This is a genomic window from Vibrio sp. 10N.286.45.E10, from assembly GCF_002874195.2.
Taxonomy (GTDB): Bacteria; Pseudomonadota; Gammaproteobacteria; order Enterobacterales; family Vibrionaceae; genus Vibrio; species Vibrio crassostreae.
Genome location: NZ_MCWD02000002.1, coordinates 346029 through 403699 on the forward strand (window position 1 = coordinate 346029; position 57671 = coordinate 403699).

Here is a 57671-nt window from a genome sequence, read left to right on the forward strand (position 1 = left end):
GATTTACGACAACATACTTGAGGTCTCTGAATTGCTTCAATCTCATGTTTCGTTTGATAGTCGCCCTATGTATCGCATCTATCACCTTAAGCTCATTGCCATGCACAGCGACTGGCAAAACCGCAGCTTGGTGCGTAACCAATCGATTCATGGCAAAACAATTCGCCACAGCATGTTCTTGATGGATGAAGTGATGATCATCTGGCTGATCCAGTCTGAGCGAGAAGACATGAGTAGTGAATACCACATGAATTGGCAACAGATCTTAGACTGCATGGAGATCTTGACCAAGCTGAGAATGTGCATACCTGATATGGAGAAGCCTGAGGAGTATGCGAGATTCAAATTCTACGCATCTCAGACACACCGTAAACTCAACCAATTATCGATTATCTGCCCTATCAGCAGTGGGTCACCCATTTGTACACGTGCGATGCATGCACTTACCGAGATCGCATCAAGCACTGAAGCGATCCAACCAGTAGATAGCATGTACGAATTAACCAGTGATATCTCTAGCGTCGTGTCCCAAGTATACGACCAAGTATTATCCGACATTACGAGAAGCTTGTATCAGCCTTTACCAGACATCAACGAAAAGGTGATAAATACTCGATTATCCGTACATCATTACATGTAAAGACTTCGTGAGAGGAGAGCGTGCTGGAACTCTTAATTATTGAGTTCAAATCCGATATCACCATTGATATCGGATTTTTGTATTTATGGGCTTTTAAATTTCTATCGCTATGTATCATTGCCTATGAAGTTTCAAACATCACCAGACTTGATATCGCTAGCCCAAGCTTCTGCCGCAAAATCAATGAACTGACGAACAATCGGAAGCTGGTAACTGCGAGATAGATACACCGCCCAAAGAACGCTGCTTGGCGAAACAAAATCATCCAATATGCGTATCAATTTGCCATTAGCGATCAGTGGATTGGCTAAGTCACAAGGTAAACGAACCACCCCTTTTCCGTGCTGTGCGGCGCGAGTTAGCACCCCAACATCGTTAGCCTTAATGGTGCCAGACACCTCAACCGAATAGTGCTGGTTATCCTTAACAAAATCCCACTTAGAAACATTCAAGTGACGAAAACAATTGTGTTGTCGAAGCGCCTCGACCGTTTCAGGTTCACCATGTTTGTCTAAGTAGGCTTGCGAGGCACACACTACTGAATCAATTACCATTAGCTTTCGTGCAATCAAACTATCGTCAGGTTGATCCGTATAGCGAAGTGCAATATCGATCCTTTCATCCACTAGCTGGGTAAAACGGTCTGAGGCAAACAGTTCGACCGTGATATTAGGGTGGCGGTCGGTGAACTGTTCGACCACATCCAACAACATGTGCTGAGTTAAACCAATGGGGGCAGCAATTCGAATGGTTCCGGAAAGATCATCGGTTTGATTGAGTGAAGTAACTTCTAGCTCAGCGGTCTCATGGAGGATTTTCTCACAGCGCTGCAGAGCGATTTCCCCTGCCGCCGTCAAGCTCACCTTTCGAGTCGTCCTATGTAATAGCCTCTGCTTCAACCACCCTTCTATCTCTTGAACATGACGTGAAACCTGCAACCGACTCATGTCCAAATGCTCAGCCGCTTGGGTGAAGCTGGCACAATTCGCAACTTCGACAAAGCTACGCATTGCCGTCAACCTATCCATCACACTCTCCTTGAGCTGTTTAGCAGCTAATCGAATCTTATTAGATCAATATATAGATACAATCTACATCATTTTTCGATATTTATCGCAACCTAGTGAGCTATTAGACTGCAATGGCTGTCGAGAAAACGACTCAATAAATTAGATAATTGGAGAGACATTATGAAAATTGCAGTATTAGGCGCATCAGGCTGGATTGGTAGTCACATCGCTCAAGAAGCTCAATCTCGTGGTCACGACGTAGTTGCTGTTGTAAGAGATGCAGACCGCGTGGAAACCAAGGGCATTGAAGTTCGTTCATTTGATTTACAAGATGAAGCCGCTAGTCTAGCAAACGCACTATCCGGCGTTGATGCAGTAATTACTTCGATTGGCGGACGTGCTCTGGGTAATCACGAAATCGTAAAAAATACTGCGGCTAAATTGCTGGCAACATTACCGAGCATTGGTATCGAGCGCCTACTTTGGGTTGGTGGTGCAGGCTCACTAGAAGTGGCGCCAAACGTACCGCTAGTGACCGTTCCGGACTTCCCTGCGGATTATAAAAATGAAGCGCTAGCACAGGGTGAAGCTCTTGAAGTGTTCAAGCAATCGAACAGCGAAGTGAACTGGACGTTTGTTAGCCCTGCAGCAGAAATATTCCCGGGTGAGAAACTATCGACCTACCGTACTGGTGGCGACCAGCTGCTCACCGACGAAGATGGCAACAGCAAAATTTCAGTCAGCGATTACGCTATCGCGATGATTGATGAGCTCGAAGCTGGCAAGTTCCCGCGCCAACGTATTGGTGTCGCTTACTAGTCAATTCATATAAAAACTAAAAAAGCCGCTTGTTCAAAACAATGCGGCTTTCTCATATTATATTGAGCATTCCTTTAATCCAATGGCAAGTGACCCGTTTTCACTAGGATAACCGTCTCTTCTTCCACATAAGGGAAATGCTCGCTCATGTGAGGGCTACGCATCCAAGTATGTTTCGGGTACACGCCGTGTTCATCTTTGAAAGTGCCCGACAACACAAAGATCTCTTCTCCACCAAAGTGACGGTGCGGCTGAAAACGTTCGCCAACAGGCCACTTCACTAAAGCGACATGTTCGTGCTCGAACTCATGCAGTGGCATGACTTGTAAGCCACCAATGCCCGGAAGCCACTCCGTTTCTAGCGTATTGATTCGAACTTGAGTTAAGTCTCTCGCGTCAAACTGGTTGAGCTTAACCAAGATCGTGCAGCGATCTTTACTCGATGGAGAATGCGCACTGCCCGGGGGATTACGGATATAAGTGCCCGCAGGGAAATCTCCAGTTTCATCAGAAAATACACCCTCTAATACGAAGATCTCTTCTCCTTGCGGATGTGGGTGTTCGGAGAATGAAGATTGAGGGTCGTATTTCACCACGCTAGTCGTGTGACCTGATTCTTTCTCTTCTCTTTCTAGGGGCTTACGCCACACTCCTTTGGCAGGGCTTGCAACCCAATCTAGTTTATCGGTTTCGATAACCAATCTCTTTGAAAAGTCCATGTTAAGCATAATGACGACCTTACTCTAAATATTGTTTTAATTATGATTGTCTTTCTAGCTTCTATTCTACGCGAATACTCATCAAGGAGGCCATCTCGCTACTATTTTGCCTGCGCGACAGCCACCTAAAAAGAATCCTGATTAATTGCGGCCAGCGATCACGCCACCATCAACATCCCAGATTGCGCCCGTTACCCAATCTGCACTGTCTGACAGTAAGAAAGAGATGCTGTTTGCGATGTCTTTCGGTTGACCCACTCGACCAATAGGATGGAATGCGTTGAAGCCTTCTAGCGCTTGATCTACTTCTTCCGGCTTAATGAATGATTCGTAGATCGGCGTTTTAACTACTGCTGGAGACACTGCATTCACACGAATATTGTGGTCCGCAAGTTCCATTGCCATGTGTTGCGTTAAAGCGTGTAGTCCTGCCTTTGCCATTGAATACGCAGAAGATGGGGTTGCTTTGATCGCTTGCTTCGCCCACATAGAACCGACATTTACCACGTTTCCGCCACCGTTTTTGATCATCAACTTGCTGACAGCTTGAGTGATAAAGAAGGTTGCTTTGTTAAGTTGCATGTATTGCTCGTAATCTGACTCTTGGTGCTCAATAAACGCTTTTGGGTTGAAGTAGCCAGCGGCATTAACAAGGTAACCAATACCCTCTTCAAGTGACTCTAGATGCGCAATAAGATTCGACACACTTGCATCATCATAAAGATTAGCTTGCCAGCCAGTAGCGTGGCCTAGTGATTGAAGTTCTGATACTGCTTTATCTAACTTAGTTGGGTTATTGCCGACAACTAGCACATGGATATTTTGAGCGACTAACTGCTTCGCTGTTTCAAAGCCCATACCACTTGTGCCACCGATTACTACTGCAATACCATTTTTAGTGAAGTTCATTTTGTTATCTCCTAAGTCATGTGAACGTGGTAATCTTAGGCTTTGAACTAACACTATGAATAGTAAGTACAAATCGGTTAGGTAGGTACTTATTGGTACATCTTTATGAAAAATCAGGAAAACTTTTTTTCAAGAAAATCAGCGCCAGAGCGTTCCGCTCGCATGGTAGAGACCATCTACGGTTGTAAATGGTCGCTCACGGTTTACCAATTATTGGCAAATGGCATCAATCGTCCCGGTGAAATGGTACGCTCGGTCGAAGGGTTATCGACCAAGGTCTTGAATGAATGTTTAAAGCGAAATGTAGAGTTTGGGATTTTAGATAAGCAAATGTTCAACGAACTGCCACCAAGAGTGGAATACCAAGTGACACCCTTTGGTGAGAAGTTCTTACTGATTCTGGATCAACTAGAAAGCCTACAAAACGAAATCGACGAGATGTAAGCTCAAGCCGGTCACACTATTAGCAAAATACAGAAAGCACGATTAGCTCACTGGCATTTGTTCAAAGCGACTTTTCACAAAATCAATGAAGGTTCGAATTCGACTTGGTTGATAGCGGTCTCGATGGTAGATCGCTGAAAAGTCCACTTTAGGCACCACCCACTCATCAAACACCTGCTCTAGTTGTCCGTCATTGAGTTCTTGTAAACAATAGATGGTTGGCACACGAATAATCCCGTTGCCCGACTTCGCGCCCTGCACCAACACTCGCCCATTTTTACATTGCAGTCTGCCCGTCACATGCACATCGACCGTTTTCTTAGTATCGTCTGGCGCTTGAAAACTCCACTTACGCACCGATCCCGTTAAGCAGTCATGGTGGATCAGATCTTTAGGGTGATTTGGCTTCCCTTTGCGAGCGAAATACTCAGGACTCGCGAGTGTTCCCATCTCGATGTCTAAAAGCTTTCTTGCGATAAAGCCCGCGTCTTCTAAGCTTCCCATGCGAAAAGCGATATCAAACGCGTCTTCAATCAAGTCGACTCGGTTGCTACTGAAATCAAGACTAATACTGATATCTGGGTAGAGCTGCATAAACTCATTGACCAGATCCGCGATGATCACCTCACCCAAATAACCGCCGACACAGTTTACTTTTATGTCGCCACGTACTTCTTCGACATCGTCCACAGCAGCAATCAGAGCTTGGTCTATATTATCTAAGGCTTGTTCACATCTCGCGTACAGATCTTGCCCTGCGTGCGTCAATCTCAAGGTTCGAGTAGTGCGGATAAACAACGTCACGCCCATCTGCTTTTCTAGACTACTCACTTGGCGTGATACGTGGGAGCGCGACACATCAAGCTCCTCCGCTGCTTTAGTGAAGTTACCTAAACGAGCGATAAGCACGAAAGAACGAATATCAGACAGGTTAATTTGATTGAGCATGGTCGCAAGCTTAGTTGTGAGATTTTAAGATGATGAAGTAATAGAGAGCACATGCTCATTATTGCACCACAGCAACAGTGTTTCAAGTAAAGCGCTATATATCAACAATGCTATTTTCCTTAATATACCTCCATCGCAACGAAGCAAGACAACAAGCACTTGATTCGAATGCACTTAAACAACACGTCGTAGCCAACCGACGCAATAAAAGTACAGAGGAAATAAAATGAAAAAACTAATCGTAATTACAGGTGCAAGCTCTGGTATTGGTGAAGCAATCGCTCGTCGTCTAAGCGATGAAGGTCACCCTCTGCTACTTTTAGCTCGTCGTGTTGACCGCCTTGAAGCACTGAACCTACCAAACTCTCTATCAGTAAAAGTAGACGTGACAGACAAAGCGTCTTTTGATGCAGCAATCGCACAAGGTGAAGCGAAATTTGGCCCTGTAGACGCGCTTATCAACAACGCTGGTGCAATGCTTCTTGGTCAAATCGATACTCAAGATGCTCAAGAGTGGAAGACAATGTTCGACGTGAACGTCATTGGTCTTCTAAACGGCATGCAGTCTGTACTTGCTCCGATGATGGAACGCAACACAGGTACTATCATCAACATCAGCTCAATTGCGGGTAAGAAAACTTTCCCAAGCCACGCAGCTTACTGTGGTACTAAGTTCGCGGTACACGCTATTTCTGAAAACGTTCGTGAAGAAGTTGCTGCTTCAAATGTTCGTGTTACGACTATCGCACCGGGTGCTGTAGAAACAGAACTTCTGTCTCACACAACATCTCAAGAAATCAAAGATGGTTACGACTCTTGGAAAGAAGACATGGGCGGCGTATTGGCAGCTGACGATATCGCTCGCGCGGTATCATTCGCTTACCAACAACCACAGAACGTATGTATCCGTGAAATTGCTCTGGCACCAACTAAGCAGCAGCCATAGGCCTTTGCTATCGCTACTAAATCGGCGATGAAATAAGCAATGTACTAAAAAAGCGCCACTACTTAACAAGTCGTAGCGCTTTTGTTTTAGTGGTAACTATAATTGCAATCGCCACATCAATTTTTACTCATACGTGATTTACTTACGTTCATCGTGAGGTTGTCGATGAAAAGAAAAAAGCGCCCAAGCTGGCTGGTGCTTGAGCGCCTTTTGTAAACTGAATATGTGGATTAGAAGTTGTAACCACCACCAACCATGAATACCCATGGGTCGATATCAACGTCTGTTTTGAACTGTTGACCATTAAACTTATATTTTGCTGTAGTACCAATATCTGCATACCAAACTGATGCGTTCAGGAACCAGTCTTCATTAATCATGTAGTCCATACCAATGTTTGCCGCTAAGCCCCAAGAATCATCAAGAGATAAGTCACTTAAGCCTAGATCTTTCGCTCCTTGGTTTAGTGACTCATCGAAAAATACAGTGTAGTTGATACCCGCACCTACGTAAGGACGGAAATCACTGTTCGCTTGACCAAAGTAGTACTGAACCATAAACGTTGGTGGTAGGTGTTTAGTCTCTGCTATGTCTCCGAGGCCAGTAGCTGAAATGTTATGAGAGAAAGGGCTAGCTGCCAATACTTCAAAACTGATGTTGTCGGTAAACATGTAACCGAAGGTCAAACCAAGTTGAGTATTAGAATCGACACCGAATTTAACTCCAGCTGTATCAAGAACGTCACCGCTGCTGTCGTTTGGAGATACTGTTGCTGCACCTGCACGGATGATGAAATCACCTTCTTTATGAGCAAGAACATTGGTTGACATAAGAGCCGCAATAACCGCAATACCACATACTGTTTTTTTCATTATAATTTCCTTTTGAGGGCTTCATATTATTGGTGAATGAGTAATCATTTCTTATTTTGCGTGCAAGGTAACACACAATAACCCTACTTTATTGATGGAAATTAATTTGTGAAAAGTTATGATTATTTATGTAAATTTATATCGACCTGATCACTTTATTCCTTCATTTTATTGACAGTTTTATAATGCGACTTTTCCGTGCATCATTTTGTTAATCCAACCCAGTCACTTTGCTCAGATATCTTTGGATCAAAATAGAGCAAGCCAACATCCCGTACGCATCAATTTAGTGCAATCCAACAAGAAATATCCCCTCCTTGTTTAATATTCAATGAGTTACATTTGGCTTAGTGCTTGCAAGTCTATGTTCATAATCATAAATACATTGAGGTTCTGACCATGCAAGACACTCTAACAATCGTTCTGGCCGGCGGTGTTGGCTCTCGGCTTTCTCCCCTCACCGATAACCGCGCAAAACCTGCGGTCCCCTTTGGTGGCAAATATCGAATCATCGATTTCACTCTCGCGAACTGCTTACACTCTGGGCTACGCCAAATTTTGGTGCTGACTCAGTACAAATCACACTCATTGCAAAAACATTTGAGAGATGGTTGGTCGGTGCTTAACCCCGAGCTCGGCGAATACATCACCAATGTTCCCCCACAAATGCGAACCGGTGATAGCTGGTACAGCGGCACTGCCGATGCCATCTATCAAAACTTGTATCTGCTTTCTCGTAGTGAAGCCAAACATGTGGTGGTGTTATCCGGCGACCATATCTATCGCATGGATTACGCGCCAATGCTCAAGCAGCACAAAAAGAACGAGGCTGACCTGACCGTGGCGTGCATGGAGGTTTCGATTGACGAAGCCAAAGAGTTTGGTGTGATGGAAATAGACGAGTCTCTACAAATCAATAACTTTACCGAGAAACCACGTTACCCCGCGTGCGTACCCGGTAGACCAACTCGAAGCATGGCTTCAATGGGGATTTACATCTTTGATAAAGAAGTACTAACACAGGCATTATTGGCAGACGCAGAAGATCCAGACTCAAACCACGATTTTGGCAAAGACATCATTCCTAAGTTAGTCGGCAATAACAGCGTTTACGCGTATAAGTTTGGTGATGAGGAAGGACGTGTGACGCAAGATGCTTACTGGAGAGATGTTGGTACTATCGACTCTTATTACCAATCGAATATGGATCTGTTGAAACCGGCCTCGCCTATCGATTTATACCAACCGGATTGGGCTATTCGCACTTATGAGCCACAACTGCCGCCCGCACGAACCATTGCTTCGGTCGAAGGTAACCAAGGGATATTCATCAACTCGATGATCGCCAATGGTGTTGTGATTGAAGGTGGTTCGGCGCAAAACTCTATCTTCTTCCCAAAAGTGAAAGTCAGCAATGCCGCGATTGTGATTGATAGTATTCTGTTTGAAGATGTTGAGATTGGAAAAAACTGCCACATACAAAACTGCATCATCGATAAGAACGTCAAAGTGCCTGACGGAACCCAGATCGGTGTTGATAGCCTTGCCGACGCCAAACGCTTCCATATATCAAAACAAGGCGTGATTGTGGTGCCCTCTTCTTATCAATTTGAAGAGTAATCTTTGACGTTGGAATAGCTTTTATTTAAACGAGAAAAGGCAGCGAGTTCGCTGTCTTATTATCATTCGAAATAACCTTAACCAAAACCTAAATTCATCCCGCGTTGAAAGAGATTTATAAAACCAGGCTAGAATAAGAATTCGTAAGAATGTTTGATTGAGGCGATAAAGCCTAAGTCCTATAGAAGGCTTAGAGCAATACTTCAAAGATGAGGGATTTTTAAACACGTTTGAAATTCACGAAACATAATATGCGATCAGTTAATCGGACTTTCAAGGGAGTAAGGGGAGATTATTTGATAACACTGAAGTTAATCACACATGTGTACTTTCTCTATTGGTGAATCTATCCGATGTTTGCTACGTTTAAATGACACAGTCATTGGAAAGGTATGATTTATGAAAATAAACGTTCAAACACATCACGTATCAATTAACGACGACTCACGTAAAGACATCGAAGGTAAGTTCGAAAAGATATCAAACCATTTTCCATCACTGATTAGCTGCGACATCATCATTACAAAAGAACACAGCCAACATCAGGTTGAAGTGTTCACCAACTACGAAGGTGTACGTGTAAACGCAAAAGCTACAGATGACGTTATGTATCCAGCTATCGCTTCAGCACTCAAGAAACTTGAAGCAGGCCTAAGTAACCGTAAGGGACAATTGAAAGCCGACCTACACGAGAAGCCAACAAGTACGAAGCCAGAGATTGCTTCAGACATCATCCAAGAGATGAAGTTGGTATAACTCCACAGTAGAAGCTCGCTAATCAATAATAGCAGCGCAAAAGAATTTCAAAGCCAGCACATGTTGCTGGCTTTTTCGATCTATACATCAATTTCCTTGATTTTTCCGACCACCGACCTTCGCTTCCTATATTAGAAATAAGCCCAACTCTATATCGTTTTAACAAACTTATGTCGCTGGCTGCTATAACAATCGCTAGCGGTATTTGATACAGTGATAAGTAGAAATTTAGACAATAAAGGAATGTTTATTATGAAAAAAATCGCGCTAATTCTATTTCTAGCGACTCAACTGATGGCTTGTACAGAAGTGGGCAGTGAAGCTTGGTGTACAGATATGAAAGAAAAGCCGAAAGGCGACTGGACTGCCAATGAAGCCGGTGATTTTGCTAAGCACTGTGTTTTCTAAACACTGTTAAGCGTTAATTAACAACACTTAGTAGCACTGAGTGGAAGACATTTAACGACGAACTGAACACTCCACGCAATACAATAGATCCGAATAAGTGAGTTTGAGGATGGAACACCAACTAGGCAATAACTGGAAGCACATCGAATGGGTATTAACCGATGTTGATGATACGCTCACTTGGCAGGGTTCACTCCCTCCAGAAACATTGATTGCGTTACAAAAGCTAAGAGATAACGGAATTAAAGTGGTCGCAGTAACGGGAGCCTGTGCTGGTTGGTGTGATCATATTGCACAACTATGGCCTGTAGACGCCGTGCTTGGAGAGAACGGCGCCTTCTTATTAGAGAAACAAGATGGTGCATTACAACTCTCATGTGAAACGCCGCTAGAACAAGTGCGCCAGAATCAAGCCAAGCTCAAACAAGAAGTTGAATCGATCTTGCAGAGTTACCCAGACCTATCCCTAACTTTGGATCAATCTTACCGCTTGTGTGAGGTCGCGATTGATATCGGCCAAAACCGTCAGCCTGTTGACCCTGAAATAGTGCAAGCGGTACTCGAAAGAATACATGCTTTAGGCGCACACGCGACAGCAAGTTCGATTCATATCAATGCTTGGTATGGCGAGCACTCAAAGAAAAACGCCGTGTACCGTTTCCTTTCGAGTAAAGGCCTATCGCTTGAACAAACCCACAAGCAAGCGTGTTATGTCGGCGATTCAATGAATGATCAAAAAATGTTCGAATCACTACCGCTCACCGTTGGCGTGGCTAACATTGAGCATTATTGGGATAAGCTAGATCATCATCCAAGCAAGGTGATGTCACAACCGGGTGGTTATGGGTTTGCAGAATTTGTGGATTTACTGCTGACGCTTAAAAGTGAGACAGCGAAAAGCTAACCATCCCCTTCTAAACAAGCTTTCTGTCCATTCAAACAACATAAAAAAACGACCGCTAGGTAGACCGAAGTACCTAGGGTCGTTTGAGCTTCAAAATGCTAGATAAGCTCTTAACTTTCACACAACATATTGTCTATATGAGTTTGTTGCGGATGTGGATCACTACAGCTTCTGCAATGATAACCACAGCAAAAATACTCACCAATACCATCGACACTTTTTGCCACTCGAAAAGGTTCTGCGCATCGTTGAGCACTACGCCAATACCACCAGCGCCCACTAAACCCAATACCGCAGATTCACGCACATTAATGTCCCAACGGAACAGTACAATTGAGTAGAATGCGGGCATCACTTGTGGCCAATAACCTTTAAGTAGGATGCTCATCCACGAAGCACCTGTGGCGCGCAGTGCTTCAATAGGCCCCATGTTCACTTCAGCAATGGCTTCCGCTAACAGCTTCCCTACAAAGCCGATACTGCGAATTGCAATTGCCATGATACCTGCGAGAACACCGGGGCCAAACAGTGCGATAAACAGTAATGCCCAAACTAGCGAGTTCACTGAACGTGAAGACACGAGGAAGAATTGAGCGATCCAGTTCAGCGCTTTATTAGGTGTAATGTTTGGTGCGTTCAACAATGCCAAAGGAATCGCAAACACCAAAGTAAACAGTGTGCCCAATGTCGCGATGTGTAAGGTTTCAATCATCGCCGCGTGAATCGATTCTGGATAAAAACCATAGTCCATTGGCACCATTCGTTCGAACATATCCGCAAATTGAGCGGGCGCGTCATAAAGGAACTCAGGAATCACTTCTACCGTCTGCCAAGACCAAACGATGGCACACACAAGGCTAAGGTAAACGGCGAATCGAGCCACACGTTCGTTGGGTGTAAAACGCTGCCACTCTCTATCGATAGATGCAGTTGTCATTAGAAGATTCTCCTAACAATGTTGGAAAGAAATTCACCGACAAGAATCAGTGCGATGATCGTTATCAAAATAGCAGCGACAAAGTCGTAGTCGAAACGTTGGAATGCCGAGAATAACGTCCCACCAAGGCCGCCCGCGCCAACGATGCCCACCATAGTTGAGTTACGTAAATTCGAGTCCAACTGGTAGCTAGCGAAGCCAATAAAACGAGTAAACACCTGCGGCATTACCGCATACAGAATCACACTGATGAAGCTAGCGCCGGTCGCTTTAATCGCTTCAACAGGCTTGAAAGAGATCTCTTCAATCGCTTCTGCGAACAGCTTGGCAATAAAACCAATCGATGCGAACACCAAGGTCAGAATCCCAGCCAGGGCACCAAAACCCACCGCTTTCACAAACAAGATTGCGATGATCACTGGATGAAAAGAGCGACACAGTGCGATAAAGCCCCGAATAGGTGTCGATACAATCGAAGGCATCATGTTTCTTGCAGCAAGTAAGCCAAGAAACAGCGAAATGATGATGCCGAAGAAACTCGAAATGATCGCTATCTGTAAGCTCTCTGCTAAGCCGCTTAGCAGTAGATTAGTACGCGAGAAATCTGGCGGAAACATTCTTGATAGTAACCGCTCACTCTCACCAAAACCGATGACCAAACGATCAAAAGTCAGCCCTAACGTCGAGAAACTGTAAAACAGATACGCAACTATCGCAGCGATGATTGCTCGGTTAGTCCATGAGGTTTTGAACGGGTTTTCATGCTTCGCTGGCGACTGGTTTGACGATGCACTTGGCGATGAGCTTGGGGTTAATCCAGCCATGATTCACCCCCATAGATGATTTTTAGATCTTCCTCTGAAATGCCTTCAGGGCTGCCGTCGTAATGTACTTTGCCATTACACATGCCGATGATGCGTTTGGCGTAACGCTTGGCTAAGTTGACATCGTGGATGTTAACCAACACAGGGATGTTCTTCTGCTCGGCGAAAGTTTCCATCAGCTCCATGATCTCAACCGCGGTTTTCGGGTCGAGTGATGACGTTGGTTCATCCGCTAATAAGATATATGGGTCTTGCATGACTGCGCGAGCGATACCGACACGCTGTCTTTGGCCGCCTGACAAACTGTCGGCACGTTGGTTTGCAAAGTCTTGTAGGCCTACAAATTCAAGTAACTCGAACGCTTTTGCTAAGTCTTGTGGAGAATAGTTACGACGCCACGCATTCCAAGCCGTCATGTAACCCAAACGGCCGCTTAACACGTTCTCGATAACCGTTAAACGTTCCACGAGGTTATATTCTTGGAACACCATGCCGATGTGTCGACGTTGTTTACGTAGCGCTTGGCCTTTTAATTGAGTCAGGTCTGCGCCATCAAAAATGATTTCGCCTTGGCTTGGATCATTGAGGCGGTTGATACAGCGCAGAAGCGTACTTTTACCGGTACCAGATGGACCAATGATCGCGATGATGCCTGGCTCATCGATATCAATATTAATGCCTTTAAGGATTGGCTTGCCTGCCACATATTCGTGGAAAAGGTTGTTTATCTTTATTCCTTCATAGCTTGCTACGGCCATACTGCATTTCCTTGTGCGAATTTTAGAATGATCTATGCCCTACCCGCGAGGGCATAGATATTTAGTTGAAGTAGGTGTTTTAAAAGAACTAAGTCTTTCGAGAACTTAGTCTTCTAATAGAAAAAGAATTAGCCGTTGTTTGCTTGTTTCGCTAACTCAGCTGCTTTTTTCTTCGCGCGTTTAGCCGCATCTTTTTCCGCGAGTTTCTTAAGGCCAGCTTTAGTGTAAGCCGTACCTGTCGCGTGGGCGATATCACGAATCACGTCCCACTCTTCTTTGTAGCTGATTGGTGAGAAGCGGTCTGCACCTTTGAATGATGCGCTCATCTCTGGTGTGAAGCGGTAGCTAAAGAAAGCTTCGTTGATCTTCTCAACCAGCTCCGGTTTTAGGTTGTACGCGTAACCAAACGCAGACGTTGGGAAGCGCGGGCTACGGTAGATGATCTTAAGCTCAGAATCATCAACACGACCTGCTGCCACCATACGATCGTACACGTCAGATGCCACAGGTGCTGCATCATAGTCTCCGTTGAATACACCTAGAATCGATTGGTCATGCTTACCTGAGTAAAGCACTTTGTAGTCTTCATCTGGCACTAACCCTTTAGCTGGGAATAACGCACGAGGAGCTAGGTTGCCAGAGTTTGATGATGCAGAAGTGTGTGCAACCTTTTTGCCTTTTAGATCAGCCATGGTGTTGATACCACTGTCTTTGCGTACAATGGTAATCAGGTTGTAGCCTTGGAAACCAGACTCATCGCCTTTCACTGCAATTGGAACGTAGCCCGCTAGGTTAACCGCGTAGCCAGTTGGGCCCGTAGAGAAACCAGCTACGTGCAAACGGCCAGAACGCATCGCTTCTACTTGTGCAGAGTTCGAGTGCACCGTGTAGTAAATCACTCGCTTACCCGTGATTTTGCTTAAGTGAGCTTGGAAGTCGGCAAACGCATCTTTGTACAAAGCAGGGTCTTCTACTGGCGTGTAAGTAAACACAAGCGTGCTTGGGTCATTCCACTCATCTGGGTTCTTCGGTGAATCGGCGACCAAATCTTGGTTTTCATCACAGTATCGATCGTCTAACACACCACGACTAGAGCAGTCGCTTGCCATAGCCATTGAAGGAAGTAGTAATGAGCTAGCGATTAACAGTCCTTTAACACTGATTTTCATATTCAAACCTTACTTTTACTTATTGTTGAAAGTCACCTTCGCTATTGCAGCCTTCGTGCCATATTTTTATTTGCTAAATTTCAATAACTTACAACAAAAATCAAACTAACCAAGATCTTTTGAGTCATTGATGTCCAACTCAAAACCAATCATTTGGGTCATTTCTGTCCCATCAACCTTGATGGTAAAAAAAGAGCCCGAAGGCTCTTTGGTTCACTGCTTTTTCTCTTATTATTCTTCAATAATCCAGATAACTTAGGCGTCGCTGTCCATGCAGTTTGCGTAGTAAGTGACCGTTGCAGGCCAGTCACTGAATACGCCCATCACACCCACATCTTGTGCTAACACATCGAGCATTTTCATCATGTCGCCATCATTGTTGATACCATCTTTCACGCTCTTGTAGTACCAACCGCCGCCTTGCGCGAGTGGGCCTGAACGTTCCAGAGTCCATGCGATGATGTCGAGGTCTGCATCTTTAGCGAGCTTGGCGTAGTTAGACGCAACCAGTTCATTGTTCTCATCTAGATCAACCAGAGCAAACAGGGGCGGTGCAATGATGTTTACACCCGCATCGTGCAGCTCTTTCATGTTTTCAACAGAAGCAACAAAGTCCGCTTGCTCGTAAACACGGTCATCAAGATAAACGGCTTGTTTACCGAATTTTGGCGCAGCTTTGATCCAGTACTTCACGTCATCCAGGTTGAACGATTGCAAGTAAGTCTCTGAAGGTGCAAAGCCCGCTTCTTTTAGCTCATCCACCAGCTTTTGCGCGTACATCTCTTGGCTGAAGCCATTGAAAGGCATCTCAACCGCTGCCGATTTCAATTCAGGTGTCACCTTTACACCGTGTTCTTTAAACAGTGCCGCACTTTCTGCGTGTGTCATCAGCGTCCCACTCTGGCTGTATAGATCCGTTCTCCAACCCGGAGTACCATTCATGTACTCTTCAACTGTGGTTGCTTTCGGGTTCGCTCCATCCATTTTGCCTTTTAACGTCTTAAACTCCGCTAGCGTGAAATCAGAAGTACGACACTCAACCTGAGCATCTTCGCCTGTCGCTGGGTTCGCTGGTTTAAATGGAACCGAACACTTCTTAGCAAGTTCAGGATGCGCCAACACATCAGTTGTGGTGTGCAGATCACTTTGCGAGTGTCGACATACCAACGCCTTATCTTTAGTGAAAGTAACATCACACTCTACGACACCGGCTCCCATCTGAATTGCCGCTAAGTAAGATTCTTTGGTGTGTTCGGGAAACTGCATTGCAGCTCCGCGATGCCCAATAGAAAAATCGCTACGATGAAATGGCCCTTCGCTACAACTGAGCAGCTTGGTTTTCAAAGGGCTCTCGTCCATATTGTTGACTAAAAAGAGGGGACGAGGTCCTAGGTTTGCTGACTCTGTCGCCGCCCATGCTGTCATTGAGCTAACGCCGAGTATCAGAGCAATCGAACCTTTCAGTATTTGCTTCATGTTTGTATCTCCTTGCAACAAGCAATTATTTTTCTAATTTCCTTAATCCGGTCATTTCTACCTTCTGTGAGATGACCTCATGTGGGCAGGTGCCACAATGTAGGGATTGCACGCTTTGTGCCAAATGTTAAAACTCTTTTATTACAATTACTTGAAACAGTTAATCATTCGACTAAATGATAAATGGGTCATTGTTGTCTTGTGTTTTTTCTTCTGCTTTGTCTTTTGGTTTAGGTTTGCTATTTGATAACCAACTTAGCGAGTTAAGCTTTAAAACTCTCTTTATCCAGCTGGTGTTTCTTCATTTTTCGATAAAGCGTTTTACGGGGTAGATTCAGCTTACTTGAGACCTCATTGATATTTCCCGCGCTCTCTATCAAGGCTTCGGTCAGTACATTTCTCTCGTACTGCTCCATCTGCTTTTCAAAGGCGAAATCTTCCCCAGTCGATTCACAAATTGGCGATTGCAGATCAAAGCCATCGCCGACAATACCGAGTACAAATCGGTCGGCGACATTACGTAACTCACGCACGTTTCCTGGCCATTCGTGTCGACATAGTTGCTGAATCTGCTCAGGGTAAATCGTTGATGGGCGTGTCTTGTATTTGTGGCTCGCTTGAATCACAAAATGACGGAACAACACCTGAATGTCCTCTTTGCGTTGGCGCAGTGCCGGAAGGTTTAAACTAGCAATATTAAGACGATAGAAGAGATCAGCTCTGAACTCACCTGATTCACTCAGGCTCGCGAGATCGGCTTTGCTGGCCGCGACCACAACGATGTCGACGGGTATCAACTCATTACCGCCTACACGCTCAATCATTCGTTCTTGAATCACGCGCAGCAGTTTAATTTGCACCGCAATTGGCATACTTTCTATTTCATCAAGAAACAGAGTACCGCCATTGGCTTGTTCTATTTTGCCAATCCGTTTCTTGTTGGCACTGGTAAACGAGCCCGCTTCATGACCAAACAGCTCACTCTCAATAATGCTCTCTGTCATGCCACCACAGTTTATTGCGACAAACGGCTTTGCCTTACGACGGCTGAATTGATGCAGAGCTCGAGCTATTACCTCTTTGCCCGTTCCAGTCTCGCCGTTAATGATGGTGTCGACGCCAGTATGAGAGAGCGCAAGCACATGCTTACGTATGGTGTCCATCGCTTTGGATTGGCCGATAACTACAGATTCAATCGAAAGATCTGAGTCCTGATCGTCGTCTAACGTTGCAGGGCTGTTGTGCTGACACTGTGCCAACGCCAAGTCGAGCTTTTCTACCAACTCACTGGCATTGAGGGGTTTCTCCAGAAAGTCGAACGCACCCAACTTCATCGCCTCTATCGCCATAGGAATATCACCATGCCCGCTCATCAGTAATACCGGAACATTGGCTGCGCGATGTTGGATTGAGCTCAACAACGTAAGCCCGTCGACTTGTGGCATTCGCACATCACACAACACCACCGACTGACTGTTTGCTTTGAGGGATTTTAGGCCAAGGTTTGGGTCGGTAAAGCTAGTGACACGGAAACCCTCGAGTTCCAACATTTCACTCACGGCTTCAACAACGTCGGTTTCATCGTCGATAAGAACTATGTGTTTTTCTGCAGTCATGAGCCTGTGCCTTTTGGTAGAGTGACAATAAAAGTGGTGCCTTGGTGTTCAACCGATTCCACGTGAATCGAGCCGCCAAAGTCTTTAATTATGTTGTATGCGATAGACAAACCGAGCCCGAGCCCCTTACCGGTTGTCTTGCGGGTATAAAATGGGTCGAACAGATAAGGAATGTCCTCTTCGGGTATTCCTAATCCATTGTCCTTAACTGCAATTTGAATAGTGTTCGGATACTCTTGAGTGGAGATGCTGAGCAGGGGCCGCTCCCTGTGTTCAACGGCATCCAACGCATTGCTGATTAAATTCACCAGCACCTGCTCTAAGCGAATGCTGTTGGCTCGTACCATTTGATCGCTTTGTAGGGAATACTGAATTGACACCCTACTCTGCCGAGTTTCAAAGAGGTCGATCGCATCGCCAATCACCTTATCCACCTCGACGTTATCAATTTTGCCGTCACTCTTGCGTGAGAAGGCTTTCAAGTGGCGTGTAATCGCAGCCACTTTGTCTAATAAGATCTCGATCTTTTTCAGGTTCTCTTCTGCTCTGTCTGGTCTTTGCTTACCTAACCATAATTGAGCACTTCGAACGTGACTATTTACTGCGGTCAGAGGTTGATTGATCTCGTGAGTAATGCCGACACTTAACTGCCCCAACGCGGCCAGTTTTCCAGCTTGAATGAGCTCATCCTGAGTAACACGCAGCTTGGCCTCGGCCAAGGTGCGTTCTTCCACCTCAGCCTCCAATTTACGGTTGGTTTGCTTGACGACTTTGGCAGTGGTTTGAAATACCTTTAAGTACTTAGCCATTTGCGTCACTTCGTCTTTGCCACGAATCGCGACTTCGGTATCTAAATGACCCGTAGAAATCGCGAACATGTTGTCTTTAAGCTGTAATAACCTTTCCAAAATACTCTTGCGCACATAGAACCATGAGATAGCTGCAGCAGCTAACACACTAAAAAGAGAAAGAAAAAGTGACAAACGTTGGTTCGATTGCAAAGAGTGTTGCGCCTGCTGAATCGACTGATCAATATTGCGGTTCACTTGGCTAGTGTTACGTTCGATTTGTACCGTTAACTGATTCAAATGCTCACGGCTGTTTTGTAAGAAATATTGCTCTTGATAAAGATGGTCGAGCGCTTTGTTTTTCAGCCCATACAAGCTGCTATCACTTGAGGCCAGGTTGTAAATCACGGTAAGTTGATTGTCCAATGTTGGAAAATCACTTATTAGATCGCCACTTACCCAAAGCTGCCACCATTCTTCTCCAACCTGCTCAAGTCGTAAACTGGTGTAATCCAGCTCATTAAAGCTCGAGTCGTTATACAGTTTTTCTACCAAGCCTAATTGGTAGTACAGCAGGGACTTTAATTGCGTGAATTGAACCTGCTCTTTGGCTGAATCAGGCAAGCTATCGAGTGAATTACTGGCTTGCTGCAATAGCGGGTAAAAACCTTCGAGTAGATTTCGAAGTTCTTGGTTGAGCTGTTCAGATTCAATCTCACTTTGGTACAACAGACTGAGGCTATTGTTAACTTGAGCAATAAGATCTTTAAAATAGGAGTGATAATCCGGAAATTGCACCATAACGCTATTCATGACTGAAATAGCATCTTCAATTTTAAGCATCGCTTGTTTACGCTCTAAATTGGATTCCGCATCACTGAGTTGAGATGAGGTTGTGATAATGACACGCACCATGTCATTTAAGCGAGCTGCGTTATCTAAAGCGGGGATTTCACTCTCTTTTAGCTCAACAAGGCGTTGATTTAGTTTATCAAAGGTGAAACTGGAGACTACCGAGAGAAAGATGGTGGTCATCGATAGCATGGCTAACGCCAACACTAAACGCAGCTCTATGCCCTTCCAGCCAAACCACTTACGACGCGGAATCTTGATCGGAAATGGACGTTCAAAACTGTCCTTGTTATCTATCACCTTTGAGACACGACTACTCACTCGCCACACCTTCTTCTCATCAAAAACCAACAGTAAAGGTCAATGATTCAATTAGTTAGGTGGTTAGCCTGACTTAAAGCCGCTTCAAATAGTTTTAGCGAAACTATGAAAATATGAGCAATCATTAACATTTCACATAAAACACCATAACAATTATTTTATAAACCCTAGGTTGTCTGTTTTGAGAGAGAAGAAAGTGACTTCGCCGACAGAAACGTGATTACTCTATCAATACCTGTCGGAGGGCATTTTAGTTTGAGCACTTCCAATAAAGTCTGATCATTTATCATAGAGATTGAACGTATTGGACATATCACACGCAAAACGGTTTTGAATCTAAACTTTCAGACAAATTAGCAATAATGGAAAATCATTGAGTCTCGCAGTGTAGGACACTACCTATGTCGAAATAGGATGGATGTATAAATAATGCAGAACAACCATGCCAGGTTAGAGAAGGTAGTGAGGTATTTAGAATCTCACCTTGATCAGCCTATGGTAATAGAAGAGCTATTATCAAAATTTTACTTCTCTAAATACCATTTTCATCACTTGTTCCGAGCCTATTATGGCGAGGGGGTATATGCGATGCGTAAGCGCCTGCTTTTAGAGAGGGCTGCTCGAAGTATTGTTTATGGGGTTGAGAGCATGACTGAGATTGCTTTTTCTTGTGGCTATGAAAACCAAGCTTCTTTTAATAAGGCGATACGAAAGCAGTTCTCTTGTACACCATCGTATATTCGTCATCAAAAAACAGTTCCTGCCTTAAAAAAGCAACAACTCACTAGTTTTGAGGACATAAAGATGAATATAAACGTTGTCGATCGCAAGTCTACGGAAGTCCTGTATTCCAGAGGTAGTGGCAAATACAATGATGCTGCTGCAACCGCATGGGGGCAACTGATGCCATTTGTTTATTCTAATCGCTTAATTCAACCCGAGACAATAATGATAGGAATAAGCCATGACGACCCAAATATTACCCTTGTAGATAATATACGCTACGACGCATGTGCAACGATCGTTACTGAAATGGAATTACCTGAAGGTATCGAGCGCAAGACAATTTTGGGTGGCAAATATGCCAAGGCCTTGCACAAAGGTACTTACGAGAAACTCTCTGAAGCTTACAGCTATTTACTCTTAAAATGGCTACCAGACAGCGGGTTTGAACTGCGAGACCAACCATGCTTTGAGGTGTACCTGAATCGAGACCCAAGACGAACTAAACCTGAGAATTTGAAAACCGAAATCTATATTCCGATCAAGTAACTGAGAGAGCTTGCCTTGAGTCAGTCAATCACGTGTGAACACATGAGTCATGTCAATCACGGCTGGCTCATTTTTGCCCCGAAATTACTTGGATTAAATATTCTAAAAAGTTCATCGGGCGTGCGTTTTTCCTACTAAAAGTTATCCGAACTCAGCAAACCTCAAGTTATGCCACACAGAACAATCCAACCTATTCTCTGTTTTACTATCCTATTGATTTTATGTCGAAATCTAAAAAAAATCCGCATTCTATAACTATAAATACAGACACTAGCCGTATAGGGGGTATCTTTTCTCTCTATTGACACAACCCATGAGAGCAATGGGTTATGTGGAGTGGTAACGAAAGATGACATCATCTTTTGTCTTCGACATTTTCCTGTAGAATAGCGTTTACTATTAGTTACGCTGACGGGAGGAATACAATATGAATACATTTGACGTTGAAGTTCCCTCTACCTGTTATTCTCAACCTCGTCAGACTCAAGCTGTCGCGATATACCTCCCCTGCAATTTATAACCTGAATCATATTGTTCAGTGCTTTATAGCTCTGAGCTACTAAGACGTTTTCTATATTACTTGGTTATTATTGGAGGGGTTATGTCCCTTTTTGTCGCCTCCCAAATATTGGTTGGTTTAGCTGCGCTATTCGACATCGTATCGTTTCAGTTTCAAAATCGTACTCTGCTTTTGTCTGCTTTATGTGTATCGGCATTATTGATTGCAGCGCATTTCGCCCTACTTAACGAGTGGACGGCTGCATGTTTGTTGGTAATAGGCGCATGCCGATACTTGGCTGGTATCTTCATCTCAAACCCTAAAATAAAGTGGTTATTCTACTTCGTTACATTGTTGGGTACTGTTTTGACTTTCAGTGGTTTAACAAGTGTTTTGAGTTGTACAGCGTCGCTATTGCATACCAAAGCTTCGTTTAGTTCCAATGACAAACTAATGCGTTGGTTGATGGTTATTGGAACGGGAGTGTGGAGTGTACATGATATTATAGTCGGCTCGCCAGTAGCGGTACTCATTGATGTTTTGTTTATAATAAGCAGCGCCATTGGGTACTATAAGGCAAGATCATTATAAATTTGAACTTTTCCTAATTTAAGGGATCAGATCTGGTAACTATTATCCATTTAGAGTCTTTTCCATGTCTGATTCGTTTCTAGAGCATTTCGAAAACATCGTTGACCCTCGCATTGAACGATGTAAAAAACACCAACTCTTAGATATTCTTTTACTTGCTATTAGTGCGGTGATTTCTGGCGCGGAGGGCTGGGAGGACATCGAAGATTTCGGCCATAATCGTTTAGATTGGCTTCGTAAATACCGTCCATTCCTCAATGGCATCCCTCGTCACGATACAATTGCAAGAGTTATCACCAAACTCAGAGCAGATGAGATTGAGCAAGCGTTTCAGTCGTGGATGAAGACGCTAGTTCAAACGACAGGCACTGATATCATTGCCGTAGATGGCAAAACAGCACGCCACTCTTTCGATACTCGCGGAAGAAAAAATCCGCTTCATTCGGTGAGTGCGTGGAGTTGCTCCAACCAACTTGTTTTTAGGTCAGGCCGCCGTTGACGATAAAAGCAATGAAATAACCGCTATTCCTAAATTGTTAACCTTACTTGATATAGAGAACTGCATCATCACACTCGATGCGATGGGTTGTCAGCGCAAGATTGCCAAACAAATAGTTCAAAGCAAAGCGGACTATGTCTTGGCCCTAAAAGGGAATCACTCAACGATGCAGGCAGAGCTAGAAGCTTGGTGGCATAAGGCGTGTCGAGAGCAATTCACCGAGAAGAACTATGCTCAACACACGGATGTAGACGCAGGACATGGTCGAATCGAGACGCGACACTGTGAGCACCTTGTGGTTGATAAAGAATGGCTGACTAAACAATATCAGTGGGAGGGACTTAGAAGCATTATTAAAATCACTTCTGAGGTCGAGCACTCCATAACATGCAAGGTTAGCAAAGAGACTCGTTGGTATATCAGTTCACTGGAATTAGATGCAGAACAAGCACTTAAAGCTGTCCGTGGTCATTGGCAAGTAGAGAGTATGCACTGGATGTTAGACATGACCTTCAGAGAAGATGAATGCCGAATTAGAAAAGGAAATGGTGCGTTGGCTTTTAATGCGTTAAGGAAAATAGCCCTCAACTTGTTTAAGTTTGATACAACCCAAAAGATGAGTATGGCTCGAAAGAAAAAGAATGCAGCACTGAATGATGAATACCGCTCAGTGCTTTTAGAGTCTGCGGTTAAAATGCGCTAGCCTTATTGGGTACTACCGAATACATATCAAAAGTCCATGCATTCAAAGTTGGGTTTTGGTTTTCATGCTAATATGTGCGAAATTAGCGTCACGAAAACAGAAATATAAAAGCGTTTAAGGTTTCAAGATACTTTTCCTAATCTGAACGAAACGATTTAGAACTATACATCTAAATCGTTTTTGTCCAAAAATTCGCATTGCCTACCTAAACGACTATTTCGGATTATCTGATGTGCAAGTTTGCTATATGTGAGATTGCACTTTGACGTCGCGTGAAAAAAGTCCATTCTAATGACTAGTATCAATTGTTATGAGTTGTCTTTGAGCACCTCTTAAGTGCCCAATTTAGACATAACACAAATCCTATATCGTAAAGAGAGGCTTTAAATGTGTCGTTGGCTTGCTTATCAGGGAGTGCCTATTTACCTAGATGAAGTTATTTATGTTCCTGAACACTCACTAATCAATCAGAGTCTAGAAGCGAGAAAAGGGACCACTCGAATCAACGCCGATGGATTCGGTTTGGGTTGGTATACGCAACGTGATACACCCGGTCAATTTCGTGAAGTAATGCCTGCTTGGGGGGATGATAACCTTCGTTCTCTAGCCCATCATATTTCTTCTCACCGATTTATGGCTCATATCCGTTCCTCTACTGGTTCAGTGGTATCGCGCTCCAATTGCCATCCTTTTATTGTAGATAATTGGATGTTCATGCATAACGGACAGATCGATGAATTCGAAAAATTGCGTTTCCAACTCGAGCGCTTGTTGCCTGAATCACTTTATCACTATCGACTAGGTACAACTGATAGTGAGCTTATTTTTCTGCTGATGATAAAAAATGGTCTGTTTAGTGATGCAAATACAGCCATTATCTCGACGATTAAAGAAATAGAAATGGTGAAAAAGAACAAGTCTATATTGTCGCCATTTAAGGCATCTATCTGTTTATCAGATGGTGAGCAATTTTGGGTGGTACGATACTGTAGCGACGCAGAACCACCAACTATCTATATCAAAGCTGAAGGTATAAACGTTAGTATTGCATCTGAACCTCTCGAAAAAAGCAATGACTGGAAACTCCTTAGACCGCAGACTATTACTCGTATCCATGATTCGGAGTTAACCACAGAGCAAATACAACTAGAGGGTTAACGCTTTAATCTGCATCACCATACTGAACGCTAAGCCACCTTAAAGAATGATCATCCCATCTCGATAAGTCAGCGCTGGCGACACGTCTTGACCAAGTAATACAGGGCCGTCGAGATCGACAATTTCAGATTGCACTGCGATCGGCAGAGCTGCACGCATGGCCAGTGAGGTACCAAGCATACAGCCCGACATCAGAGTAAATCCGAGCCTTTGCGCTTCTTCGGCAAGTGCTAATGCTTCTGTCAAACCACCGGTTTTATCAAGCTTGATGTTGACCATTTCATACTTGCCCAACAACGAAGACAGTTGGGAACTGGTATGGCAGCTTTCATCAGCACACAGTGGAATTGGATGCTTGATGTGTGCCAGTGAGGCATCATGCTGTTGTGGTAAAGGTTGCTCGATCATCGCGATATCAAACTCAGTCAGCTGATTAAACAGCTCTTCGAGATTCAATCCAGTCCAAGCTTCATTAGCATCCAGTACAATTTTCACTTCGGGAGCAGCTTCTCGGACAGCGCGTACACGATCTACTACTTGCTCACCATCAAGCTTCACTTTTAGAAGTTTCGCACCATTCGCCACATAATCTCGAGCTTGTATTGCCATCGCTTCTGGTGTGCCAATCGAGACTGTCATAGCAGTAACAATCTGCGTTGGTAACTCGAACAAGTTGTTTGGAAAGATCTGTTCGTTCTGCTGCGCTTGATAATCCCAAAGCGCACAATCGATAGCGTTACGCGCAGCTCCTCCAGTCAATGAAGACTGAAGATGGTCTCGTAACTCTTCAGGATCGGTCATACCACGTTCAAAGGCCATTTCAAGAGAGCTAGCAGCTTGTTGAATTTGCGCCAACACAGACTCGGATGACTCACCATAACGCGGGTAAGGTGTGCACTCGCCTTGCGCTTGTTTGCCATTATGCTCAATGTAAACGCGAACAACATGACACTCTGTTCGGCTGCCTCGAGAGATGCGAAAAGGCGTTTGCATCGCGATAGTAATAGGTTCTGCAGTAATCTTCATAATTTCACTCGGTTGATGTTCGCTTTAACAAATGGAAACGTAGAAATGATGAAATCGTTAAAGTGAATGTCGCAAATGATCAGTAATATGTTGTACACCAAATCGCACCGGATCCGTCACTGGTACTTGATAAAGTGTGGTCCATTCTTGGCACAATGCCTCTGCCTCTTCAATGCTAATCGCCGATGTGTTCAGGCAGATACCCACCAGTTTCACATCTGGATTAGTCAGTCGCGCCGCTTGCAAATTAGCGTCAATCGTTTGTTCTATCGTTGGTAATTTTGCGTGCGGTAGGTTGCGGATATGTGGTCGCCCTACTTCATGACATAACACCAAAGCATCAGCTTGTGCGCCATGCAACAAACCCAAACTCACGCCTGCAAAAGACGGATTAAACAAAGAGCCCTGCCCTTCAATGATGTCCCATTCGTGGTCGGTAAATTCAGGGCTGATAGCTTCAACCGCTCCAGAAATGAAATCCGCAACCACAGCATCAATCGAAATCCCGCAGCCTTCAATCAAGATGCCAGTCTGTCCTGTCGCTTTAAACTGAGCAGATATTCCCGCTTCTTTAAGCGATTTTTCAATCGCCAGTGCAGAAAACATCTTGCCTACCGAGCAGTCGGTTCCGACCGTAAGAAGGCGTTTTCCTTGACGAGGTTTACCGTTACCAACGTTTAGATCACCATCAAAATGGCGTACATCATGAAGCTTAGTCAATCCTCGCTGTTGCATGTCAGCAAGCGGTGAGAATTCACTCAAGCGCTGGTGCATGCCGGATGCAATCTCAAATCCCATTTCTGCAGCTGCCAGTATGGTTGGTTGCCATGACTCAGGAATAACGCCACCCGGGTTTGCAGTGCCAATCACTAGCGTTTTCGCACCCTGCGCTTGTGCCTGTTGCAAAGTCAGATCCATCAAACCAAGAGAAACTGTCTGTTCTGTTAAACGTAACTGGCCAAGGCAGATTTCTGGTCGCCACTGATGAATACCACGAGCTGTTTTTGCGGCCAGTGGGTCAGTAACATCCCCAAGAAAAAGAAGGTAAGGTTGAGCGATAGACATGAGCATTCCTAATTAATAAGTCCTTGTATGGATTTACTTTAATTAAGAACTTAGAAGCTGCCGAATACCTATTTATGGCGAGCCTATAACCTTAAGTTATAGGCTGAGTATGGCTCTTCAATGAAGTAATCAATTGCTTAACGGAAATCGACTGAGGGGTGTGCTCTGCGCAAAGCATCGAGACCGAAAATTGGATGTCTGGTTGAAGTGGCAACACACAGACTGCATCGTCATTTTGATATTGCTCTGCCGTCCACGGATCCACAATCGCAAACCCCGCTTGGTGCTTAACCAGTTCCGCCGCCGCGCTGTATCCACGTACCGATATCGGATGGTGATAATGCTCATCTCGCGCAATAAGGCTTTGATGTAATAGGAGGCCTAATGGATCGCGGCTATCAAGCCCGATGATTGGTAAGGGATACTTGATCAGGTCATCAAGGGTTAATTCAGTCGGTAACTGTTCAACAGTGTGGGATGGAACCAGAACCTTGAGTGATTCAGTTAAGAGTGTTTCACTTAATATCGCCGGCGGTGCTTCATCGCCAAACGCGATAGCAATATCGAGCTCATGCTTTAATAGCCCAGCACAAAGTTCATCACGGTTAGCAGTCAACAACTCAAAAGAGAGCTCTTGTTCACGAGACATTTGGGCTATTACCGGAGTCAGCAATTTGGTCGCCAATATCGGCGGCGCACCAATACGTAGATGCTGATGGCCTTGCTTCACTTTATTAGTCAAAGAACGAAATTGACCCAGTTGTTGGTAGACCTTCTCCGCTTCCGGTAACAAGGTTTTCGCTTCAACCGTTGGCACCAATCGCCCTTTGACACGCTCGAACAAGCCAAACCCCAACTGCTGCTCAGTGTGCGCCAAAATACGCGTCACATTAGGCTGGGACACATGCAAGCTGCGTGCAGCTCCAGATACGGTTCCGGTCTGCATAATGGCGTAAAAGACTTCCAGTTGTCTCAGGTTCAAATTGATGTCCTTTGGTTCACCGAACAGGTTTAGGGCTTGGATTCTGTTGTATTAACTAAACTGTCTATCTATCAACTTAGCTATCTAGATGGGTTTATTTTAGTAACTCAGCTATCGCAGGTTGAAGAACCTCAGCCCAAGCTGGGTAAGCTTTAGCATTCAAATGCAAGTCATCACATGAGTGCTCATTCGACAGAAGCTTGTTAGGTGACAATACTGAATTCACATCTAAGAACGCAATACCTTGTTGAGTGCAGTACTCGCTTATTTTGCGATTGAGCTGTTCCACCGAGGGGTTCAAGCTTTGCAGTTTAGACCCTACATAAAGCGTTGATTGCACCAATATTCGAATATCGTTTTCTTGCCACACCTTAAGCATATCAACGTAGTTCTGGTAGATATGTTCGACATCGTAACCTTGCGCTAAATCGTTTATCCCTGCCATAAAACACACCAGCTTTGGCTTCACGTTTAACGTGGTATCAATGCGGCGTAACATGCCGGTTGTGGTATCCCCCGCTAAGCCGCGATTGACCATAGAAACATCACGGAAAATATCCGCCCACGGAGCCCATTCAGTGATCGAGTCACCAAACAAGACTAAGTCTGCACTTGGAGAAAAATGACGATGATTATCTGATGTCATGATGTAACGGCTCATGCTGTGGCCTCGTTGCTGAATCTCTGACTGAAGAGCAACTGCCTTGAGGATTTCACTGTCAGGTGTGGTGCTATCGAATTGAGCCAGTAACCCTTCGATGTGAGGCTTAAAAGGGCTGAGACGAGTGCTCAATTGATGATGTTCTTTAAGGGAAGATAGCCTCTCTAACAATACGTACAGAGAGCGATTTTGACCAACTTCTTGGAATAACTGATAGAGATCGAGAACAGGGTATTGTTGTAGCGCGGCAAGTAATTGCTTGTCTTCCATGGTGTTATCTAACCCTTCAATTATCTGATGATGAACTCAAGATAATATCCGATTGCGTACGGGATAGATAACACTAGAAGTAGAGATTTACTTTTCTTTGATTAGCAGGTGATTACGGTTATCACGGCTTTTCTTAATCAGCTCGTTGCTCTCATCCATTTCATCAGATTTAGCAAGACGATCGTAAAGTAGCACATTCACTGTTGCGGCTAAGTTCATGCAACCCACCGTTGGAACGTACACCACGTGATCCGCTCTGTCAGCAACATTTTGAGAAATCGAACCGTCTTCAGGGCCGAAGATATAGATAGCATTTTCTGGATGTTTAAAACGCGGCAGTGGTGTTGCTCCTTCTGCTAGTTCTACACAAACGATCTTTGTATCTGGATCAAGATTGTCTAAAAACGACTCAACACCGGTTAACGGGATGGTACGCGCAGCACTCTTGGTATCGGTGTGAAATTTCGCGGCTTTTTCGTAGCGTTGCCCTGTGTATTTAACTTCGTCGACTTGGTAACAACCAGCCGCGCGCATAACAGCACCAACGTTTGTCGGGCTCTTTGGGTTAGTTAAACCAATAGTCACATGGCTTTTGTTCATGAATCTTTCTCACTTAACGAATAGACATAGCAGGGTGCTACAAAGCGTCGCATTCTAACAAAGCAGCGTCGATTTCAAAAGCATCGATACAAACTCACTTTTTCGCTCTTAAGCCTCTAATTGCAAGGCTTCTCACCTTAAAAACTTAACCGTCATCATATTTATAAAACAAAAACACTCTAGGGTAACAATTAAACAACAAGCCCATTTACATTTTGAAACCACATTAATAATGTGTTGAAAATTGCATGAGACAATCACACAGGAAGCGTGACATGACCCTAACCATCAAAAACCGCCTTTATATCCTCTCTTTCATTCCACTGCTACTGATGGCAATCGGGATGATGAGTGTGACGTATATGAAGAGCACTGAGCTAACCGCACAACAAGTAGAATCGACGCGTAGCAATATGATGGCGATGAAAGAAAAGGAACTCAAAGCGTATCTGCAAATGGCTCAATCTTCTATCAGCCCGTTCTTGGAAAGAGGTGCAACATTAGAAGAGGCCTTGCCAACCTTAAGAACACTCGAGTATGGCGAATCTGGTTACATCTTTGGTTACGACTCTAAAGGTGTGAGAGTGGTAGTCGGACAAAATACGGATGGCATTGGGAAAAACTACTACGACCTGCAAGACAACAAAGGCAATTACCTGATTCGTGACCTCATCAAGAACTCAAAGCTTGGCGAATTCACCACCTACTACTTTCCTAAACTTGGTCAATCTGAAGCCCTACCAAAACTCAGCTATTCAATATTCATCCCACAATGGGATTTGATGCTTGGTACCGGTTTTTATACTGACGACATTGATGCTGTCATTGCAGAAATGAAAAAGAGCTCGAACGCTGCGCTGCAAAGCTCACTGACTGCCATCGCTATTTTCTGCGGATTGATTGCCCTTGTTGTCGCAGCGTTTGCTGTTGCTGTGAACCGCACCATTATGAAGCCACTTGAGCAGTTTGACCGTTCAATCAGCGCATTCGCAAGTGGTGAAGCCGACTTAACCGCCCGAATGGAAACCTTCAAAGCGCCCGAGTTCACTAAGCTCAGTGAAAACTTCAATGCCTTTGTTGCCAGCCTGCAAACCATCATTCGCAGCGTCAGTGATGTCGGTCAGCAAGTCGTAGCCGAGACATCTAGCATGTCTTCTCGCGCCGCTCAGGTCGACGAAATTGCTACAGGCCAACGTGAAGAGACAGAACAAGTTGCAACGGCGATGACTGAGATGACCACAACGGCGCAAGAAATCTCTAGCAACGCAAGCCAAGCCGCTGATTCCGCTAAACTTGCAGAGGGCAACGCCAAAGAAGCACAACAGATCGTAAACGCAGCTGCAGATTCGGTTGCAGGCCTAGCGAGCGAAGTTTCAGAAGCCAACACCGTAGTATCACGATTAGAAGGCGATGTGCAGAACATCTCCTCTTCACTGGCAGTTATCCAAGATATTGCCGAGCAAACTAACCTACTTGCATTGAATGCCGCGATTGAAGCTGCGCGTGCAGGTGAACAAGGTCGTGGTTTTGCAGTGGTAGCTGATGAGGTACGTAAACTGGCAAGCCGAACTCAAGAGAGCACGGGCGATATTCATAAGATGATTGAGCAACTAAAAGCCGCTTCAGACGCCGCTGTAAAAGCGATGGACTCAAGCCAAAATCGCAGTGCTCAAACCGTGGAAGAAGCAAACGCTGCCGCCGCTGCACTGGCGAAGATCCAAGAATCGATAGATACCATCATGGACATGAACTCGCTTATTGCTACGGCAACAGAACAGCAGAATATTGTCGGCCAAGAGATATCTCAACGCATTGTAGTGATTTCAGACCAAAGCTCACAATCGGCGGCACTAGCAAATCAAAACCGCACCGGTAGCCAAAACCTCAACAGTCGTGCAAATGAGCTGTATCATTTAGTGGATCGCTTCACTGTCTAATGTCGAGTAAGTGAACGCTACTCAACGTTCAAAGCTATCATCATTAAAAGTAAACGGGCTTCAGAATATCTATTCTGAAGCCCGTTTTTTTATCGTTGGTGGCTTTAGATCATAAACTAATCCAATTGCTCAGACAGGAAATCCACCAGCAGGCGAACCTTTGAAGATAGATTACGGTTCTGAGGGTACAACGCCCAGATCCCTTCTTTGTCGTCTCGGTAATCGGAAAGCACTTCGACTAACTCTCCAGAGTCTAGATCTTCACTCACGTAGTATTCAGGTAACTGCACCAAGCCAATGCTCTGCTTCGCAGCATCTAATAACGCTAAACCACTGTTGCACTTAATGCGTCCGTTAACACGAACCGAACGAGGGCGACCATTTTCTTTAAAGCGCCAGTGTTCAAATCCACCAACTAAGCATTGATGATTATTTAATTCAGATAATGTATGCGGTTCCCCATAACGTTCAATATATTCAGGGCTGGCACATACATAGAGTTGGCGTTGAGAGAGCTTCTTCGCCACAAGACTTGAGTCTTCTAAGCGACCAAGACGAATCGCTACATCAACACCCGAGTCGATTAGGTCGAGCTTTTGATTAGTCAGCATCAACTCAAGTTCTACTTGTGGGTGAAGATTTAAGAATTGATGAAGTATCGGAGCAAGTTGGCGCTCACCATAAGTCACAGGCGCGGTGACTTTCAGTAAGCCTTTTGGTGTGGATTGCATCTGCGTGACCGCAAGCTCAGCAATTTCTAAGCCCTCGACCAGCAACTTACACTGCTGATAATAGAGTTGCCCAGCCTCTGTTAGAGACACCTTTCGGGTCGTTCGATTGAGCAGTTTCACTGCGAGTCGTTCTTCGAGGTTTGCGACCCTACGACTGATTTGAGCCACCGACGTAGCGAGTTTCTGCGCCGCACCAGTAAAGCTTTCACGCTCTGCCACTGCAACAAACTCAATTACCCCTTCCCAATTGGCCATGCCTTTACCTTATGCTGAATTTTGGTTACCCATACAGTGTATTGAAGATAGATATCAGTGTCACCTTGCTTGATATGCTTTGCGCATAAATCTTCGCCAGCCACAACTGATTAAAATAACGCCAACCGATACCTGACATTTCTCAAAACTCCTTACCGAACACTAACAAAATCGTATTTTCCCCTGACACTCCTCCTACCACTTCATTGATATGTTGGTTCTGTACCGGAACACAGGTACTTCAACACAGTAAGGTACTCCTATGAAAAAATTAATCATACTTGCATCAACTCTTGTACTCAGCACAACAGCGTTCGCAGCAACCAAAACAACGATTCAAGAAACAACGCTAAAATCTGATACATTTGTTACTGAAGCGGAAGCATACGATGCAGGAACTAACCTTATGGATGAGTTAAGCGCAAAAACACCTTTTGAGCTTTCAAGAGAACTGCCACAGTTCCAACAAACAACCAAATACGATTCGTTCAAGATTGATGACGCGAACATGGAAGTGAAAAAAATCACTAACATGAGCGGCGATGTTCATTACCAAGCGAACGTAAAAGTTGACTACCGTTACACATACAAAGACGGTCTCAGCAGCTAATACCTAACGATTAATTAGGTCTCAAAACCGACCTAGTATCTAAAAGAAAGCCCGTACTCATTGAGCATGGGCTTTTTTGACCTTCAGCGCTGATTAATGGAATTCAAACGAACAACCAGTATCAGCTCATATTCGTCTGTCTACTTTGAAAATTAAACTTCAAACTGAGACACTAGGCTATCTAGCGCCTCACACTGTTCTGCCAATGCCATACATGCATTTTCTGCGCTGCTCGCCATTTCAACCATTTGCATTGTGCTTTCAGCGATGCGTTGAACATTCTTATTCACTTCTTCAGACACTTGAGACTGTTGCGAAGCCGCCGTTGCGATTTGTGTGTTCATGTCGTTCATCTTTCCGATTGAGTTGCGAATCTCACTCAATGAAGATGCCGCTGTTCCTGCCTGAACAATGGTTTTCTCGCCACTCACTTTACTTTCAGTCATTACACCAACCGCGTGTTTCGCACCAACTTCTAAGCGTTCAATCATTGATTGAATTTCGCCAGTGCTGTCTTGAGTTTTACTTGCAAGCGCACGAACTTCATCAGCTACAACCGCAAAGCCACGACCTTGTTCACCGGCACGTGCTGCTTCAATCGCAGCATTTAATGCCAATAGGTTAGTTTGTTCTGCAATACCTTTGATCACACCAAGGATTGAGGCGATGTTCTTCACATCTGTGTCCAGTTCTTGAACTACACCACCCGCGTTCTCAATATCTTGCGCAAGGCGTTCAATCGAAGTCACGGTCAAGCCAAGCGTGGTATCTGCCGATTCCACTTCATGGTTCGCCACGTTACTTGCGGTTGCTGCATCTAATGCATTGCCACTGACCACTTCACTGGTTGCTTGCATCTCATGAACCGCCGCCGCGACTACTTCACTTTCTCGCTGCTGATTTGAAGAGAACTCAGCAACACTCTGGGTTAACGATTTGATGTTTTCCATCTCAGCGCGTACCGCATTCGATGTGAAAATAACTTGTTCGACCGTGACGTGGATCTTGCCAACAAACTGATTGAAAGCAGAGCTTAAACGAGCAATCTCATCATTACCTTCGACCTTCATTCGTTGAGACAGATTACCGTCACCCGAAGCGATTTCATTCATCGCTTTCTCAACGTTCTGAATGGGTTGAATAATGAAACGGTTCGACAACCACATCGCGAAGATTGCAGCGAATACAGCAACGGCCATACCGACTTCGATGATCAACTTACTTGATTCAATAGAGTCATCGGCTTGCTGGCGAAGCTCTTTCTGCTTCAGTTCAATCAAGGTTCTGATATCACGCAGTTGCTTACGAATAGTCGCAAACTCGGCATCTAATGCAGGTGAGTAATCAATATTGTATTGATGCGCGTTCGCAGGGTCTGCAAACATTGGCTCATGCAGCGCCACCCAGTTACTCATCGCGTTCACAAGCTTTGATAACTCACCACGTGAAGATGGATCCAACACGCCCGCTTGATACAAGGTTTCGACACTTTGAAAACGAGGAACCGCTTTGTAAGCGTTGTCTTTAAATTCAAACTTTTGGTACTCAATCGCCGCTTGGTCTTTAGCAAGCAACAAACCTTGTGCCGAAGCGATAATTTGGTAGATATCTCGGTAGCCATCTTCTAGGTTATCTAGCACAGGCTGAACCACATTATTGAGCTCGTTATTAATCGCAGCTTGAGCATTTGATCTGATAACGTTGAGTACAGTAACGGTAGAAAAAACAATCACAATCACCAACAGCGGGATCGCGATTTTACTCTTAATCGAAAGATTATTGATATTCATTGGGATTAATAACCACACTTCAAATAGGGATGCGCGCGCAATATACAGCACACATATGCAATCTCACTAAGGATTTGTGAGCCCTATCTCATAGCAAACGATGTCGTTAACTTTAGTGGTGATTATTCAACCAGAGGTTAACTCTCAAACATTAAAGTATGCTCTGATTTAGACTTATTTGCCGCTGAGTACGCGCAAATACTGGAGAAGTGTGAGAAATAACACCATAATGTAGGGCTCTAAAATAAGTAGGTAAGAACATGAAAATTTGTGGTGTTGAAATCAAAGGTAACGATGCAGTCATCTGTCTTCTTTCTCTATCAGATGGTGTATTTAACATTCCTGATTGCCGAGTTTCTAAAGTTTCAATTAGCGACGCAAACGACACACAGAATATGAAAGACTTTCAATTCTCTTTTGCAAAGTTAATGGAAGATTACCAAGTAGATAAAGTTGTAATTCGTCAACGCCAAACTAAAGGCAAATTTGCTGGCGGTGGCTTTGGTTTCAAACTAGAAGCAGCAATTCAACTGATCGACGGCCTAGACGTAACCGTTGTATCACCTGCTGACATCAAAGAGAGCCTCAAGCGCAACCCTCTAATGATGAAATTCAAAGAAACTGGCCTTAAGCAATACCAAGAAGCACCGTTTACTACGGCATATGCTTGCTTGATGAAGCGCTAATCAAAAGTCGCTAGCCAATATTTGATACAGAAAGAGCCTGAATATTCAGGCTCTTTTTTGTTTCTAGTTACTGACGTTAAGTGGAGTTAATTATGATATACACACTACCGCTCTAACACTGTTCGCCTGCGAGCCTTAATCCATTCTGGCTTCCTCACCACCAAATAAACCGCCGCAGCAGACAAGGCAAAGCCCATCGCGCCATAGATGTCGAACGACTCACCGAAAATAAGCCACGCTTGGATTGCTGTCGTCGGTGGCACCAAGTAAAACACCGATGCAACACTTGAAGATGCACCGTGCTCTACCATGTAAAGCAACAATAAGATGGCGATACATGATAGAACAATCACTAACCAAGCAAGGGTTAGCGTGAATTCTACCGTCCAGTTCACTTGCATAGTTTCGTAACGCATTGCGAACGGCAGAAACAACGCTGCAGAAGCCAAATATTGCACCATCGCACCGCCGACCATATCAGTGCCCTGACAGAAGCGCTTCTGATACAGAGTCCCGCAGGTAATACCAACCAAAGAAACCAAACACAATAACGTTGCCAAGCCTTTTTGGTCGTCTGACTGCCATTCAATATTGCCCATCAACACCAAACTAATACCCGCAAAACCAAGCGCTAATCCCAACCACTGTGCAAAATTAAAACGCTGCGAAGTACAGCTGATCATAATTAATGCGGTGAGAATCGGTTGTAAGCCAACAAGTAGAGAACTCAACCCGGCAGGCATACCCATATCAATTGCCAGATAAGTGCCACCAAGGTAGAAACCATGAATCAAGATGCCAACCACACAAGCATGGAAGAATGCACGACCACGAGGGATACGACGCTTAAGGATTGCAATCAAAACTAAGAACAGCGCTACGTTGGCTACCATCCTCAGTGAAAGTAATGTTGCGGGTTCCGCGTATTCCACGCCAAGACGAGCGCCAACAAAGCCTGACGACCACAATATTACAAACACGAACGGAATCATTTTAATCAGCATTACAAACCTCTGGTCAACTCTTCATCAATGCTGTTACCTTAGTTGGGTACAGATAACTAATAAAGATACAGATATAACACTTTAAATGGTTACAGATTGAGAGTGAGCAACGAGGGAGAAAAACGTGGAAGCAGAACTCAGCGGCAATAAATACCTTGCTACCGAACAACATATTAAGGCTCAAATTGATAAAGGACTCTTTCATCCAGACGATCGCCTTCCCTCAATTCGCCAATTAAGCGAACAACTTGGCGTGAGCAAAAATACCGTTATTCGTGCCTACCAAGAACTGGAAGCGACAGGCTGGGTTTATTCGGTTCCCAAGTCGGGTTATCGCGTGAAAGCACCCAACACCACTAGCTGGGATGCATCAAGCCAACCTCAAAAAGTTGATCTATTATCTGTCACCAAATCGGTACTCTCTCGTCCAAAAGGTCGTCTAAAACTATTGGCAGGCTCAGCACACCCCAATATCAACAACCCTGCGATTCGTAGCTTGTACGCCGAGATCGGTCGCCACAGTCGTTTGCAAACTCAGCTTCCCGGTTATTACCAACTGCCTCCTGGAGACGAGCAATTAGTAAAGCAATTGTTAAAGATCACTCATGATCTTGGTGTGCCTGCGGGATCGAAAGAGATTGCGATTACTCATGGAGCTCAACAGGCGATCAGTTTAGCTTTACGTGCGCTCACCAAGCCGGGGGACATCGTGGCGGTCGAGTCGCCATGTTACTTCGGCAATCTACTTTTACTTGAGTCGCTTGGCTTACAAGCCCTTGAAATTCCCAGCAGCGTTAGCCACGGTATTGATATCCCATCACTACAAAGTGCGCTGGGCAAATGGGAAGTGAAAACCTTACTGCTAACGCCAAACTTTACCAATCCAACCGGTTCACGGATGCCATTGGCGAATCGAAAAGCATTACTGGAGATCACCGGATCCTTACCGATTATCGAAGACGATGTGTTCGGTAGCTTGGCATTCGACACACCAATCGCGAGCCTCAAAGAACTGGATGATCAAGATAGAGTCATCTACGTCAACTCATTGTCTAAAACCTTAGACTCACGCTTACGAATCGGCTGGTTACTGTCGGGGCGCTATCAGCCCTTGGTCGAAAAGTACCTTTTATGTGACAACATGGGCAGCTCAAACCTCATGCAATCCGCGGTGGGTCAATTCCTCACTACCGGTAAATATCGCAGTCATTTATCCAAAATGAAACGGCTCTATCAAACCAATCAAAAACAGTTCCAAAGCTTGTTAATTCAAGCTCTTGATAGTTACCCGCACCTTGTCGGACACTACCACCTATCAAAGCCGGAAGGCTCATTTCTCAACTGGATAACACTGCCTGAGTCGGTCGACAGCTATGCCGTCTATCAAGACTGCTTAAAGCATAAGTTGGGGATTTTACCCGGTACAGTGTTTGGGACCAATGACCAATACAAACACTGCTTGCGCTTCACTGTCGCTAACATTGAGGAGAGCAAAGAGTGGAAAGAAGGGATTGTGACGCTGGCGAAGATAATAGCTAAGCACGTACGTTAGATATTTTCAGTATTCGACTAATATTCTCAATCAAGAGTTAATAGCTTTGACCTTATTAACATATTAAATATTAGAGATTCGCTACACTCGCAGCCTTTCTATGCTTAGCAGAATTAAACGTGGCAACAATAAAAGATGTAGCAGCACTTGCAGGGGTTTCAACAGCAACGGTTTCTCGTGTATTAAACCGAACCTGCTACGTTGAACCTATCACGCTAGAGCGCGTAGAACGTGCAGTAAAAGAGCTCAATTACCACAAAGATGCTCGCGCAACAGCCTTGGCAAGTAGAAGCAGCAATACGCTTGGATTACTGACTGGCAACCTTGCCGATCCATTTTTTGCTCTGGTCGCGAAGAGTGTCGAAGAAGTGGCTAGAACCAATGGTTACCAATTGGTCGTGGTAAGTGGCGGACACAATGCTCAGCGAGAAAAAGAAGGCCTCGACTTTCTTATCAGCCAAGGTTGTGAAGCAATGGTCATTCATTCAAAGATGCTCGATGACACCACGTTACTGCGTTACTCCGCTCAATTACCTGCAATGGTTTTACTCAACCGCACGATTGCTCAAATATCAAATCGCTCTGTATGGGTAGATAATAAACTCGGATCTCAAATATCAGTACAGCACCTCATCGAGCTGGGTCATCGAAAAATCGCCTATGTCTCGAGCGACCTTCCAATCCAAGACCGAACAGACCGTTTACAGGGCTACCAAGAAGCGATGAAAGCGGCCAATATCGAAATACAGCCTAATTGGATCATCAACCAAAACTTTAGTGAATCAGGTGGTGAAGCGGCGGGTGACATCTTAGTAAACCAATGCCCCGAGGTCACAGCCGCCGTCACCTTCAATGATGTAATGGCTGCAGGCTTAATGACGAGCTTGCAAGATCAAGGCATCTCGGTTCCCAACGATATTTCTGTGATCGGCTTTGATGATGTTTTGCTCGCTCGCTATCTTTACCCTCGGTTAACCACCATGCACAACCCTATCGACGAGATGTCGACTTATGCGGCTAACCTTGCCATAAAACTTAAAGCCGCAGGATACGCCCCTCCTAAGCAACATAAATTCGAAGCGACACTGGTTGAAAGGCAGACGGTTAAGTCAATCAAGCACTAAAATGAGACGAAATGTGACCAAAATCTCATGTATACACCTCATGTAACCGCTTACATGAAAACAGCATTGAAGTCGCACTTTCGATTTCAGAGCACGCTTATTATCCATTCCGAACAAACCCTACATTCACCTGAGGACAACAAATATTAATAACTCAAAGCCTCTACCATCGTTCGGATTAGCATTAGCGCCCATCGCCGTTATGTTTGCGCTACTTGCTATTGGATACGGTGTTTTAGGACTTCGCATTGAAGTTCTGCTACTCATTTCTGCGACTTTCACCGCATGCATTGCTTGGAAGATGGGCTACAACTGGGATGACATCATCAACGCGATTGTTGAGAAACTTGCAAAAGCGATGCCTGTTATCTTGATATTGGTTTCGGTGGGCGGTCTTATCGCAAGCTGGATGATCAGTGGCACGATCCCTTATATGGTTTACTGGGGGCTTAAAGTCATCAGCGCTGAATACATACTTATCGCTGCCTTTTTCGTTACTGCTGTTGTCTCTGTATGTACTGGTACTTCTTGGGGATCTGCGGGCACGGTTGGTGTTGCACTGATGGGCGTTGCGGCCGGTCTAGATGTATCATTGGCAGCTGCCGCGGGTGCTGTTGTTTCTGGCGCATATTTTGGCGACAAGATCTCCCCTCTTTCAGACTCAACTAACTTTGCGCCTGTCGTTTCAGGCACCACATTGTACGAACACATTCAGCACATGCTTTACACAACGCTGCCTGGGTTTGTGATTGCATCAGTTGTCTTCTTCTTTGCTGGACAAAGTGCAGATATCGCGAACGTAGGTGAACCAGAAAAGGTCACTCAAATTCTTGCGGGACTGGATAGCCTATACGACTTCAATATCCTTTTGATCATCCCACCAGTGATGATTCTGTGGGGCGCACTCACCAAAAAGCCTGTTCTGCCACTGATGTTAGGTGCGTCTGCTCTTGCGATTGTATTAGGTATGGTTCTACAAGGTTTCTCTCTACAACAAGGTTTCCAAGCTTATGTCGACGGCTTCAATGTCGCTCTGTTTGAAGCGAAAGGTACAGCGATTGATGGACTAATTCCTGATGTGTCTAAACTGCTAAACCGTGGTGGTTTGTTCTCAATGATGAGCACCATCCTACTGGTTTTCTGTGCGTTCTCTTTTGCAGGTGTTTTAAGCCTAACCGGCGCTTTGAATGTGGTACTAGGTCGTTTCTTGCATATGATTCACTCAACAGGACAACTTATCGCATCAACAGTGATTGCAACCATCACAGTAGTATTCACGACCTCTGACGGTAAATTAGCACTTCTTATCCCTGGTGAACTGTTTCAGAACGCTTACCGTAAAATGGGGCTAGACACTAAAAACCTATCTAGAACCATTGAAGACGCAGGCACAATCATCGAACCACTGGTTCCTTGGACTGCGGCAGGTATTTACATGGCAAGCACGCTCGGTGTTGCAACGCTAGATTACCTACCTTGGGCAATCCAATGTTACACCGGTATCGTTTTCGCTCTGATTTATGGTTTCACTGGGTTTGGTATTGCACACACAAAGCCTGAACAATCAGAAGACTCCGTAGAAACTTCTCTGGCTCACAGCACTAAGTAAGGCTCACATCCTATGAATTCTTTCGACAATACAATTAACCGCAGAAATACAGGGTCGGTAAAGTGGGACTTTATGGAGCAGAAGCTTGGCTTAGAAAGTACCAACTTACTGCCAATGTGGGTTTCTGACTATGATTTCCAAGCGCCTCAACAAGTATTAGATCGCTTAGCTCAAGATATTTCTCATGGTATTTTTGGTTACTCAGAACGTCAAGACGACTACTACCAAGCCGCGATCGATTGGTTTAGAAACCAACATCAAACAGAAATCAAACGAGAATGGATTACAACGGTGCACGGCGTTTTGCCCGGTATTGCTATGGCGCTGCAAATGCTCACACAAGTGAATGACCAAATCGTAATTCAAAGCCCGGGCTACGGTTCATTCCGTAAGATCATCGAACTAAATGATCGTAAGGTGTTGAACAACCCATTGATAGTATCAGAAGGTCGTTACCAGCTTGATTTCGCACATTTGGAAGACTGCTTTGCCAGTGGTGCAAAGGCGTTGATTTTCTGCAACCCACACAACCCAACAGGCAGAGTATGGAGCGAACAAGAGATCCTGCAAGTTGCCGAGCTTTGCCAAAAACACGATGTATGGCTGATCAGTGATGAGATTTGGAGCGACCTAGCGCTAACATCCAACATATTCCATTCAACATTGAAACTACCAAGTTCGCTAACCGACAAACTTATTGTGGCAACTGCGGCCAGTAAAACTTTTGGCTTATCATCATTAAGAATTTCGAACTTTATCATTCCAAATGCAGAATTGAAGGAGCAGTTTGTTCGACGTTTGGATGCTCATGGCATGGATTGCTTCAACAATCTATCAATGTCCGCAGCGACCACTGCATATCAAGAGTGTCAAGCTTGGTTAGCGGACTTAAAACAGTATCTGCAAGACAACATAGAAACGCTGAGCGGATTCCTAAAGACAGAGTTGCCTCATATTCGTTTCACTAAACCCGAAGCGACGTATCTTGCATGGCTAGATTGCCGTGCAATGAAACTAAGCGATGCAGAGCTTGAGCGCAAACTCATTGCAGCCGGTATTGTACCGAGTATGGGTTGTGCCTTTGGCGAGGAAGGTTCAGGATTTATTCGATTGAATCTAGGGTGCCCTGCAGAAGTATTAGCAGACGCTTTGGTACGACTAAAAGTAGCATTAGCTGTAGATAAGTAAGCAACTAGAAAACGTCACCCACGCCAAACAACAAAGCCCCACTCAACTGAGCGGGGCTTTCATCATTCTTACTATTTACTTATTTAAAGGTAAATTAGCCTTGCCAAGCAAACTGTTCGAACACTTTGTCTACCGGCGTTTCAGCAACACGGTTTACATAGTTACTGATCACTTTCTGAGACAGGCCAAGAATCACTTCTAACACTTGCTGTTGGCCGTAACCCGCCTCAAAGAATGCTGCCATTTCACTTTCAGACACATTGCCACGATTACGAACCATGCTGAGCGTGAAGTCGTGCAGTGCTTGCAACTTCTCAGTTGGCATTGCGGTGCGATTACGCAGTGCTTCAGTGATCGCAGGATCAACCTTCATTGAGTGTGCAATGCCAGTGTGTGCAGGAACACAGTAGTGACACTCGTGTTCAACGTTGATGGTTTGCCAAACCACCGTTAGCTCTTCAGCATCGAAAGATGAGTCACTAAACGCCTGATGAAGCTGAGTGTAAGCTTTAAGCGTGTTTGGGGATTCAGCCAACACACCAAACAAGCCTGGAACTCGCCCCATCTGTTTTTTAGCGCCTTCAAGAATAGGTTTGCTCTGCGCGGGTGCTGATTCTATTGAGTGAATTTTGAAGTTGCTCATTGTTTTATCCCTATCAATTTATGATTTTAAAGTTATTCAATTACGGAGCAATTAATTACTGTTCTCCGTTAGTGTGAAAACAATATAGAACAAATTAGAACGATCGTTCAAGTGTTATTTTGAACATATGTTCAAGTTTTACATTGAAGCATGACGAATATCTTTTGCTCATAACAAGAAAGCCCATCAAGTGAAACCTGATGGGCTTTCATTCATCTAAGATTTTATTTTAAGCAACTACCAGTATTCAGCATGAGCCAAAGCTTCAACACAGCTAGACTGTTCGCTCGCCACTTTGATTTCACCGCCAGTCAGCGATTGAGCGATCCAACCGTGAGGGTAGCTCAACTCGAATGGTTCTGGGATCTGCTCAGTAGTGATTTGCTCAAAACCTACTTTTGAATAGTAACTAGGATCACCGTATGTCACAGCAAGCTCGACACCCTGTTCCTTTAGAGTCTGTAAGCCGAAGTTAATCAGCTTTTGGCCGATCCCACGCTTTTGAACTTGAGTGCTCACCGCTACTGGAGAGAGCAAGTAAGCCTTAGTTTCGTCATCAAATGAAAGCGGAGTAAAAATAATCGCGCCTACAATTGTGCTTCCTAATTCACGAGTATCATCTTCCGCGACAAAACAAAGTAGCTCTGTTGGATCTGTGGTCGTTAAAAGATCCTTGGCAAGCTTACCTACTGTTTTACCCTCGTTCTCGCCTTCTGAATCAGTAAAGGTTTGAGTAAAAAGTTGCGTGATCGTTTCGATCTCGCTTGAATCATATTGTCTAAATTTCATGGTGTTCTTCACTTACTGTACTTTCTTCAACACAAAGAAGTGATAATCAAAATCACGCTTAGCTGAGCCTTGAGAACCTTCCACAAGTTCGCTGTTACTGAAGAATTGTTTAATTTCATTGTCGCAATCTGCGAGCGCTTTTGAGTTTGGCATCGTTGCTTTCAAAGACTCGACTTGCTTTTGCAAAGGCTGATAATAGGCAAGCCAGCCGGCGTCGCTCATCGCAAAGTCATCCAAGACTTGGTAACCCGCCGCCTTTGCATGCTTGATACGTTCAGCTACCGTGGTCATATCTGGGTACTCTTTCTGCCAGAATACTTTGATTGATTCGTTTGGATTCTCGGTGTTCCACACCAAATAATTCACGACCAAGATGCCATCATCGATGAGTAGCTTCCGCCACTGCTTAAGTGCTTTCTGAACACCCATGATGTAAGCGCTACCTTCTGACCAGATCAGGTCGAATGACTTAGCTTCAAACGGTAGATCCATCATGCTTGCACATACCGTTTTAATATTGCTTTCGAGACCAAGTTCTAGTGCTTGTTGACTCAGAATATCCAAACTCGGTTGATCATTGTCTAACGCTGTTATTTGCACGTCCGTTTGATGTTCAACTAAGGCTTTCGCTAACGCCTTGGTCGCGATGCCTTTGCCACAACCAATCTCAAGTACGCGCTTAGGTGTAACCGGAACTTGTGCCAATGCTGCTAAGGTATCTTCAACCGTTCCTGGCCCTAAACGCTCTAAGCCCTCAAAAATAGCGCCAAAATCCGCCATGTATTGATCATGTTCATTCATGTCTTTCGATAACCACTTCAATCGCAGAGCCTGTTTCTCATCAAAACCCTGCTTAATTAACCAATCGAGGTGTGCATCTGGCGCAAGCTTGTCCATCGACTCATGCCACTCTTCTAGACCACCTTCACCTAGCATTGCTGCTAGTAGGTCGCGTGATCGTTGCTTTTGAACGAGCTCTTCGTCTAACTGCTTAAGATGATTTTCCAGTAAGCTGCGCTCTATCTTTGCATCTAGACAAGCTTGGCACTCTTTGAGCGTCAACCCACCCGCTTGTAACTGCTGCAACAACCGAACACGTTGTAGGTCCTTTTCAGAATAAAGGCGATAACCATTGCTCTGACGCTGAGCTTCAATCAAACCTAGCTTGCCGTAATACAACAATGTGGAGCGGCTCAGCCCAACCAAATCGGCCAGTTCAGAGATACGATACATGCACTTCCCCTCTCATTTCGGTAGCAAAGATAAACTATGAAGCTGTAGTCAGGTCAACAGAATTTTAGACACTTTTCTCGTTCTTTACCTATTTACCTTCAAACTGATAAAACGATCTGAGTGTGGTTTTAACCATAGAACGGTTAGTCATCGACATTGCCTGCACGGGATTCAGGAAAAGGAGAGGATTAAACTTGATGAATTGAAAACAATTGGCTCATAAACATACTTCTTTCTAACCGAATTTTGCTAACTTCTAAATTATTCAACAATGGACGAACGTTAACTAAACGATAAATACAATCACCCAGCAAATAGATCAAAAGAGCACAGATATCATCTGAAAATGCCTTCTTAACTTTTTAGAAAAATTCAAAAATAATTAGAATTTAATCCCTAACTTTACTGAGTAATTTGTTAGTCTTGGAAACAATTATTTACAATCCGACTAAAAATTAATTGGATCGCTAGAGGTTGTTTTTCTTGAATATGAAATTATTCGGCAGTTCCCTAATCCTTTCAGGGACTGCATTAGGGGCTGGCATGTTGGCTATCCCAATGGTGTTGGCCCAATTTGGCTTCATGATCAGCTCAGTGCTGATGCTACTTATCTTTATCGGCACCACTTACTCTGCACTCCTACTGGCAGAAGCGTGTACTAAAACTAAAGACAACAGTGGCATGAGCAGTGTTGCTTACCTCACTCTGGGCAGCAAAGGTAAACACTTTATCAATGCACTCTTTTATCTGCTGTTGGTATGTATGCTTATTGCTTATATCTTGGGCGTGGGTGACATCATCCATAAGCTACTGCTCGATGTTGGCGTAAACATCTCTGCATCTGCTGCTTATACGGTTTTCAGCCTATTTATGGGTGTGATTGTAGTTGCGGGTAAGTCTTATATCGACAAGTTGAACCGTGGCCTATTCATCATGATGGTGGTGATGCTATTTATTGTTATCGCTTCTCTGTTTAGCAATATCCGCCTTGATTACCTAACTCAAACTAGCCAATACACGGCCAATGATGTGGTGCAATACAGCGCGGTTATCTTTACCAGCTTTGCCTCTATGGTGGTGATCCCATCACTGGTGATCTACAACCGTGAAGCGACTCAAAAGCAGATCCGCAATATGATTCTGCTTGGCTCAGTGATTCCGCTCGTGTGCTACCTCACTTGGTTGTTCGCGATTATCGGTAACCTTGGCACAGACGCGATCAGCCAGTTCCACAACATTTCAGAGCTGATCTCTGCGTTTAGCGGACAGTCTGCTTGGTTGAAAGTAGTGATTGCTCTGTTCTCAGCACTGGCATTAGTGACCTCTTTCCTTGGCGTGTCCATGGCGCTGTATGACCAAAACAAAGACGCTGTAACCAACAACAAAGCGTTGGCTTATGCGTTGACCTTCATCTTACCTTTGGTATTAGCAGAGCTGTTCGCTAGCCAGTTTGTAAGCATGCTCGACTATGCAGGCATGGTTTTGGTGTTCCTAGCTATCTGGGGTCCACTCGCAATGGTGGTTAAGGTGCGCAGACCGGACTTCCCTCACCTACAAACCGAGGGCAGCTACACAGCAGCCGGTGGCGACACCGCACTAATGGCAACATTCGGTTTTGGCGCGCTGATTTTCGTGTCTTGGTTTATGGGTTAGATAGAGACACAGTATCAACCGCTGCCGTGGTGATATGTATGTGTTTGTGAGTGAAGACTAAACAAGTACCTCACACTCACATCAAAATACAAAAAGCCAGTGAGTATCTGCTATTAACAGTAGATACTCACTGGCTTTTTCAGTATTTGAACGTGATTACTGAGAATTAAAGAGACGTTCTTATTAAGTTAAGTTGTCAAGTAACTGCTCACATTGCGCTTTGAGCGATTTAAGTTCGTTTTCATTCATCTTAGACAAACAAAATATCTCTTCTGGGACAGTTTGCGCGCGCTCTTTGAGTTCAGTCCCTACAGGAGTTAGCGTAATTACTCGCACTCGTTCATCTTCAGTACTACGTTTACGAAGCACATAACCTTTTGCTTCTAAACGCTTAAGTAATGGAGTCAAGGTTCCTGAATCTAAATGTGTTTTAGCGCCTAACGCTTTGACATTTATCTCTTGTTGCTCCCAAAGCACCATCATCACAATGTACTGTAAATAAGTAAGATCAAGCGCTTTCAGCAGAGGTTGATAAGCTCGACTCATTGCATTTGAAGCACTGTAAAGTGCAAAGCACACCTGATTATCTAACTTTAGATATTCATTTTGGTCGCTCACGATCACCTCGTCAATAAATTAAATTGCACACAATATACTTGCACACGTAAGTTTTATCAATTAAGCTAACCTCAAAATAAAGTTGCGCACAATTTAATTTTATACAATCATTTTAAGGATTAAGACAATGACAACACTCTACACTACTTCTGCTACTGCAATTGCTGGTCGTAACGGCCAAGTTTCTACTGACGATAATTTGCTTTCTGTTGCATTAAGCTACCCGAAAGAAATGGGCGGTTCAGGTGAAGCAACGAACCCTGAGCAACTGTTTGCGGCGGGCTACTCTGCGTGTTTCTCAAATGCTCTACTTCACGTAGCGAAAGAAATGAAAATCAAGATTGCATCGGCGCCAACAACTGCAACGGTTGGTATCGGTCCAAATGAAAATGGTGGTTTTGCTTTAACCGTTTCATTAGCGATTGAGCTCGACTTGGCTCAAGAACAGGCTGTTACGCTTGTAAAAACCGCTCACCAAGTTTGCCCATATTCAAATGCGATTCGTGGCAACATTGATGTGAAATTGTCGGTTAACGGACAAGCGCTTTAGTCGCTTTACCCAAAAATGTCCCACTAAAAAAATGTCCCGCATTAGGCGGGACATTTTTATATAAGATGGAAAACTTCTAACTCTGAAAGATTAGCTCTTAAACGTGTTTGCAATCTCTTTCAATGAAGCCGCCAGTTCAGCTTGTTCTTTGGCTGTTGCTGCAATTTGAGTTGCGCCTGTGGTCGACTCCGTCGATTTCTGCTCTACTGCCATCACGTTTTGCGCGATATCTTGGGTCACAACCGCTTGCTCTTCCGTTGCTGTGGCGATCTGTTCGGTCATGCTGAATATTTCGCTTACCGATGCGGAGATTCCTTGTAAGGTGTGCTCGACCTCTTTTGAATCCTCAACTGCTTTAGACGACATCTTTTGACTGTTATCAATCACATTAAACGCCGTTTGAACATCAGACTGTAGCGAGCTGATAAAGCCTTCAATTTCAGCTGTCGATTGCTGAGTACGTTGTGCTAGCGTGCGAACTTCATCAGCAACTACCGCGAATCCACGGCCTTGCTCACCCGCTCGTGCCGCTTCAATTGCCGCGTTCAATGCTAACAAGTTAGTCTGTTCAGCGACCGACTTAATCACATCAATCACACTGTTAATGTTATTGCTGCTCTCGTGTAGATGCGTGATTTTTTCCGCTAGGTCATTAATTTCAGATGCCAGTTTTTCGATAGAGTGGTAAGAGTTTTGAACCGTATTCAAACCTTCTTGCGACTGCTCATCGACCAGTTTAGCAGAGCTTGCTGTCTGCTGAGTTTTAGCGGCCACTTCATTTACCGTTGCTGATAACTCTTCTGTCGCAGTCGCAACTAAGCCAATTTGGTCTTTTTGTTGAACTAGTGTGTTCGAGTTGTAGTGACAAGTTTGCGAGGTTTCTTCAGCGGCTGAAGCTAAGGTCAGACTCGACTGAGACAGATTGTCGATAACGTTTGAAAACTTCTCTAGCGTTTCGTTGAGTGCCGAAGATATCTGGCCAAGTTCGCTGTTACCAACGTACTTAGCACGAACCGTTAGATCGTTGTCATTACGAACTTTAGACAACATCACTGTCAGGTCTTTCACTCTCATCGTCAGGTCGCTGATCACCTTAAAGCTCACGAAGGTTGCGAACAAAGTAATCAAAGCAAATAGACCAATACTCATCATCATCGCAGACTGCGCCTCTGACATCTTTTTCTCGGTCAGCGCAATCAGTGATTCAGCTAGGTGGTTTTCTGTTTTCTTTAGCTGAACAATACGAGCAGTAGATTGAGAGAACCAGTAGACAGGGTCAACATCAAAGCCGCTCATCTTAGATTCAGCCAAGCTACGAAGCTTTTCTACTTCTGCCACAGAGCGGTCATTTAACTGTTGTTCAAAGAATCGAACGTTCGCTGGGTTGCTCAACACTTCATAGTTCGAGAAGTAGGTATTTTGCTCTGTCACTAAAGAGATGAATTTCACCAGCATACCCGGGCCAAATTCATTTTTAGAAAAGGTGTTATTCAGGACAGCACGCTCGATACCCGCTCGCTCTTTACCTTGCAAGAAGTTGTAGTAAGCGATGGTTTCTGTAGTGATGGTAGCATCAGAACTTAGCTCTGCAATTAACGCCGATACGCTAAGAAGCTTTGCATTCAATTGGGTGTAGTAACCCAAGGCCTCAGAAAGTGGGATAGATTGAGAATCCACTCGATTTCGAATGGTCGTTATCTGATTAAGGCTTTGGCTTATCTCTGTGTTCAGGCGATTAATCTGTGGCAGATTGATATTGGCAGACTGCCAGTAATCATTTCTTTCATTACGTCGGTTATCGGCATTGGTTCTCTGCGCGGCTAATTCACTGACAAACTTGGTTCCTTGAGAGCCAATAAAGCCAGCTGTCATGCCTCGCTCTTTTTGTAACTCATGCACTAACTCACTGTACACAACCGAAAGGCGTGTCAGTTGATTCAATGAGGACATTTCAGTCTTTGTTTCTACGCCTTTGGATATCGCAGAAACACTGAGCCAGAGAAACCCTAAGATCGGTAAAATAAGCAAAGCGATGATTTTTTGCTTAAAGGACATATCGGTTAATTTCATTTTTATTTCCTAGCAGCTGACGAATCTTTATCTGTCATGTAATTAGACACACTTCTAAAACGGTGTACCTTTACCGAGATCATAATAATATTTAGTTTTATCAATTACCGTGCCATAACGGACGACAATCGATAACGCTAGCATTTAACCTTACAAAATTCATTGGTTTATTTATAAATTTGTTAGCTATGCAGCTTTAGAAAACACAAAAAGCGTGCAACAACATTTTATTGACGTAAGCGACTGAAATATGGCAGGTTTTATTAACACTAAAGAGGTATGTGTACACCCTTTTTCTGCTCAGTTGTCGCTACATATTCAGCGCCAACTATGTATAATGCCGGGCTCAAAAAGTTACGAATTCAATTAACGTAGAAGCATAATTAGAGGTTTTATGGACTGTCCCGCTTGCGAAGAACACATTGGATGGGAATGGGTAGAAGAAGCAGCAATCGAACCTAATGAAGAATTCGATTGCCCAGAGTGCGAAGAAACGCTGATGTACACTATCGATGAAGGCACCTATTACGGCGCGCAGCATAAAACCGTCGAAGTCGTCGACGACTAGTCTTACTTAGACATTAGATAATGAGACCAGAATAAAAACTGCCAAACCTTGTCTATTAATTGCATTCAATCGAGCACCTTATGCACCAACAAGATGCAAGGAAGACAATTAAGTTGAGCAAAACACACCTTTACTGGAACGAGCGTTCAGCATAAAATATTGAACATATGTTCAGATTAATGAAGTAAATGTTATGGCCAAGACCGCGAAGTTCGATAGACAAGATGTAGTAGATAAAGCAACGAACCTGTATTGGGAAAAGGGCTTTCACGCAACTTCTATGCGTAACCTGCAAGATGTGATTGATATGCGTCCGGGTAGCATCTACGCGACATTTGGCAGCAAAGAAGGTCTGTTTAAAGAGACGCTTGCTCGCTATACCGAACTTGGCATCCTCAATCTGAACCGTTTCCGCAGCGAAACAGACTCTCCAATCAAAGCGCTCGAAAGTTTCGTCAAACGTGCTGTGGTCGAATCAAAACAAAGCTCGCCAAATGGCATGTGTATGCTAGCAAAAACGGTCGCAGAACTGACTGATGAACACGCAGAGTTATTAGAAGAGGCGAAGAAATCACTGAAGATCATGGAAGGTGAGTTCGCTAAGCTGATTACCGAAGCACAAGAGCTTGGTGAAATAAGCAAAGAGCGTGAACCTGTTCAGCTTGCTCGACATGTTCAAGTTCAAATAGCAGGTCTGCGTACGTACGCTAAAACCTGTGATGACATTGATTTACTTAACTCAATGGTTGAAGACGTATTTAAGTATCATCCTTTTTAGAAGCTGAACTTGTTTTAGAAGCCATACAAAAAGACTCCACTGTTAGCCTAAAGCACTAGAGCGGAGTCTTTTTAGTTTTGAGCTAGTTAACTTTATAGATGATTAACTTTAGTGTTTAAGGGTTACACCTTTCTCATGATCAGCGCCTGCGCATTGAGCATCGCCTCTTTGGTGCTGACATCTAACGTTTTCACATTCGCAAAGCGCTCGACTTCTTTGATCGCCACATCGTGAGCGAAGATCACCAACCTCGCTCTTTCAATGTCTTTCTGTGTGATGCGATTGCCTATTCCATTAGCACCTTGTGTCTCAACCTTAATCCGAACCCCGAGATGATGCGCCGCTTTTTCCAGAGACTTCGCAGCTAAGAAAGTGTGGGCAACACCTGACGGACAAGAAGTGATTGCGAGTACATCCGCTTGCCCTTCTTCTGTCACCGAGCCACCTGCAAACTGGTTGGAACTCGCCTCGCCTTCGACCACATTTTTTTTCAGCAGTATCACGATCAAAGCCGTGGTGAGCGCTCCCGCCAGTGTGCCAATGATGTAGCCAATTTTTCCGTCAACCACAGGCAGAACAATCCAACCGCCCCATGGTGCATGGTTCACTACATGGAACATAAAGCCAACAACGTTACCGACAATGCCACCAGCAACAACCGCAGGCAGAACGCGTGCAGGGTCGGCAGCAGCAAATGGGATCGCACCTTCACTGATGCCGATCATTCCCATGATCCCTGCGGCTTTGCCCGCTTCGCGTTCGTCGCGTTTAAACTTCTTCGGCGATATAAAAGTCGCCAGAGCCATACCGAGTGGTGGCGTACAAATCGCAATGCCAACGCCACCCATCAACCAAGGTTGGGTATTTACCTGAGTTTGAGCAAACAGTGTAGCGACCTTATTGATTGGTCCTCCCATATCAAAGGCGGTCATCGCGCCTAAAATACTGCCGAGCACCATTTTTCCAGAGCCAGCCATACCCGTGAGCATTTGGTTCATCTCAAGCATCACTTGAGCTATCGGAGATCCAATCACCCACATCACCGCACCACAAGTGACGAAGGTACCAACTAGTGGATAGATGAAGATAGAACTCAGCGAGATCATGCTGTCTGGCAGTTTGATCTTCTTAAGTAGATTCACCACAAAGCCCGCAAAGAAGCCGACCACTATCGCCCCAAGAAAACCGGTGTTGTATTGGTTAACGGCAACCCAAGAACCAATCATGCCCGGTGCTAAACCCGGTTTGTCGGCCATCGAGTACGCAATGTAACCGCCCAGCACCGCAGTAAACAACGTTAAGCCCGCAATGCCCATCTGTGCGATATCAGCTAACACGCCACTCTCAGGAACTGCGCCGTGACCGGATATCATCACCGACAAAGACAACAACACACCGCCCGCAACCACGAATGGGATCATGTGTGAAGTGCCATACAACAGGTGTTCTTTGAGTCGATTGAGTGATTGTGCCCAAGGGCTGAGTGGCTCGACATACACTTCGTGATGGCTAGAGGCATAGCTATCAAAGGAATCTGAATTGACTTCAAGAAACAGCTCTTGAGCTTCCTCAACCGACTCGGCTGCCTTTAATTTTGTAACAAAGCCATCTTCGATCAATTTGGTCGAGATCTGAGCCAGTACCTCGATATGGTGGTCGTCATTATTGTCTGGCGAAGCGAGCATAAAAAACACATCAGACAGTTCACCGCCATCGGCACCATAGTCAATCCCCGTTCGGCTGATACCTACAGCAACGGCAGGTTTAGCAACGGCAGTGCTTTTCGCATGTGGAATCGCAATACCATCATCAAACCCCGTATTACCAATCGCCTCACGCTTCCAGATATCATCAAGGAATTCACTTTTATTCGAGAGCTTACCAGCGCGATCGAGTAACTCAACAAGCTCTTCAAATACTGCCTGTTTTGAGTCTGCTTGTAGCTCCAAACAGATAATCTCGGGCTCGATAATATTAGTGATATCCATGGTCTATTCTGCCTCGCCTGATTTCAGACTGAAGTAATTAGGTTCTTCCGACCTAAATTAAAATTTCGATGTTAATAAGATGAAAAGATTAACGGTGTGAAGGCACTCAATATATAGGACGAAAGGTGCATTAACTGGATTATTGTAACCAAGAACTCAGAGTGTGACTTTCACCTTGGAATAAAAAACGGCAATCCATAAAATCCACAGAACCCATAAACATATCGCCCCTCCTCTATGCGAGCTTTCCATACTGGATTTCCCACGCAAGATGGCTTTTACAAAATAGCTTCTGAAAGGTAGCTTATGTAACGTCACAGGGACGAGAATAAGCCGAGAATAATAATGAGAATTGTAGCGGTAACTGCGTGCCCTACAGGCATTGCGCACACCTATATGGCAGCTGATGCTCTAAATAAAACAGCCCCTAAGTTCAACGTTTCAATCAAAGTTGAGACGCAAGGCGCTATGGGTATTGAAAACTTACTGACCGCCCAAGATATTACTCTCGCAGACAAAGTATTAATCGTATCTGATATCGATATTGAACAACCAAGCCGGTTCGACCCAGCTAAAACCTTATTCATTCCCATGGAAGAGGTGTTGTTGAGTGTCGATAAAGTCTTTATTAAGCATTGTCGAACTTAAACTTTTCATGAACGAATATCAGATCACCTTCTTCGTTAACGATCCTGCCGCAAACTCACATGTCGCGCAGCCCCTTACTCGATTAGCGAAGAAGTTCAAAAGCAACATCCGCATTATCAACATCACTCAAAATCGAACCGCTGATCTATCCAAATCCGTCGCGATGCTGCAAGTAGGTTTACTTCGTGGTGACTTGTGTCAGATAACCGCGGTTGGGATTGATGCGGAGCTGGCCTGTTTCGTTCTCAAAGATGTAATTGCTGAGCATTACGACATGGTTGGCTCACAAGTGAACCATGAATTCTCGAAAGATCTAATCCAGCGTATGCCGCAAATATGCCCGCCCTGTGACATCAAGTGGCACCATGCCAAAGCACAAACCCAACTGACCAAGTTTGAATGCCTAAAAGGGCTCGCTCATTTGGTGTATCCAGAAGATCCGGATGAACTGATTCTGGCGTTTATTAAACGAGAGGAACGCTCGTCTACGTGTGTATCTCCAGGGATCGCCCTGCCGCATGTGATGTTTGAATCGACCCAAGACCTCTCGATCGCGGTTATCGTCAGTGACGACCCAATTGACTGGGCCTCACGCATTGGCGAAGTACACGTTGCCATTGCTTTGGTACTGCCTACCAAGCCACAGCGAGAGCATATTGTGGCGGCTACCAACCTAACCAGAAATCTGCTTCACGACCAAGTCAATGAGCGTTTACAAAAGACTCGAAGCAGTGTCGATCTACAAGCTCTGCTCATGTACATCTCTTCACGTCTTATTTAGTTACCAGCTCGTTAGAGCTAGATTGAGCCTCGATACTCGGTCGGTGTTCTTCCGGTGCGGTTTTTGAAAACTCGACAGAAGTAGTTCACATCCTTAAAGCCGCAACGTAATGCCACTTCATTGAGCTTGAAGTTGTACTTCTTAAGCATGAACTTGGCACGATCGACTCGCACGCGCGTGATGTACTCGGCCAGCGTCATATGGCCTTGTTGGCGGAACATTCGTGACAAATGGTTAGATGAAATACTAAAGCGTGAGGCGATGCTATCTCGAGTGATCTGGCGGTGGAAGTTCTCTTGAATGTAGATGCAAATCCCCTGATACACATCCTGTACTCGGCTGTGAGATTTCTCGACAGGTGCATCCAACATGGTCTTACTGTATTGCAGCAGCGCTTGTAGTAACAGTTCATCCATAGGCTGCTTGTTACTCTCGCGCGCTAACGAGCTGAGCGCCTCCAAAATGTTATCAATCGCAAACCCAGAGCGAGTCTGAATACTGTGCTTTTGAATATCGTAAAAACTCTCTTCCCCTTTGCGCTTACTCACCAAACTTAAGCCAAGCTGACGGCGACCAAACAACATACTCAACACCGAGCAGTCAGTATCCCAGTTGGGTTTGTTCCAGCAGTTCGGTGGGATAAAAATCGCATCGCCGGCTTTCGCGACAACGTTGGTGATCTTACGATCATGACTCTCCATCTCATTGACATACTCTCCGTCGAGCACCAGCTCTAAGCGTGGAAAGTTCACCTGATAACTGCATGCTGAAGGCGTGTGAAAATCCCCCGCAAACCAGATGTTATGAAATGGTTCTCGCTCATTTAATACCGACGAGATTAGGTCATGAAATATCATTTATTCGAACTCTTAAAAGCAGCAATAACGCTACGGGAATAGATATACTCCTTAGTGAAACATAGCGCTATTGAGCAAAATCACAATTTGAGATCTAGGTTACAAAAATCCAGTAGTGGAAATAAATCTCCAGTCAAAAACCTGATATAGCACATTGTTCCTTCGATAACTCTACACGCCGAACCCCATGCAAATAAAAGCCTCAAGCAGGCTCAACCTATGTCAATAGAGGCCGAAAAACGCGCCACTAAACGATCAAAATCACACTCTACTTATAACGCAACAATCATCCAGTAAATGCGTTTTTTCTTCACTACAGAAGGCAAGCCGTAGATTCCAGAATACCTCTAACAAAATAAAAACAAGTAGGGGTTCATTATGATCACAACATTGATCAATCAAGATTTGATTAAGCTTTCGCTTAGCGCTGATTCAAAAGAAGAAGTATTCAAAGAGCTGATAGACGTGCTTTATGCACAAGGCAGAATTTCAGACAAAGCACAGTTTCTTGCCGACATTAAGGCTCGTGAAGAACAAGGTAATACCGGATTTGAAGAAGGTATTGCTCTGCCACACGCGAAAAGTGCTGCGGTCATCAAACCTGCGGTTGTTATCGGTGTCCATCAACAGGGTATCGAGTACGGCGCGGATGACGGTCAGCCATCAAAACTGTTCTTTATGATTGCCTCTCCCGATGGTGGCGATAATCATCACATCGAAGTACTGGCAGAGCTTTCTTCAAAACTGATTGAAGAAGGCTTTATCGAAAGCTTCATGAATGCTCAATCTGAACAAGAAGCATTAGAACTACTGCTTACCAAACCTGAGCCTTCGGAAGCGGAAACCAACGTTGAGAAACAAGGCTTCATCATTGGTGTGACAGGCTGCCCAGCTGGCGTTGCACACACTTATTTGGCAGCCGAAGCACTAGAGAAAGGCGCGGCGGCTCTTGGCTACGATGTGAAGGTCGAAACTAACGGCTCTATCGGCGTTAAAAACAGCCCAACTCAAGAAGAAATCGAACGTGCCGACGCAATTGTGGTGGCTTGTGACAAACAGGTCGACATGGCTCGCTTTGCCGGAAAACGCGTTATCAGCACCAACGTGAAAGCGCCGATCAAAGACGCGCAAGGCTTGATTCAGCAAGCACTCAACGCACCAAGTTACCAAGCAGAGCAAGCTCCAACCAACCAATCCGTTGCAGAGAAAGCATCACAAGCGCGTTCAGACCTTTATCGTTACTTGATGAATGGCGTATCTCACATGATCCCATTCGTGGTCACAGGCGGCCTCTTGATTGCCCTAGCCTTAGCGATTGGCGGTGAGCCAAGCGAATCTGGCATGGCGATTCCTGCTGGCAGCATGTGGAACCAAATCCTAGAAGTGGGTGTGGTTGCCTTCACCCTGATGATCCCAATCTTGGCTGGCTACATTGCTTACGCAATTGCTGACCGCCCTGCTCTAACCCCTGGCTTGATTGGCGGTTGGATTGCCAACAACGGTTCTTTCTATGGCGCTGACGCAGGTACTGGCTTCATTGGCGCAATCATCGCAGGCCTATTAGTGGGTTACTTCGTTAAATGGATTACTTCGTTTAACTACCACAAGTTCGTTCAACCGCTTGTGCCTATCATGATCGCTCCGATCACTGGCTCTCTATTCATCGCGGGTCTGTTCATCTTCGTAATTGGCGCCCCTATCGCGGGACTAATGGATGCTCTTACTGCCCTACTTACTAGCATGAGCACAGGCAACGTGGTTCTGCTTGGCATCGTACTGGGTGGCATGGCTGGCTTTGATATGGGTGGCCCATTCAACAAAGTAGCATTCCTGTTCTCGGTTGGCATGATTGCTAGCGGTCAAACTCAATTCATGGGTGCAATGGCGTGTGCTATCCCTGTCGCTCCACTGGGCATGGCTATCGCAACCAGACTTGGCCGTAAGTTCGACCTGTTCGAATCTTCTGAAATTGAAGCAGGTAAAGCAGCAGGCGCAATGGGCTTAGTGGGTATCTCTGAAGGTGCGATTCCTTTCGCAGCTCAAGACCCGATGTCAGTTATCCCAGCCAACGTACTTGGCTCAATGACCGCTGCAGTAATGGCGTTCTCATTTGGCATCACCAACAGCGTTGCCCACGGTGGCCCAGTTGTGGCTCTACTAGGCGCAATGAACTACCCAATGCTGGCACTTCTGTGTATGGCTTCAGGTGCGGGCGTAACTGCGGTTACTTGTATCGCGCTTAAAAATCTACGCAAAGCCAAGCTAACAGCAGCAGCGGCTTAAGCCATTTCAACTCCAATGGCTTGAGCCTTTCTACCCTACTGTTTTTAGTAGCTAATAGTTTTTTAGGAACGAATAGAGCTCAAGCCATGTTTCCCTTCATGGTGATTTCGATGTCTGATTTTTCTTTAGCGAACGACTCGTTCGTACAACGCTTTTTCTACCCTATGACCAACGTGATTCAAAACTACGCATGGGGGAGTCCTTCTTCGTTTAGCCAACTGTTTGGTATTGATAACCAGTCTGGTGAGCCACAAGCAGAGATCTGGATGGGCGCTCACCCGAATGGTTGCTCAATGGTGACTGATAACGGGCAGCAGACCACGTTGTCGAACCTTATTTCCAAGAACCTAAACCTGTTTCTAAGCGAGAAAGTCGCGAGTCGTTTTGGTGAGCTACCATATCTATTCAAGGTGTTAGCAGCAGAGAAAGCGCTATCGGTGCAAGTACACCCAAATAAACAACAAGCTGAATCTGGATATGCTCTAGAAGAGCAGCAAGGCATTCCGATGACCGCTGGCAACCGCAACTACAAGGATCCCAACCACAAGCCAGAACTGGTGTATGCCCTAACCGACTACACCGCAATGAATGGTTTTAGATCAATCAGCGAGATCCTTGAGCACTTCCATTACCTTGATATTCCAGAGTTGTATTCGATGGTGAA

General features: G+C 44.7%; 53 protein-coding genes and 1 pseudogene (2 of these 54 cut by a window edge). 27 read left to right on the forward strand and 27 right to left on the reverse strand.

Annotated elements, in window-relative coordinates; genetic code table 11:
* A protein-coding gene (locus BCU34_RS14725; protein ID WP_102432023.1) for a hypothetical protein crosses the window boundary here: on the forward strand, positions 1-640 show its 3' portion. The gene continues 209 nt to the left of window position 1, outside the view; 640 of the gene's 849 nt are visible here — the last part of the coding sequence; its start codon lies beyond the left edge, outside the window; its stop codon occupies positions 638-640.
* Between the two features lie 131 nt (positions 641-771).
* Here the strand turns inward: BCU34_RS14725 and BCU34_RS14730 are convergent, their stop codons facing one another.
* Positions 772-1668, reverse strand: coding sequence for a LysR family transcriptional regulator (locus BCU34_RS14730; protein ID WP_102478405.1), 897 nt, complete (start codon positions 1666-1668; stop codon positions 772-774).
* Positions 1669-1830: 162 nt separating this feature from the next.
* Here BCU34_RS14730 and BCU34_RS14735 point away from each other — a divergent pair, with 162 nt between their 5' ends.
* On the forward strand, positions 1831-2469 hold the full coding sequence (locus BCU34_RS14735; RefSeq protein WP_048659028.1) for an NAD(P)-dependent oxidoreductase: 639 nt from the start codon (positions 1831-1833) through the stop codon (positions 2467-2469).
* A gap of 74 nt (positions 2470-2543) precedes the next feature.
* Here BCU34_RS14735 and BCU34_RS14740 read toward each other — a convergent pair whose 3' ends face one another.
* Both BCU34_RS14740 and BCU34_RS14745 read right to left on the reverse strand, forming a co-directional pair.
* On the reverse strand, positions 2544-3197 hold the full coding sequence (locus tag BCU34_RS14740; protein ID WP_102478404.1) for a cupin domain-containing protein: 654 nt from the start codon (positions 3195-3197) through the stop codon (positions 2544-2546).
* 132 nt (positions 3198-3329) lie between these two features.
* A complete protein-coding gene (locus BCU34_RS14745; RefSeq protein WP_048659026.1) occupies positions 3330-4097 on the reverse strand; it encodes an SDR family NAD(P)-dependent oxidoreductase in 768 nt (255 codons plus the stop codon).
* A 105-nt stretch (positions 4098-4202) separates the two neighbouring features.
* Between BCU34_RS14745 and BCU34_RS14750 the strand changes: the two genes are divergently transcribed.
* Complete coding sequence (locus BCU34_RS14750) at positions 4203-4541, forward strand: winged helix-turn-helix transcriptional regulator (RefSeq protein ID WP_004741127.1); 339 nt, start codon at positions 4203-4205, stop codon at positions 4539-4541.
* Positions 4542-4583: 42 nt separating this feature from the next.
* Here the strand turns inward: BCU34_RS14750 and BCU34_RS14755 are convergent, their stop codons facing one another.
* On the reverse strand, positions 4584-5489 hold the full coding sequence (locus tag BCU34_RS14755) for a LysR family transcriptional regulator (protein WP_102478403.1): 906 nt from the start codon (positions 5487-5489) through the stop codon (positions 4584-4586).
* Positions 5490-5715: 226 nt separating this feature from the next.
* Between BCU34_RS14755 and BCU34_RS14760 the strand changes: the two genes are divergently transcribed.
* Complete coding sequence (locus tag BCU34_RS14760) at positions 5716-6435, forward strand: SDR family oxidoreductase (RefSeq protein WP_010433036.1); 720 nt, start codon at positions 5716-5718, stop codon at positions 6433-6435.
* Between the two features lie 230 nt (positions 6436-6665).
* Here the strand turns inward: BCU34_RS14760 and ompW are convergent, their stop codons facing one another.
* Positions 6666-7307, reverse strand: coding sequence for an outer membrane protein OmpW (gene ompW / locus BCU34_RS14765; protein ID WP_102432020.1), 642 nt, complete (start codon positions 7305-7307; stop codon positions 6666-6668).
* 399 nt (positions 7308-7706) lie between these two features.
* Here ompW and glgC point away from each other — a divergent pair, with 399 nt between their 5' ends.
* The 4 genes from glgC to BCU34_RS14785 all read left to right on the forward strand — a co-directional run bounded on the left by glgC (position 7707) and on the right by BCU34_RS14785 (position 10995).
* The gene (gene glgC / locus BCU34_RS14770; protein ID WP_048659023.1) at positions 7707-8927 is read left to right on the forward strand and encodes a glucose-1-phosphate adenylyltransferase; all 1221 of its coding nucleotides are present in this window, start codon (positions 7707-7709) and stop codon (positions 8925-8927) included.
* Between the two features lie 399 nt (positions 8928-9326).
* Positions 9327-9683: a ribosome hibernation-promoting factor, HPF/YfiA family gene (hpf, locus tag BCU34_RS14775; RefSeq protein ID WP_048659022.1), complete on the forward strand. Its 357-nt coding sequence runs from the start codon at positions 9327-9329 to the stop codon at positions 9681-9683.
* A 252-nt stretch (positions 9684-9935) separates the two neighbouring features.
* The gene (locus tag BCU34_RS14780) at positions 9936-10091 is read left to right on the forward strand and encodes a DUF3012 domain-containing protein (RefSeq protein WP_004732998.1); all 156 of its coding nucleotides are present in this window, start codon (positions 9936-9938) and stop codon (positions 10089-10091) included.
* Positions 10092-10200: 109 nt separating this feature from the next.
* Positions 10201-10995, forward strand: coding sequence for an HAD-IIB family hydrolase (locus BCU34_RS14785; RefSeq protein ID WP_102478402.1), 795 nt, complete (start codon positions 10201-10203; stop codon positions 10993-10995).
* 133 nt (positions 10996-11128) lie between these two features.
* Here BCU34_RS14785 and phnE (BCU34_RS14790) read toward each other — a convergent pair whose 3' ends face one another.
* The 7 genes from phnE (BCU34_RS14790) to BCU34_RS14820 all read right to left on the reverse strand — a co-directional run bounded on the left by phnE (BCU34_RS14790) (position 11129) and on the right by BCU34_RS14820 (position 19745).
* Entirely contained in the window at positions 11129-11932 is an 804-nt protein-coding gene (gene phnE, locus BCU34_RS14790) for a phosphonate ABC transporter, permease protein PhnE (protein WP_061037594.1), read from the reverse strand.
* Positions 11932-12756, reverse strand: coding sequence for a phosphonate ABC transporter, permease protein PhnE (gene phnE, locus BCU34_RS14795; RefSeq protein ID WP_048663775.1), 825 nt, complete (start codon positions 12754-12756; stop codon positions 11932-11934). The genes phnE (BCU34_RS14790) and phnE (BCU34_RS14795) overlap by 1 nt, the downstream gene beginning before the upstream one ends.
* On the reverse strand, positions 12744-13514 hold the full coding sequence (gene phnC, locus BCU34_RS14800) for a phosphonate ABC transporter ATP-binding protein (protein ID WP_048663776.1): 771 nt from the start codon (positions 13512-13514) through the stop codon (positions 12744-12746). The genes phnE (BCU34_RS14795) and phnC overlap by 13 nt, the downstream gene beginning before the upstream one ends.
* 128 nt (positions 13515-13642) lie before the next feature.
* Positions 13643-14683 (reverse strand): phosphate/phosphite/phosphonate ABC transporter substrate-binding protein, encoded by a 1041-nt coding sequence (gene phnD / locus BCU34_RS14805; RefSeq protein WP_008216587.1) that lies wholly within the window; start codon positions 14681-14683, stop codon positions 13643-13645.
* 255 nt (positions 14684-14938) lie between these two features.
* Entirely contained in the window at positions 14939-16159 is a 1221-nt protein-coding gene (locus BCU34_RS14810) for a glycerophosphodiester phosphodiesterase family protein (protein WP_102478401.1), read from the reverse strand.
* 263 nt (positions 16160-16422) lie between these two features.
* Positions 16423-17775 (reverse strand): sigma-54-dependent transcriptional regulator, encoded by a 1353-nt coding sequence (locus tag BCU34_RS14815; protein ID WP_102478400.1) that lies wholly within the window; start codon positions 17773-17775, stop codon positions 16423-16425.
* Positions 17772-19745, reverse strand: a complete 1974-nt coding sequence (locus tag BCU34_RS14820; protein WP_102478399.1) for an ATP-binding protein — start codon at positions 19743-19745, stop codon at positions 17772-17774. Before BCU34_RS14820 ends, BCU34_RS14815 begins: the two co-directional genes overlap by 4 nt.
* Before the next feature lie 420 nt (positions 19746-20165).
* Here BCU34_RS14820 and BCU34_RS14825 point away from each other — a divergent pair, with 420 nt between their 5' ends.
* From BCU34_RS14825 to BCU34_RS14840, 4 genes and pseudogenes are all read left to right on the forward strand, one after another.
* Positions 20166-21008 (forward strand): AraC family transcriptional regulator, encoded by an 843-nt coding sequence (locus tag BCU34_RS14825; RefSeq protein WP_102478398.1) that lies wholly within the window; start codon positions 20166-20168, stop codon positions 21006-21008.
* A 601-nt stretch (positions 21009-21609) separates the two neighbouring features.
* Positions 21610-22098 carry a YgjV family protein gene (locus tag BCU34_RS14830; protein ID WP_102478397.1) on the forward strand — a complete coding sequence of 163 codons (489 nt, stop codon included), beginning with the start codon at positions 21610-21612 and terminating at the stop codon, positions 22096-22098.
* Positions 22099-22162: 64 nt separating this feature from the next.
* Positions 22163-23300, forward strand: a pseudogene (locus BCU34_RS14835) (ISAs1 family transposase).
* 387 nt (positions 23301-23687) lie between these two features.
* The gene (locus BCU34_RS14840) at positions 23688-24458 is read left to right on the forward strand and encodes a class II glutamine amidotransferase (RefSeq protein WP_102478535.1); all 771 of its coding nucleotides are present in this window, start codon (positions 23688-23690) and stop codon (positions 24456-24458) included.
* A 39-nt stretch (positions 24459-24497) separates the two neighbouring features.
* On the opposite strand, the gene dgcA is transcribed toward BCU34_RS14840, so the two are convergent.
* From dgcA to BCU34_RS14865, 5 genes are all read right to left on the reverse strand, one after another.
* A complete protein-coding gene (dgcA, locus tag BCU34_RS14845; protein ID WP_102478534.1) occupies positions 24498-25484 on the reverse strand; it encodes an N-acetyl-D-Glu racemase DgcA in 987 nt (328 codons plus the stop codon).
* Positions 25485-25541: 57 nt separating this feature from the next.
* A complete protein-coding gene (gene dgcN, locus BCU34_RS14850; RefSeq protein ID WP_102478533.1) occupies positions 25542-26549 on the reverse strand; it encodes an N-acetyltransferase DgcN in 1008 nt (335 codons plus the stop codon).
* A gap of 91 nt (positions 26550-26640) precedes the next feature.
* A complete protein-coding gene (locus tag BCU34_RS14855) occupies positions 26641-27531 on the reverse strand; it encodes a LysR family transcriptional regulator (RefSeq protein WP_102478532.1) in 891 nt (296 codons plus the stop codon).
* A gap of 94 nt (positions 27532-27625) precedes the next feature.
* Positions 27626-28462 (reverse strand): SGNH/GDSL hydrolase family protein, encoded by an 837-nt coding sequence (locus tag BCU34_RS14860; RefSeq protein WP_102478531.1) that lies wholly within the window; start codon positions 28460-28462, stop codon positions 27626-27628.
* An 87-nt stretch (positions 28463-28549) separates the two neighbouring features.
* Positions 28550-29062, reverse strand: a complete 513-nt coding sequence (locus BCU34_RS14865) for an RNA methyltransferase (protein ID WP_102478530.1) — start codon at positions 29060-29062, stop codon at positions 28550-28552.
* A gap of 275 nt (positions 29063-29337) precedes the next feature.
* On the opposite strand from BCU34_RS14865, the gene BCU34_RS14870 reads away from it, so the two are divergent.
* Entirely contained in the window at positions 29338-30999 is a 1662-nt protein-coding gene (locus BCU34_RS14870) for a methyl-accepting chemotaxis protein (protein ID WP_102478529.1), read from the forward strand.
* A 116-nt stretch (positions 31000-31115) separates the two neighbouring features.
* Here the strand turns inward: BCU34_RS14870 and BCU34_RS14875 are convergent, their stop codons facing one another.
* A complete protein-coding gene (locus tag BCU34_RS14875) occupies positions 31116-31985 on the reverse strand; it encodes a LysR family transcriptional regulator (RefSeq protein WP_048669431.1) in 870 nt (289 codons plus the stop codon).
* 262 nt (positions 31986-32247) lie between these two features.
* Between BCU34_RS14875 and BCU34_RS14880 the strand changes: the two genes are divergently transcribed.
* Positions 32248-32595 (forward strand): DUF3316 domain-containing protein, encoded by a 348-nt coding sequence (locus tag BCU34_RS14880; RefSeq protein WP_102478528.1) that lies wholly within the window; start codon positions 32248-32250, stop codon positions 32593-32595.
* 152 nt (positions 32596-32747) lie between these two features.
* Here the strand turns inward: BCU34_RS14880 and BCU34_RS14885 are convergent, their stop codons facing one another.
* Complete coding sequence (locus BCU34_RS14885; protein WP_055319080.1) at positions 32748-34385, reverse strand: methyl-accepting chemotaxis protein; 1638 nt, start codon at positions 34383-34385, stop codon at positions 32748-32750.
* A gap of 260 nt (positions 34386-34645) precedes the next feature.
* Here BCU34_RS14885 and BCU34_RS14890 point away from each other — a divergent pair, with 260 nt between their 5' ends.
* On the forward strand, positions 34646-35071 hold the full coding sequence (locus tag BCU34_RS14890) for a DUF3010 family protein (protein WP_017069797.1): 426 nt from the start codon (positions 34646-34648) through the stop codon (positions 35069-35071).
* A gap of 104 nt (positions 35072-35175) precedes the next feature.
* Here the strand turns inward: BCU34_RS14890 and BCU34_RS14895 are convergent, their stop codons facing one another.
* Positions 35176-36075 (reverse strand): DMT family transporter, encoded by a 900-nt coding sequence (locus BCU34_RS14895; RefSeq protein WP_102478527.1) that lies wholly within the window; start codon positions 36073-36075, stop codon positions 35176-35178.
* A gap of 124 nt (positions 36076-36199) precedes the next feature.
* Here BCU34_RS14895 and BCU34_RS14900 point away from each other — a divergent pair, with 124 nt between their 5' ends.
* From BCU34_RS14900 to BCU34_RS14915, 4 genes are all read left to right on the forward strand, one after another.
* On the forward strand, positions 36200-37627 hold the full coding sequence (locus BCU34_RS14900) for a PLP-dependent aminotransferase family protein (protein WP_102478526.1): 1428 nt from the start codon (positions 36200-36202) through the stop codon (positions 37625-37627).
* A gap of 119 nt (positions 37628-37746) precedes the next feature.
* Positions 37747-38751, forward strand: coding sequence for a LacI family DNA-binding transcriptional regulator (locus BCU34_RS14905; protein WP_048663973.1), 1005 nt, complete (start codon positions 37747-37749; stop codon positions 38749-38751).
* A gap of 145 nt (positions 38752-38896) precedes the next feature.
* On the forward strand, positions 38897-40360 hold the full coding sequence (gene nhaC, locus BCU34_RS14910) for a Na+/H+ antiporter NhaC (RefSeq protein WP_102479530.1): 1464 nt from the start codon (positions 38897-38899) through the stop codon (positions 40358-40360).
* Positions 40361-40372: 12 nt separating this feature from the next.
* Positions 40373-41548 carry a MalY/PatB family protein gene (locus tag BCU34_RS14915; protein ID WP_102432002.1) on the forward strand — a complete coding sequence of 392 codons (1176 nt, stop codon included), beginning with the start codon at positions 40373-40375 and terminating at the stop codon, positions 41546-41548.
* 94 nt (positions 41549-41642) lie between these two features.
* On the opposite strand, the gene BCU34_RS14920 is transcribed toward BCU34_RS14915, so the two are convergent.
* From BCU34_RS14920 to BCU34_RS14930, 3 genes are all read right to left on the reverse strand, one after another.
* Complete coding sequence (locus BCU34_RS14920) at positions 41643-42191, reverse strand: carboxymuconolactone decarboxylase family protein (RefSeq protein WP_102432001.1); 549 nt, start codon at positions 42189-42191, stop codon at positions 41643-41645.
* A gap of 237 nt (positions 42192-42428) precedes the next feature.
* Positions 42429-42992 (reverse strand): GNAT family N-acetyltransferase, encoded by a 564-nt coding sequence (locus BCU34_RS14925; protein WP_102479532.1) that lies wholly within the window; start codon positions 42990-42992, stop codon positions 42429-42431.
* Positions 42993-44213: a MerR family transcriptional regulator gene (locus tag BCU34_RS14930; RefSeq protein ID WP_102479533.1), complete on the reverse strand. Its 1221-nt coding sequence runs from the start codon at positions 44211-44213 to the stop codon at positions 42993-42995.
* 489 nt (positions 44214-44702) lie between these two features.
* Between BCU34_RS14930 and BCU34_RS14935 the strand changes: the two genes are divergently transcribed.
* Positions 44703-45866: an amino acid permease gene (locus BCU34_RS14935; RefSeq protein WP_048659000.1), complete on the forward strand. Its 1164-nt coding sequence runs from the start codon at positions 44703-44705 to the stop codon at positions 45864-45866.
* 183 nt (positions 45867-46049) lie between these two features.
* Here BCU34_RS14935 and BCU34_RS14940 read toward each other — a convergent pair whose 3' ends face one another.
* Positions 46050-46484, reverse strand: a complete 435-nt coding sequence (locus tag BCU34_RS14940) for a MarR family winged helix-turn-helix transcriptional regulator (RefSeq protein ID WP_102431997.1) — start codon at positions 46482-46484, stop codon at positions 46050-46052.
* 127 nt (positions 46485-46611) lie between these two features.
* Here BCU34_RS14940 and BCU34_RS14945 point away from each other — a divergent pair, with 127 nt between their 5' ends.
* Positions 46612-47034 carry an organic hydroperoxide resistance protein gene (locus tag BCU34_RS14945; RefSeq protein ID WP_102431996.1) on the forward strand — a complete coding sequence of 141 codons (423 nt, stop codon included), beginning with the start codon at positions 46612-46614 and terminating at the stop codon, positions 47032-47034.
* A gap of 90 nt (positions 47035-47124) precedes the next feature.
* On the opposite strand, the gene BCU34_RS14950 is transcribed toward BCU34_RS14945, so the two are convergent.
* A complete protein-coding gene (locus BCU34_RS14950) occupies positions 47125-49104 on the reverse strand; it encodes a methyl-accepting chemotaxis protein (RefSeq protein ID WP_102480810.1) in 1980 nt (659 codons plus the stop codon).
* Between the two features lie 394 nt (positions 49105-49498).
* On the opposite strand from BCU34_RS14950, the gene BCU34_RS14955 reads away from it, so the two are divergent.
* Positions 49499-49672, forward strand: coding sequence for a hypothetical protein (locus BCU34_RS14955; RefSeq protein WP_008216632.1), 174 nt, complete (start codon positions 49499-49501; stop codon positions 49670-49672).
* 193 nt (positions 49673-49865) lie between these two features.
* Positions 49866-50450, forward strand: coding sequence for a TetR/AcrR family transcriptional regulator (locus BCU34_RS14960; protein WP_102431994.1), 585 nt, complete (start codon positions 49866-49868; stop codon positions 50448-50450).
* A 122-nt stretch (positions 50451-50572) separates the two neighbouring features.
* Here the strand turns inward: BCU34_RS14960 and BCU34_RS14965 are convergent, their stop codons facing one another.
* On the reverse strand, positions 50573-52438 hold the full coding sequence (locus BCU34_RS14965) for a fructose-specific PTS transporter subunit EIIC (protein ID WP_102431993.1): 1866 nt from the start codon (positions 52436-52438) through the stop codon (positions 50573-50575).
* A gap of 345 nt (positions 52439-52783) precedes the next feature.
* Between BCU34_RS14965 and BCU34_RS14970 the strand changes: the two genes are divergently transcribed.
* Positions 52784-53086: a PTS fructose transporter subunit IIB gene (locus tag BCU34_RS14970; RefSeq protein ID WP_017069788.1), complete on the forward strand. Its 303-nt coding sequence runs from the start codon at positions 52784-52786 to the stop codon at positions 53084-53086.
* 7 nt (positions 53087-53093) lie between these two features.
* Positions 53094-53867, forward strand: a complete 774-nt coding sequence (locus BCU34_RS14975; protein ID WP_017070486.1) for a PTS sugar transporter subunit IIA — start codon at positions 53094-53096, stop codon at positions 53865-53867.
* Positions 53868-53884: 17 nt separating this feature from the next.
* Here the strand turns inward: BCU34_RS14975 and BCU34_RS14980 are convergent, their stop codons facing one another.
* Positions 53885-54724, reverse strand: a complete 840-nt coding sequence (locus BCU34_RS14980) for a helix-turn-helix transcriptional regulator (RefSeq protein WP_102431991.1) — start codon at positions 54722-54724, stop codon at positions 53885-53887.
* A gap of 378 nt (positions 54725-55102) precedes the next feature.
* Here BCU34_RS14980 and BCU34_RS14985 point away from each other — a divergent pair, with 378 nt between their 5' ends.
* Both BCU34_RS14985 and manA read left to right on the forward strand, forming a co-directional pair.
* Entirely contained in the window at positions 55103-57007 is a 1905-nt protein-coding gene (locus tag BCU34_RS14985; RefSeq protein ID WP_102431990.1) for a fructose-specific PTS transporter subunit EIIC, read from the forward strand.
* A gap of 110 nt (positions 57008-57117) precedes the next feature.
* Positions 57118-57671, forward strand: the 5' end (the start) of a protein-coding gene (gene manA / locus BCU34_RS14990; protein ID WP_102480817.1) for a mannose-6-phosphate isomerase, class I. The gene runs 664 nt beyond the window's last position; the window shows 554 of its 1218 coding nt (coding positions 1-554); the start codon lies at positions 57118-57120; its stop codon lies off the right edge, out of view.

What these genes read in the sequence shown, in the direction of transcription:
- phnC (WP_048663776.1), bottom strand. Translation starts at nt 13,514, where the DNA reads ATGGCCGTAGCAAGCTATGAAGGAATAAAGATAAACAACCTTTTCCAC.
- BCU34_RS14985 (WP_102431990.1), top strand. Translation starts at nt 55,103, where the DNA reads ATGATCACAACATTGATCAATCAAGATTTGATTAAGCTTTCGCTTAGC.
- phnD (WP_008216587.1), bottom strand. Translation starts at nt 14,683, where the DNA reads ATGAAAATCAGTGTTAAAGGACTGTTAATCGCTAGCTCATTACTACTT.
- BCU34_RS14955 (WP_008216632.1), top strand. Translation starts at nt 49,499, where the DNA reads ATGGACTGTCCCGCTTGCGAAGAACACATTGGATGGGAATGGGTAGAA.
- BCU34_RS14815 (WP_102478400.1), bottom strand. Translation starts at nt 17,775, where the DNA reads ATGACTGCAGAAAAACACATAGTTCTTATCGACGATGAAACCGACGTT.
- BCU34_RS14875 (WP_048669431.1), bottom strand. Translation starts at nt 31,985, where the DNA reads ATGGCCAATTGGGAAGGGGTAATTGAGTTTGTTGCAGTGGCAGAGCGT.
- BCU34_RS14895 (WP_102478527.1), bottom strand. Translation starts at nt 36,075, where the DNA reads ATGCTGATTAAAATGATTCCGTTCGTGTTTGTAATATTGTGGTCGTCA.
- BCU34_RS14970 (WP_017069788.1), top strand. Translation starts at nt 52,784, where the DNA reads ATGAGAATTGTAGCGGTAACTGCGTGCCCTACAGGCATTGCGCACACC.
- BCU34_RS14735 (WP_048659028.1), top strand. Translation starts at nt 1,831, where the DNA reads ATGAAAATTGCAGTATTAGGCGCATCAGGCTGGATTGGTAGTCACATC.
- BCU34_RS14745 (WP_048659026.1), bottom strand. Translation starts at nt 4,097, where the DNA reads ATGAACTTCACTAAAAATGGTATTGCAGTAGTAATCGGTGGCACAAGT.
- BCU34_RS14950 (WP_102480810.1), bottom strand. Translation starts at nt 49,104, where the DNA reads ATGAAATTAACCGATATGTCCTTTAAGCAAAAAATCATCGCTTTGCTT.
- ompW (WP_102432020.1), bottom strand. Translation starts at nt 7,307, where the DNA reads ATGAAAAAAACAGTATGTGGTATTGCGGTTATTGCGGCTCTTATGTCA.
- glgC (WP_048659023.1), top strand. Translation starts at nt 7,707, where the DNA reads ATGCAAGACACTCTAACAATCGTTCTGGCCGGCGGTGTTGGCTCTCGG.
- BCU34_RS14870 (WP_102478529.1), top strand. Translation starts at nt 29,338, where the DNA reads ATGACCCTAACCATCAAAAACCGCCTTTATATCCTCTCTTTCATTCCA.
- BCU34_RS14830 (WP_102478397.1), top strand. Translation starts at nt 21,610, where the DNA reads ATGTCCCTTTTTGTCGCCTCCCAAATATTGGTTGGTTTAGCTGCGCTA.
- phnE (WP_061037594.1), bottom strand. Translation starts at nt 11,932, where the DNA reads ATGACAACTGCATCTATCGATAGAGAGTGGCAGCGTTTTACACCCAAC.
- BCU34_RS14890 (WP_017069797.1), top strand. Translation starts at nt 34,646, where the DNA reads ATGAAAATTTGTGGTGTTGAAATCAAAGGTAACGATGCAGTCATCTGT.
- BCU34_RS14975 (WP_017070486.1), top strand. Translation starts at nt 53,094, where the DNA reads ATGAACGAATATCAGATCACCTTCTTCGTTAACGATCCTGCCGCAAAC.
- BCU34_RS14935 (WP_048659000.1), top strand. Translation starts at nt 44,703, where the DNA reads ATGAAATTATTCGGCAGTTCCCTAATCCTTTCAGGGACTGCATTAGGG.
- BCU34_RS14930 (WP_102479533.1), bottom strand. Translation starts at nt 44,213, where the DNA reads ATGTATCGTATCTCTGAACTGGCCGATTTGGTTGGGCTGAGCCGCTCC.
- phnE (WP_048663775.1), bottom strand. Translation starts at nt 12,756, where the DNA reads ATGGCTGGATTAACCCCAAGCTCATCGCCAAGTGCATCGTCAAACCAG.
- BCU34_RS14920 (WP_102432001.1), bottom strand. Translation starts at nt 42,191, where the DNA reads ATGAGCAACTTCAAAATTCACTCAATAGAATCAGCACCCGCGCAGAGC.
- BCU34_RS14760 (WP_010433036.1), top strand. Translation starts at nt 5,716, where the DNA reads ATGAAAAAACTAATCGTAATTACAGGTGCAAGCTCTGGTATTGGTGAA.
- BCU34_RS14785 (WP_102478402.1), top strand. Translation starts at nt 10,201, where the DNA reads ATGGAACACCAACTAGGCAATAACTGGAAGCACATCGAATGGGTATTA.
- BCU34_RS14755 (WP_102478403.1), bottom strand. Translation starts at nt 5,489, where the DNA reads ATGCTCAATCAAATTAACCTGTCTGATATTCGTTCTTTCGTGCTTATC.
- dgcN (WP_102478533.1), bottom strand. Translation starts at nt 26,549, where the DNA reads ATGTCTATCGCTCAACCTTACCTTCTTTTTCTTGGGGATGTTACTGAC.
- BCU34_RS14825 (WP_102478398.1), top strand. Translation starts at nt 20,166, where the DNA reads ATGCAGAACAACCATGCCAGGTTAGAGAAGGTAGTGAGGTATTTAGAA.
- BCU34_RS14865 (WP_102478530.1), bottom strand. Translation starts at nt 29,062, where the DNA reads ATGAACAAAAGCCATGTGACTATTGGTTTAACTAACCCAAAGAGCCCG.
- BCU34_RS14750 (WP_004741127.1), top strand. Translation starts at nt 4,203, where the DNA reads ATGAAAAATCAGGAAAACTTTTTTTCAAGAAAATCAGCGCCAGAGCGT.
- hpf (WP_048659022.1), top strand. Translation starts at nt 9,327, where the DNA reads ATGAAAATAAACGTTCAAACACATCACGTATCAATTAACGACGACTCA.
- BCU34_RS14915 (WP_102432002.1), top strand. Translation starts at nt 40,373, where the DNA reads ATGAATTCTTTCGACAATACAATTAACCGCAGAAATACAGGGTCGGTA.
- dgcA (WP_102478534.1), bottom strand. Translation starts at nt 25,484, where the DNA reads ATGAAGATTACTGCAGAACCTATTACTATCGCGATGCAAACGCCTTTT.
- BCU34_RS14945 (WP_102431996.1), top strand. Translation starts at nt 46,612, where the DNA reads ATGACAACACTCTACACTACTTCTGCTACTGCAATTGCTGGTCGTAAC.
- BCU34_RS14880 (WP_102478528.1), top strand. Translation starts at nt 32,248, where the DNA reads ATGAAAAAATTAATCATACTTGCATCAACTCTTGTACTCAGCACAACA.
- BCU34_RS14885 (WP_055319080.1), bottom strand. Translation starts at nt 34,385, where the DNA reads ATGAATATCAATAATCTTTCGATTAAGAGTAAAATCGCGATCCCGCTG.
- BCU34_RS14960 (WP_102431994.1), top strand. Translation starts at nt 49,866, where the DNA reads ATGGCCAAGACCGCGAAGTTCGATAGACAAGATGTAGTAGATAAAGCA.
- BCU34_RS14965 (WP_102431993.1), bottom strand. Translation starts at nt 52,438, where the DNA reads ATGGATATCACTAATATTATCGAGCCCGAGATTATCTGTTTGGAGCTA.
- BCU34_RS14730 (WP_102478405.1), bottom strand. Translation starts at nt 1,668, where the DNA reads ATGGATAGGTTGACGGCAATGCGTAGCTTTGTCGAAGTTGCGAATTGT.
- BCU34_RS14980 (WP_102431991.1), bottom strand. Translation starts at nt 54,724, where the DNA reads ATGATATTTCATGACCTAATCTCGTCGGTATTAAATGAGCGAGAACCA.
- BCU34_RS14860 (WP_102478531.1), bottom strand. Translation starts at nt 28,462, where the DNA reads ATGGAAGACAAGCAATTACTTGCCGCGCTACAACAATACCCTGTTCTC.
- BCU34_RS14740 (WP_102478404.1), bottom strand. Translation starts at nt 3,197, where the DNA reads ATGCTTAACATGGACTTTTCAAAGAGATTGGTTATCGAAACCGATAAA.
- BCU34_RS14780 (WP_004732998.1), top strand. Translation starts at nt 9,936, where the DNA reads ATGAAAAAAATCGCGCTAATTCTATTTCTAGCGACTCAACTGATGGCT.
- BCU34_RS14840 (WP_102478535.1), top strand. Translation starts at nt 23,688, where the DNA reads ATGTGTCGTTGGCTTGCTTATCAGGGAGTGCCTATTTACCTAGATGAA.
- BCU34_RS14810 (WP_102478401.1), bottom strand. Translation starts at nt 16,159, where the DNA reads ATGAAGCAAATACTGAAAGGTTCGATTGCTCTGATACTCGGCGTTAGC.